Annotated in this window: 52 protein-coding genes and 3 tRNA genes (2 of these 55 cut by a window edge); 27 read left to right on the plus strand and 28 right to left on the minus strand. The window is 61.4% G+C overall.

The features are described 5' to 3' along the window. Both J4E63_RS07230 and J4E63_RS07235 read left to right on the plus strand, forming a co-directional pair. Window positions 1-259: the final stretch of an arylamine N-acetyltransferase gene (locus J4E63_RS07230; RefSeq protein ID WP_207281486.1), read on the plus strand. Its footprint begins 566 nt before the window's first position; the window shows 259 of its 825 coding nt (coding positions 567-825); its start codon lies beyond the left edge, outside the window; the stop codon is at window positions 257-259. 124 nt (window positions 260-383) lie between these two features. Continuing rightward, window positions 384-1,901, plus strand: coding sequence for a nucleobase:cation symporter-2 family protein (locus tag J4E63_RS07235; protein ID WP_092197255.1), 1,518 nt, complete (start codon window positions 384-386; stop codon window positions 1,899-1,901). A gap of 76 nt (window positions 1,902-1,977) precedes the next feature. Here J4E63_RS07235 and J4E63_RS07240 read toward each other — a convergent pair whose 3' ends face one another. Further along, window positions 1,978-2,331: a hypothetical protein gene (locus tag J4E63_RS07240; RefSeq protein WP_053120811.1), complete on the minus strand. Its 354-nt coding sequence runs from the start codon at window positions 2,329-2,331 to the stop codon at window positions 1,978-1,980. Between the two features lie 260 nt (window positions 2,332-2,591). Here J4E63_RS07240 and J4E63_RS07245 point away from each other — a divergent pair, with 260 nt between their 5' ends. Continuing rightward, window positions 2,592-3,413: a shikimate 5-dehydrogenase gene (locus J4E63_RS07245; RefSeq protein ID WP_060738335.1), complete on the plus strand. Its 822-nt coding sequence runs from the start codon at window positions 2,592-2,594 to the stop codon at window positions 3,411-3,413. A 6-nt stretch (window positions 3,414-3,419) separates the two neighbouring features. Here the strand turns inward: J4E63_RS07245 and J4E63_RS07250 are convergent, their stop codons facing one another. Then, window positions 3,420-4,067, minus strand: coding sequence for a YceH family protein (locus tag J4E63_RS07250; RefSeq protein WP_207281487.1), 648 nt, complete (start codon window positions 4,065-4,067; stop codon window positions 3,420-3,422). Between the two features lie 130 nt (window positions 4,068-4,197). On the opposite strand from J4E63_RS07250, the gene J4E63_RS07255 reads away from it, so the two are divergent. Beyond that, window positions 4,198-4,707 carry a DUF1993 family protein gene (locus J4E63_RS07255; RefSeq protein ID WP_060738333.1) on the plus strand — a complete coding sequence of 170 codons (510 nt, stop codon included), beginning with the start codon at window positions 4,198-4,200 and terminating at the stop codon, window positions 4,705-4,707. 162 nt (window positions 4,708-4,869) lie between these two features. On the opposite strand, the gene sstT is transcribed toward J4E63_RS07255, so the two are convergent. Further along, entirely contained in the window at window positions 4,870-6,102 is a 1,233-nt protein-coding gene (gene sstT / locus J4E63_RS07260) for a serine/threonine transporter SstT (RefSeq protein WP_060738332.1), read from the minus strand. Between the two features lie 281 nt (window positions 6,103-6,383). Here sstT and J4E63_RS07265 point away from each other — a divergent pair, with 281 nt between their 5' ends. Further along, on the plus strand, window positions 6,384-7,544 hold the full coding sequence (locus J4E63_RS07265) for an MFS transporter (protein WP_192259861.1): 1,161 nt from the start codon (window positions 6,384-6,386) through the stop codon (window positions 7,542-7,544). Here the strand turns inward: J4E63_RS07265 and nhaR are convergent. Next, on the minus strand, window positions 7,541-8,437 hold the full coding sequence (nhaR, locus tag J4E63_RS07270; protein ID WP_207281488.1) for a transcriptional activator NhaR: 897 nt from the start codon (window positions 8,435-8,437) through the stop codon (window positions 7,541-7,543). The genes J4E63_RS07265 and nhaR overlap by 4 nt on opposite strands. Before the next feature lie 140 nt (window positions 8,438-8,577). On the opposite strand from nhaR, the gene J4E63_RS07275 reads away from it, so the two are divergent. Continuing rightward, entirely contained in the window at window positions 8,578-8,829 is a 252-nt protein-coding gene (locus tag J4E63_RS07275) for a hypothetical protein (RefSeq protein WP_207281489.1), read from the plus strand. A gap of 26 nt (window positions 8,830-8,855) precedes the next feature. Then, window positions 8,856-9,605: a TerC family protein gene (locus tag J4E63_RS07280; protein WP_060738328.1), complete on the plus strand. Its 750-nt coding sequence runs from the start codon at window positions 8,856-8,858 to the stop codon at window positions 9,603-9,605. 80 nt (window positions 9,606-9,685) lie between these two features. Here the strand turns inward: J4E63_RS07280 and J4E63_RS07285 are convergent, their stop codons facing one another. Further along, window positions 9,686-9,850, minus strand: coding sequence for a hypothetical protein (locus J4E63_RS07285; protein ID WP_170842391.1), 165 nt, complete (start codon window positions 9,848-9,850; stop codon window positions 9,686-9,688). A gap of 224 nt (window positions 9,851-10,074) precedes the next feature. Between J4E63_RS07285 and J4E63_RS07290 the strand changes: the two genes are divergently transcribed. Continuing rightward, window positions 10,075-10,752, plus strand: a complete 678-nt coding sequence (locus J4E63_RS07290) for a peptidase C39 family protein (protein ID WP_207281490.1) — start codon at window positions 10,075-10,077, stop codon at window positions 10,750-10,752. A 101-nt stretch (window positions 10,753-10,853) separates the two neighbouring features. Then, a complete protein-coding gene (locus J4E63_RS07295; RefSeq protein ID WP_060738326.1) occupies window positions 10,854-11,048 on the plus strand; it encodes a DUF6021 family protein in 195 nt (64 codons plus the stop codon). 114 nt (window positions 11,049-11,162) lie between these two features. Here J4E63_RS07295 and pbpG read toward each other — a convergent pair whose 3' ends face one another. Continuing rightward, window positions 11,163-12,101 (minus strand): D-alanyl-D-alanine endopeptidase, encoded by a 939-nt coding sequence (pbpG, locus tag J4E63_RS07300; protein WP_207281491.1) that lies wholly within the window; start codon window positions 12,099-12,101, stop codon window positions 11,163-11,165. 332 nt (window positions 12,102-12,433) lie between these two features. Continuing rightward, window positions 12,434-13,288, minus strand: coding sequence for a bifunctional methylenetetrahydrofolate dehydrogenase/methenyltetrahydrofolate cyclohydrolase FolD (folD, locus tag J4E63_RS07305; protein ID WP_053120836.1), 855 nt, complete (start codon window positions 13,286-13,288; stop codon window positions 12,434-12,436). 281 nt (window positions 13,289-13,569) lie between these two features. On the opposite strand from folD, the gene J4E63_RS07310 reads away from it, so the two are divergent. The 10 genes from J4E63_RS07310 to J4E63_RS07355 all read left to right on the plus strand — a co-directional run bounded on the left by J4E63_RS07310 (window position 13,570) and on the right by J4E63_RS07355 (window position 24,072). Continuing rightward, window positions 13,570-13,646, plus strand: a tRNA-Arg gene (locus tag J4E63_RS07310). 41 nt (window positions 13,647-13,687) lie between these two features. Further along, window positions 13,688-13,763: transfer RNA gene (locus tag J4E63_RS07315), tRNA-His, on the plus strand. Between the two features lie 58 nt (window positions 13,764-13,821). After that, window positions 13,822-13,906 (plus strand) — tRNA-Leu (locus tag J4E63_RS07320). A 422-nt stretch (window positions 13,907-14,328) separates the two neighbouring features. Then, complete coding sequence (gene tig, locus J4E63_RS07325; protein ID WP_060738324.1) at window positions 14,329-15,639, plus strand: trigger factor; 1,311 nt, start codon at window positions 14,329-14,331, stop codon at window positions 15,637-15,639. Window positions 15,640-15,732: 93 nt separating this feature from the next. Continuing rightward, the gene (clpP, locus tag J4E63_RS07330) at window positions 15,733-16,374 is read left to right on the plus strand and encodes an ATP-dependent Clp endopeptidase proteolytic subunit ClpP (RefSeq protein ID WP_003183177.1); all 642 of its coding nucleotides are present in this window, start codon (window positions 15,733-15,735) and stop codon (window positions 16,372-16,374) included. Window positions 16,375-16,481: 107 nt separating this feature from the next. Further along, window positions 16,482-17,765: an ATP-dependent Clp protease ATP-binding subunit ClpX gene (clpX, locus tag J4E63_RS07335; RefSeq protein WP_092256669.1), complete on the plus strand. Its 1,284-nt coding sequence runs from the start codon at window positions 16,482-16,484 to the stop codon at window positions 17,763-17,765. Window positions 17,766-17,926: 161 nt separating this feature from the next. Then, window positions 17,927-20,323, plus strand: a complete 2,397-nt coding sequence (lon, locus tag J4E63_RS07340; protein WP_014339302.1) for an endopeptidase La — start codon at window positions 17,927-17,929, stop codon at window positions 20,321-20,323. Window positions 20,324-20,472: 149 nt separating this feature from the next. After that, window positions 20,473-20,745 (plus strand): HU family DNA-binding protein, encoded by a 273-nt coding sequence (locus tag J4E63_RS07345; protein ID WP_003183171.1) that lies wholly within the window; start codon window positions 20,473-20,475, stop codon window positions 20,743-20,745. Window positions 20,746-20,969: 224 nt separating this feature from the next. Beyond that, a complete protein-coding gene (locus J4E63_RS07350) occupies window positions 20,970-22,841 on the plus strand; it encodes a SurA N-terminal domain-containing protein (protein ID WP_207281492.1) in 1,872 nt (623 codons plus the stop codon). A gap of 343 nt (window positions 22,842-23,184) precedes the next feature. Further along, window positions 23,185-24,072, plus strand: a complete 888-nt coding sequence (locus J4E63_RS07355; protein WP_207281493.1) for a DUF2242 domain-containing protein — start codon at window positions 23,185-23,187, stop codon at window positions 24,070-24,072. 279 nt (window positions 24,073-24,351) lie between these two features. Here J4E63_RS07355 and J4E63_RS07360 read toward each other — a convergent pair whose 3' ends face one another. The 3 genes from J4E63_RS07360 to J4E63_RS07370 all read right to left on the minus strand — a co-directional run bounded on the left by J4E63_RS07360 (window position 24,352) and on the right by J4E63_RS07370 (window position 27,913). Further along, window positions 24,352-25,389 carry an AraC family transcriptional regulator gene (locus J4E63_RS07360; RefSeq protein WP_207281494.1) on the minus strand — a complete coding sequence of 346 codons (1,038 nt, stop codon included), beginning with the start codon at window positions 25,387-25,389 and terminating at the stop codon, window positions 24,352-24,354. A gap of 2 nt (window positions 25,390-25,391) precedes the next feature. Continuing rightward, window positions 25,392-26,522 (minus strand): carbon-nitrogen hydrolase family protein, encoded by a 1,131-nt coding sequence (locus tag J4E63_RS07365; RefSeq protein WP_207281495.1) that lies wholly within the window; start codon window positions 26,520-26,522, stop codon window positions 25,392-25,394. Window positions 26,523-26,695: 173 nt separating this feature from the next. Continuing rightward, window positions 26,696-27,913, minus strand: coding sequence for a DUF3422 domain-containing protein (locus J4E63_RS07370; RefSeq protein WP_207281496.1), 1,218 nt, complete (start codon window positions 27,911-27,913; stop codon window positions 26,696-26,698). Window positions 27,914-28,152: 239 nt separating this feature from the next. Between J4E63_RS07370 and J4E63_RS07375 the strand changes: the two genes are divergently transcribed. Both J4E63_RS07375 and J4E63_RS07380 read left to right on the plus strand, forming a co-directional pair. Beyond that, window positions 28,153-30,192, plus strand: coding sequence for an FAD-dependent oxidoreductase (locus J4E63_RS07375; protein WP_207281497.1), 2,040 nt, complete (start codon window positions 28,153-28,155; stop codon window positions 30,190-30,192). Window positions 30,193-30,378: 186 nt separating this feature from the next. Continuing rightward, window positions 30,379-31,287, plus strand: coding sequence for a 1-aminocyclopropane-1-carboxylate deaminase/D-cysteine desulfhydrase (locus tag J4E63_RS07380; protein WP_207281498.1), 909 nt, complete (start codon window positions 30,379-30,381; stop codon window positions 31,285-31,287). Between the two features lie 7 nt (window positions 31,288-31,294). On the opposite strand, the gene J4E63_RS07385 is transcribed toward J4E63_RS07380, so the two are convergent. Then, window positions 31,295-31,843 carry a cytochrome b gene (locus J4E63_RS07385; protein WP_192259881.1) on the minus strand — a complete coding sequence of 183 codons (549 nt, stop codon included), beginning with the start codon at window positions 31,841-31,843 and terminating at the stop codon, window positions 31,295-31,297. 123 nt (window positions 31,844-31,966) lie between these two features. Then, a complete protein-coding gene (locus J4E63_RS07390; protein ID WP_207281499.1) occupies window positions 31,967-33,373 on the minus strand; it encodes a type VI secretion system Vgr family protein in 1,407 nt (468 codons plus the stop codon). A 219-nt stretch (window positions 33,374-33,592) separates the two neighbouring features. Between J4E63_RS07390 and J4E63_RS07395 the strand changes: the two genes are divergently transcribed. Then, window positions 33,593-34,297: a YebC/PmpR family DNA-binding transcriptional regulator gene (locus J4E63_RS07395; RefSeq protein WP_207281500.1), complete on the plus strand. Its 705-nt coding sequence runs from the start codon at window positions 33,593-33,595 to the stop codon at window positions 34,295-34,297. Window positions 34,298-34,300: 3 nt separating this feature from the next. Here the strand turns inward: J4E63_RS07395 and J4E63_RS07400 are convergent, their stop codons facing one another. From J4E63_RS07400 to J4E63_RS07435, 8 genes are all read right to left on the minus strand, one after another. Beyond that, window positions 34,301-35,653 (minus strand): leucine-rich repeat-containing protein kinase family protein, encoded by a 1,353-nt coding sequence (locus tag J4E63_RS07400; protein WP_207281501.1) that lies wholly within the window; start codon window positions 35,651-35,653, stop codon window positions 34,301-34,303. A gap of 226 nt (window positions 35,654-35,879) precedes the next feature. Then, entirely contained in the window at window positions 35,880-36,941 is a 1,062-nt protein-coding gene (locus tag J4E63_RS07405) for an ABC transporter substrate-binding protein (RefSeq protein WP_207281502.1), read from the minus strand. 18 nt (window positions 36,942-36,959) lie between these two features. Continuing rightward, complete coding sequence (locus tag J4E63_RS07410) at window positions 36,960-38,075, minus strand: FAD-binding oxidoreductase (protein WP_207281503.1); 1,116 nt, start codon at window positions 38,073-38,075, stop codon at window positions 36,960-36,962. After that, on the minus strand, window positions 38,072-39,427 hold the full coding sequence (locus tag J4E63_RS07415; RefSeq protein ID WP_207281504.1) for an NAD(P)/FAD-dependent oxidoreductase: 1,356 nt from the start codon (window positions 39,425-39,427) through the stop codon (window positions 38,072-38,074). The genes J4E63_RS07410 and J4E63_RS07415 overlap by 4 nt, the downstream gene beginning before the upstream one ends. A 166-nt stretch (window positions 39,428-39,593) precedes the next feature. Beyond that, window positions 39,594-39,884: a (2Fe-2S)-binding protein gene (locus J4E63_RS07420; RefSeq protein WP_003199964.1), complete on the minus strand. Its 291-nt coding sequence runs from the start codon at window positions 39,882-39,884 to the stop codon at window positions 39,594-39,596. A 7-nt stretch (window positions 39,885-39,891) separates the two neighbouring features. Further along, window positions 39,892-40,686, minus strand: coding sequence for an ABC transporter permease (locus tag J4E63_RS07425; protein WP_060738310.1), 795 nt, complete (start codon window positions 40,684-40,686; stop codon window positions 39,892-39,894). A gap of 6 nt (window positions 40,687-40,692) precedes the next feature. Continuing rightward, window positions 40,693-41,562, minus strand: coding sequence for an ABC transporter permease (locus tag J4E63_RS07430; RefSeq protein WP_207281505.1), 870 nt, complete (start codon window positions 41,560-41,562; stop codon window positions 40,693-40,695). Further along, a complete protein-coding gene (locus tag J4E63_RS07435; protein ID WP_207281506.1) occupies window positions 41,559-42,584 on the minus strand; it encodes an ABC transporter ATP-binding protein in 1,026 nt (341 codons plus the stop codon). Before J4E63_RS07435 ends, J4E63_RS07430 begins: the two co-directional genes overlap by 4 nt. A 247-nt stretch (window positions 42,585-42,831) precedes the next feature. On the opposite strand from J4E63_RS07435, the gene J4E63_RS07440 reads away from it, so the two are divergent. Further along, the gene (locus tag J4E63_RS07440; protein ID WP_207281507.1) at window positions 42,832-43,668 is read left to right on the plus strand and encodes an IclR family transcriptional regulator; all 837 of its coding nucleotides are present in this window, start codon (window positions 42,832-42,834) and stop codon (window positions 43,666-43,668) included. Between the two features lie 134 nt (window positions 43,669-43,802). Here J4E63_RS07440 and J4E63_RS07445 read toward each other — a convergent pair whose 3' ends face one another. Both J4E63_RS07445 and J4E63_RS07450 read right to left on the minus strand, forming a co-directional pair. Beyond that, window positions 43,803-44,555 carry an anti-sigma factor gene (locus tag J4E63_RS07445; RefSeq protein ID WP_207281508.1) on the minus strand — a complete coding sequence of 251 codons (753 nt, stop codon included), beginning with the start codon at window positions 44,553-44,555 and terminating at the stop codon, window positions 43,803-43,805. Beyond that, window positions 44,552-45,058, minus strand: coding sequence for a sigma-70 family RNA polymerase sigma factor (locus tag J4E63_RS07450; protein WP_060738305.1), 507 nt, complete (start codon window positions 45,056-45,058; stop codon window positions 44,552-44,554). Before J4E63_RS07450 ends, J4E63_RS07445 begins: the two co-directional genes overlap by 4 nt. 167 nt (window positions 45,059-45,225) lie before the next feature. Here J4E63_RS07450 and J4E63_RS07455 point away from each other — a divergent pair, with 167 nt between their 5' ends. Beyond that, window positions 45,226-46,308: a catalase family peroxidase gene (locus J4E63_RS07455; protein WP_207281509.1), complete on the plus strand. Its 1,083-nt coding sequence runs from the start codon at window positions 45,226-45,228 to the stop codon at window positions 46,306-46,308. Further along, complete coding sequence (locus J4E63_RS07460; protein ID WP_207281510.1) at window positions 46,305-46,841, plus strand: cytochrome b; 537 nt, start codon at window positions 46,305-46,307, stop codon at window positions 46,839-46,841. The genes J4E63_RS07455 and J4E63_RS07460 overlap by 4 nt, the downstream gene beginning before the upstream one ends. Before the next feature lie 201 nt (window positions 46,842-47,042). Here the strand turns inward: J4E63_RS07460 and J4E63_RS07465 are convergent, their stop codons facing one another. Both J4E63_RS07465 and J4E63_RS07470 read right to left on the minus strand, forming a co-directional pair. After that, window positions 47,043-48,194, minus strand: a complete 1,152-nt coding sequence (locus J4E63_RS07465) for a M14-type cytosolic carboxypeptidase (RefSeq protein WP_207281511.1) — start codon at window positions 48,192-48,194, stop codon at window positions 47,043-47,045. 496 nt (window positions 48,195-48,690) lie between these two features. Next, window positions 48,691-49,032, minus strand: a complete 342-nt coding sequence (locus J4E63_RS07470) for a DUF6124 family protein (RefSeq protein ID WP_060738301.1) — start codon at window positions 49,030-49,032, stop codon at window positions 48,691-48,693. A 130-nt stretch (window positions 49,033-49,162) separates the two neighbouring features. Here J4E63_RS07470 and J4E63_RS07475 point away from each other — a divergent pair, with 130 nt between their 5' ends. Next, window positions 49,163-49,810 carry a LexA family transcriptional regulator gene (locus tag J4E63_RS07475; protein ID WP_207281512.1) on the plus strand — a complete coding sequence of 216 codons (648 nt, stop codon included), beginning with the start codon at window positions 49,163-49,165 and terminating at the stop codon, window positions 49,808-49,810. 29 nt (window positions 49,811-49,839) lie between these two features. Here the strand turns inward: J4E63_RS07475 and J4E63_RS07480 are convergent, their stop codons facing one another. Genes J4E63_RS07480 through J4E63_RS07495 form a run of 4 tightly spaced genes read right to left on the minus strand, consistent with a single transcriptional unit; the run spans window position 49,840 to window position 55,403 of the window. Beyond that, window positions 49,840-51,789 carry an acetyl/propionyl/methylcrotonyl-CoA carboxylase subunit alpha gene (locus J4E63_RS07480; protein WP_207281513.1) on the minus strand — a complete coding sequence of 650 codons (1,950 nt, stop codon included), beginning with the start codon at window positions 51,787-51,789 and terminating at the stop codon, window positions 49,840-49,842. Beyond that, entirely contained in the window at window positions 51,786-52,607 is an 822-nt protein-coding gene (locus tag J4E63_RS07485; protein WP_207281514.1) for a gamma-carboxygeranoyl-CoA hydratase, read from the minus strand. The genes J4E63_RS07480 and J4E63_RS07485 overlap by 4 nt, the downstream gene beginning before the upstream one ends. A 13-nt stretch (window positions 52,608-52,620) precedes the next feature. Beyond that, window positions 52,621-54,228, minus strand: coding sequence for a carboxyl transferase domain-containing protein (locus tag J4E63_RS07490; protein ID WP_103309891.1), 1,608 nt, complete (start codon window positions 54,226-54,228; stop codon window positions 52,621-52,623). 11 nt (window positions 54,229-54,239) lie between these two features. Next, window positions 54,240-55,403, minus strand: coding sequence for an isovaleryl-CoA dehydrogenase (locus J4E63_RS07495; RefSeq protein ID WP_060738296.1), 1,164 nt, complete (start codon window positions 55,401-55,403; stop codon window positions 54,240-54,242). A 197-nt stretch (window positions 55,404-55,600) separates the two neighbouring features. Here J4E63_RS07495 and J4E63_RS07500 point away from each other — a divergent pair, with 197 nt between their 5' ends. Then, window positions 55,601-55,695, plus strand: partial view of an AMP-binding protein gene (locus J4E63_RS07500; protein WP_207281515.1) — the 5' portion only. Its footprint extends 1,603 nt past the window's final position; only the first 95 of its 1,698 coding nucleotides appear in the window; it begins with the start codon at window positions 55,601-55,603; the stop codon falls past the right edge of the window.

A 55,695-nucleotide genomic window follows, 5' to 3' on the forward strand; every position in this document is an offset into this window, starting at 1 on the left:
CACCGTCGGCAACTGGTACGTCTGCAACCATCCGGAGTCGCCGTTCATGGGCCGGTTGATGGTGGCCCGCACCGGTGACGGATTGCGCAAGACCCTGAACGGCAACAGCTACGCCGTGCATCGCATAGGGCAGGAGAGCGAGCGGCGCGTGATCGTCGATGCCGATGAGTTGATCGATCTGCTGGAACAGGAGTTCAGCCTGCGCGTGCCGCTACGGGAGCTGTTGCGGCCCGCGCTTGTGGGGTTGCTTCAAGGATAAAAAGGCGGTTGGCCGCAGGCCTGTTCCGAATGTGTACACAATAAGTTGTATACAACTCTATGGACATTTGTCCCGAGTTTTGAATACAGTGTGCCCATAACAAAAAACAGGGAATCCCCGAACCATGAAAACGCCCCATGTTTCACTCCCACGGCCCGAGGACGAAAACCTCGGCGTCGGCGCGAATATGGCTTACGGCCTGCAACATGTGTTGACCATGTACGGTGGCATTGTCGCCGTACCGTTGATCATCGGCCAGGCGGCCGGGCTTTCGCCGGCGGACATCGGCCTGTTGATTGCCGCGTCATTGTTCGCAGGGGGCCTGGCCACGTTGCTGCAAACCCTCGGCCTGCCGTTTTTCGGCTGCCAGTTGCCTTTGGTGCAGGGCGTATCGTTTTCGGGCGTCGCGACCATGGTGGCGATTGTCGGCAGCGGAGGGGAAGGGGGCTTTCAAGCCATTCTCGGCGCGGTGATCGCAGCGTCGCTGATCGGTCTGCTGATCACCCCGGTGTTTTCACGCATCACCCGGTTCTTTCCGCCACTGGTCACAGGCATTGTGATCACCACCATCGGCCTGACCCTGATGCCGGTGGCGGCGCGTTGGGCGATGGGCGGCAACAGCCACGCCGCCGATTTTGGCAGCATGGCGAACATTGGCCTGGCCGCCGTGACCCTGGTGCTGGTGCTGCTGTTGAGCAAAATGGGCAGCGCAACCATCTCCCGGTTGTCGATTCTGTTGGCGATGGTCATGGGGACGGTCATCGCGGTGTTCCTCGGCATGGCGGACTTTTCATCGGTCAGCCAAGGCCCGATGTTCGGCTTCCCGACACCGTTCCATTTCGGCATGCCGACGTTCCATATCGCCGCGATCCTGTCGATGTGCATTGTGATCATGGTGACCCTGGTGGAAACCTCTGCCGACATCCTGGCGGTGGGCGAGATCATCGACACCAAAGTCGACTCCAGGCGCCTGGGTAACGGCTTGCGGGCGGACATGCTGTCGAGCATGATCGCGCCGATCTTCGGTTCCTTCACCCAGAGTGCCTTTGCCCAGAACGTCGGGCTGGTCGCCGTGACCGGAATCAAGAGTCGTTTCGTGGTGGCGACCGGTGGGGTGTTCCTGGTGGTGCTCGGCCTGTTGCCGTTCATGGGCCGGGTGATTGCCGCAGTGCCGACCTCGGTGCTGGGCGGTGCCGGCATCGTGCTGTTCGGCACGGTGGCTGCCAGCGGCATCCGCACGCTGTCGAAAGTCGATTACCGCAACAACGTCAACCTGATCATCGTCGCCACCTCCATCGGCTTCGGCATGATTCCTATTGCCGCGCCGAATTTCTACGACCATTTCCCGAGCTGGTTCGCGACCATCTTTCATTCGGGCATCAGTTCTTCGGCAATCATGGCGATCGTGCTGAACCTGGCGTTCAATCACTTCACCACGGGCAATTCCGACCAGCAGTCAGTCTTCGCCGCCGGCACCGAGCGGGTGTTGCGCTACCAGGACCTGGCGGCGCTGCGCGAAGGCGACTATTTCAGTGACGGCAAGCTGCATGATTGCGATGGCAACGAGATTCCCGTGGTGGAACCTGTCCACGAGCCGGCGGAGCATGGGCCGATCCGACTGAAAAGCAGCGAGCACGTCTGACAAATACCGGTTTATCAGCGGACATGAAAAAGCCTGTGAATGATCACAGGCTTTTTTTGTGCCGCCCGGGAGCCGTTTACCAGCGGCCGTAATGACCCCGGGGCGGGCCGTAGTAGTAGCCCCGTGGTGGCCCGTAATACACCGGCGCCGGGCGATAGTAGATAGGCTGTTCCACATACACCGGCTGTGGCTGGTAGTAGACCGGTGGTGGTTGCTGCACATAGACCGGCTGCGGTTGGTAGTAGACCGGTTGTTGCTGCACATACACCGGCCGATCACGGTTGATGATGGCTGAGCCAACGATGGCCGAACCGACGATGGCACCAAAAACGGCGGGCCCCTCCCAACCACCACGACCGTGGGCGGATGCCTGGCCGGTGACCGCGAGTGCCCCCATGAGCAGGGCGATGATGGGAAGTCTACGATTCATGGCTGTTCCTCGTTTCGGCCCCGGCGCCTGTGGTCTGCAACAGACCCGATGAGTGTCGCGGGGATACTTGCTATGACAGCGATTTTCTCAGGATTTGCGACGCCGTTGGGTAAATATTGTGTAAGGTCTGTAGCGCTTTTCTTTACCGCGCCGCGTCATCCAGCGGCCTGAGATCGGGCTGGGCCTGGCGGTATCATCATCGAATAAACCTTTGGCGACGGTGCTTCCGTCTGTCCGAAAGTGAATGCAAGGAGACACGCATGCAGATCAATCCCAACAAAGACACCCAACTGTGCATGTCGCTCTCGGGGCGTCCAGGAAACTTCGGCCTGCGCTTTCATAATCATTTGTATGAACAATTGGGGCTGAACTTCTACTACAAGGCGTTCAGCAGCCAGGACCTGCCTGGGGCGGTGGGTGGTATCCGCGCGCTGGGCATTCGCGGCTGCGGCGTGTCGATGCCGTTCAAGGAAGCCTGCATCGCTCTGGTGGACGAGTTGGATCCTTCCGCCGCCGCGATCCAGTCGATCAATACGATCGTCAATACCAACGGCCATCTGAAGGCCTACAACACGGACTACATCGCCATCGCCCAATTGCTGCAAAGCCATGCCGTGCCCCAGGATTCGACCTTTGCCCTGCGCGGCAGCGGCGGTATGGCCAAGGCTGTGGCCAGTGCCTTGCGCGATGGGGGCTACAGGAACGGGCTGATCGTTGCCCGCAATGAAGCCACCGGGCGAGCCCTGGCCGAGTCCCTGGGGTATGAATGGCAAGCGGAACTGGGCGCCCGGCGGCCGCAGATGCTGATCAACGTCACGCCGATCGGCATGACCGGCGGCCCGGAAGCCGATCAGTTGGCGTTTGAGCCCGAGACCATCGCCGCGGCCGAGACCGTGTTCGATGTGGTGGCGATCCCGTCGGAAACGCCGCTGATCGTACGCGCCCGGGCCGAAGGCAAACGGGTCATCACCGGGTTGGAAGTCATTGCGATCCAGGCCCTGGAGCAGTTCGTGCTGTACACCGGTGTGCGGCCCAATCTGGAGCAGTTCGAAAAAGCCGTGGCCTTCGCCCGGTCGGCGTAGGCGCAGCTATTCCAGCCGCGCCAGGCGTTCTTCCAGTGCCGCGATCCGCGCTTCGAGCTCCTCGATGCGTTCCAGCGAGACACTGCCGCCGGCGCCACGCTCCACCGGGTGCTGGCGGGCGGCGAGAATCGCTTCGATGTCCGCCGGGTCGCCCATGGCGTGCACATAGCGGTCTTCGCGCTGGCCGGCCTGGCGTGGCACCAGCAACGCCAGGCCGCGGGCGATCAGACGTTCGAGCTGGTGCACCACTTGTTCGGCGTCTTCGAAGTCGTGCATCCGTCCGCTGCGGGTCAACAGCTCATTGACCGTTTGCGGGCCACGCAGGAACAGCAGGCCCATCAGGACCACCTGGGCCGGTACCAGCTCCAGGGCTTTGTCGACCCGATGCTCCCAGCGGTCGGCGCGGCTGCCCATCACCAGCTTGGTGAAACCGCGACCTTCAAGAGCCCGCAGGCTCTGGCCGACCTGGCCCGGGTTGAGGTTCATCACCGGTTCGCGGCTGGTTTTCTGGTTGCAGGCCAGTACCAGGGCGTTGAGGGTCAGCGGGTAGGTCTCGGGGTTGGTGGCCTGTTTCTCGACCAGCGCGCCGAGGATGCGGATTTCCGTGCTATTGAGCCGTGGTTCTTCAGCCTGCTGTTGTTCTTCGATGCTCATCGCGCGTTCCCTATGCTGTGGAAGCCGCCTAGCCTAATCCTTGCGCAATAAAAGACAAGCCGTGCAACAAGGCGTGGCTATAATCGCAGCCGTTTGATTCATTCTTTCCTGCCACCTGCATGAGATTGCCATGACTATTTCCCTGTACGCCGCTTCCGTCCCGGTTTTCAAGCAGATGCTCAACGCGTTGAGCGATGTTCTGAACAAGGCTGAAGCCCACGCCACCGCGAAGAACATCGACCCGAACGCTTTCCTGCAAGCCCGTCTGTACCCGGACATGTTCCCGCTGGTGCGCCAAGTGCAGATCGCGGTGGATTTCGCCAAGGGCGTGTCCGCCCGCCTGGCCGAGGTGGAGGTGCCGAAGTATGAGGACAGCGAGACCACTTTCGCCGAGCTGCAAGCCCTGATCGCCAAGGTATTGGCCTTTATCGACGGCATCAGCCCTGCGCAGATCGATGGCAAGGAAGGCATCGAAATCGTTACCCGCCCGGGGACGCCGAAGGAGAAGCGCTTCAGCGGCCAGAATTATCTGCTGACCTACGGCCTGCCGCAGTTCTTCTTCCACGTCACCACCACTTATGCATTGCTGCGCCACAATGGCGTGGAAGTGGGCAAGCGCGACTACATGGGCGCGTTCTAACCCCGCAGCCATGAAAAAGCCCGGGACGGTGTGGGCCGTTCCCGGGCTTTTTTGTGGCTGTCTGTTACATCCTCGGCGCCGCTATCGCGAGCAAGCTCGCTCCCACAGGAGCTTGCTCCGGGCGGCGATCCGACGATGGCGACCGAATAGCCGCCACAGTCGTCAAGCCGTACGGGCGAGCTTCTCTTCCTCACCCAGGCACGCCGCCGCCGTGAACAGCACATCCGTCGACGAGTTCAACGCCGTCTCCGCCGAGTCCTGCAGGACACCGATGATGAATCCCACCGCGACCACTTGCATGGCGATCTCACTGGGGATGCCAAACAGGCTGCACGCCAGGGGAATCAGCAACAGCGAACCGCCGGCCACCCCGGATGCACCGCACGCGCAAATGGCGGCGACAACGCTCAGCAGCACGGCGGTTGGCACGTCCACCACAATACCCAGGGTGTGTACGGCCGCCAGGGTCAGTACGGTGATGGTGATGGCGGCGCCGGCCATGTTGATGGTCGCGCCCAGGGGGATCGACACCGAATAGGTGTCTTCGTGCAGGCCCAGGCGTTTGCTCAGTTCCAGGTTCACCGGAATATTCGCCGCCGAACTGCGCGTGAAAAACGCCGTGATGCCACTTTCCCGCAGGCAGGTGAATACCAGTGGGTAAGGGTTGCGACGCAGTTTCCAGAACACGATGAGTGGGTTGACCACCAACGCCACGAACAGCATGCAACCGATCAGTACAGTGAGCAGTTGCAGGTAGCCGAGCAGGGCGCCGAAGCCGGACGTGGCCAGGGTCGAAGCCACCAGCCCGAAAATCCCCAGCGGGGCGAAGCGGATGACCAGGCGCACGATCACGGTCACGCCGTTGGACAGGTCTTCGAGCACGGTGCGCGTGGTCTGGCCCGCATGGCGAATGGCGATGCCCATGCCGATGGCCCAGGCCAGGATGCCGATGAAGTTACCGTCCATCAGCGCCCGGACCGGGTTATCCACCACGCTCAGCAGCAAGCTTTGCAGCACCTCGCTGATGCCTCCGGGCGCTGTGACCGCGACGTCTTGGGTCGACAGCACCAGGCTGGACGGAAACAGCGTACTGGCAACCACCGCGACCACCGCCGCGGCGAAGGTGCCCAGCAGGTAGAGAAACAGGATGGGGCGGATATGGGTTTCCTGGCCGTGCTTGTGGTTGGCGATGGACGCCATGACCAGCACGAACACCAGAATCGGCGCCACGGCCTTGAGTGCGGACACGAAGACCTTGCCAATGAACGCGGTGGATTTCGCCAGGTCGGGCGCCAGCCATGCCAGGACAATACCGGCGATCAGGCCAATGATGATTTGCGTCACCAGGCTGGTGCGTTTGAGGCGTTGCAAAGGGGTAACGGACGAAGCTGTCATAGCGGCATCTCTGATTTTATTGTGTTCAACGGTCGACGAATCAGGGCAACAAGCGGGCAGGCCACATGAGCGGACCGAGAGAAAGTAGGGCATTTGCAGGCCGCGGACTTTATCACAGCCGATGAAAAATCTGACGGACCTGTGACAGTCCGTCACCCTTATCCGGGTCATGCCGAGCGTTTGTATGACGCACGCATTCTGTTAGGCTTTGTCGCTCTCACTTTCTTTCCGCCAGCGGGCCTCCGGCTAACGCTGGTGTCGTCGTTTTGCTGGAGTTCTGCATGTTGTTACCCATTTTCCTGTTGTCGGCCGCCGGTTTTACCGTGCTGACCACGGAATTCGTCATCGTTGGCCTGCTACCGTCCATTGCCCGCGACCTGCATGTCACCATTCCCCAGGCGGGGCTGCTGGTGACGTTGTTCGCGTTTACGGTAGCGGCCTTCGGGCCATTCCTGACGGCCTGGTTCGCTCGCTTCGAGCGGCGCAAGCTGTTTATCAGCGTGCTGGTGATGTTCGGCCTGGCCAACCTGCTGGCCACCTTCGCCCCCAACATCTGGGTGATGGCCATTGCCCGGTTGATCCCGGCCCTGGGCCTGCCGGTGTTCTGGGCGCTGGCCAGTGAAACGGCGGTGGACATTGTCGGGCCGCAGCTGGCCGGGCGGGCCATCGCCCGGATCGGCTTCGGCATCGTCTGCGCCACGGTGTTCGGCATTCCAGTGGGCACGTTGATTGCCGATGCGTTTGGCTGGCGCAGCGCGTTTGCGATCCTGGCGGTCATTGCCTTTGCCAAGGCCTTGTTGCTGTTTATCTATTTGCCGAAAACCAATTTGCACCAGCATCAGGTGAGCTTCCGCTCCCAATTGAAGATCCTGCGCAGCCCACTGATGCAGGGGCACGTGCTGTTGTCGATCCTGGTGTTCAGCGGCATGTTCACCGCCTACACCTATCTGGCGGATATCCTCGAGCGCCTCGCCGGATTCGATGGCACCTTGGTGGGCTGGTGCCTGATGGGCTTTGGTGCAGTCGGGCTACTGGGCAATTCCCTGGGCGGCCGTGCGGTGGACCGGCATCCGTTGATTGCGTCGATGGTGTTCTGCCTGTTCCTGATCGGCGGCATGGTGGCGTTGGTGCCGAGCATTCATTCGCCCCTCGCGCTGGCGGCGGCGATGGGCATCTGGGGCGTGACCCAGGCCGCTTTGTTCCTGGTCAGTCATGTGCGGCTGATGAAGGCGGCCCCGCAGGCGCCGGCGTTTGCCGCCTCGTTGAACATTGCCGGGGCCAACCTGGGGATTGGCCTGGGGGCGATGGTTGGTGGTCGAGTCATCGATAATCTGGGCCTGGGCAGTGTCGGGTTCGCAGCGGCCGGGTTCATCTTTGTATCGATTCTGCTGGCGTTGCTGCTGATGACCGTCAAGCCCCGCGCGGCTTGCATGGATGGCTAAGTGCTGAACAACTCGCGACGCGCACCTTCGGCAATCGCGACGATGCCGGGGTGGCTGACCTTGCGTTCCACGGAAATGGCGTAGAAGGATTCACTCACCGCATCGGTCTGGCCGATCACTTCTACGCCGTATTGGCGCTTGACCTCTTCGGCAATCACGCTCGGGCCGATGAAAATCCCGCTGCCGGATTGACCGAAGGCCTGCATCAGTGCGCTGTCGTCGAATTCGCCGACGATGCGCGGCTGGATCTGTTGTTCGGCGAACCAGCGTTGCAAGCGGCTGCGCACCACGGTTTCCGGCCCGGGAATCAGCAGCGGAGCGTCATGCAGGCCATGGGGGAAATTCTGCCCGTAGCGTTCGGCCAGCGCGGCGGTGGCGAAAAAACTGATCCCGCATTCCCCCAGTTTCTGGCTGTAACCCTTGATGTCCAGGTGAGTCGGCATCGGGCTGTCGGAGATCACCAGGTCCAGGCGCTGGATCGCCAGGTCCGCCAGTAGCCGTTCGAGCTTGTCCTCGCGGCAGGTGATGCGCAGCGGCTCACTCAACTCCATGGTCGGTGCCAGCAGTCGATAGACGATGGATTTGGGCACCACATCCGCCACCCCGACCCGGAACAGGGTTTGCTGTTCGTTGGGCTGGGCCCGCAGCATGAGTTCCAGCTCACCGCCCAACTGGAACATGTGTTCGGCGTAGGGGAGCGTCTGGCGGCCGGCTTCAGTCAGTTCCAACTGCCGCCCGACACGACGAAACAATTTGATGTTATACGTCTGTTCGAACAGGGAAATCTGGCCGCTGATGGTCTGTGGCGTCAGGTTCAACTGCTCGCACGCGCGCACGATGCTGCCGGTTTTCGCCACCACCCAGAAGTAATGCAGCTGTCGATAATTGAGCATGGGATCACATTGCTTCGTAAAAACCGAAGTATAACCGCTGAAAATACGAATTTTCCTGAAGTATTCGCGTCTCTAGAATGCCTCGCCATTGGTGGGCCACTTTTTGTGCTCCTTTTATTCTCCCAAGAGGCATTGATTCCATGACATACAAATCCCTGGGGCTGGCAGCCCTGTTGGTGATGTCCGTAACGACACTGGCAGGTTGTGAACAGGCTGAAAAAAGTGCCCAGCAACTGATGGGACAGGCAGCGGAAACCGCCAAGCAAGCCATCGACGAGACCCACAAGGCCGCCGAACAGGCGATCAGCGAAGCCGCCGGTGGCTTGATCAGCCCGAAGAAAGAGCCGGCGGACGAAGCTGACGAAACACAAACCCCTACCAAAACCATCTAACGCGTCACATCAGTCAGGACTGACCCATGGATTATCTTTTACAGCTCGCCGCCAGCCCCACCGCGTGGATTGCCCTGGCGACTCTGGTCGTGATGGAAATCGTGCTTGGCATCGATAACCTGATCTTCATTTCGATTCTGACCAACAAGCTGCCCGTACAGCATCGTGCCAAGGCGCGGCGGATCGGTATCGGCATGGCGCTGATCCTGCGCCTGGGCTTGTTGAGCACCATTGCCTTCATTGTGCAGTTGACCGAACCGGTCATCGAAATCCTGGGCCAGGCGTTCTCCTGGAAAGACATGATCCTGATCGCCGGTGGCCTGTTCCTGCTGTGGAAAGCGACCACTGAAATCCACCACAGCATGGACCCAGCGCCAAATGATCCCAAGTCGGCCACGTCCGGCGTGACCCTGGGTTTTGCCGCGGCCATCGGTCAGATCCTGATGTTGGACCTGGTATTCTCCATTGACAGCATCATCACCGCCGTGGGTATGACCGAGCATTTGCCGATCATGATCATCGCCGTCGTCGTATCGGTGCTGGTGATGCTGTTGGCGGCTGAACCGCTCGCCAAGTTCATCAATGACAACCCGACGGTGGTCATGCTGGCCCTGGGCTTCCTGATCATGATCGGCATGACGCTGATCGCCGAAGGCTTCGGCGCCCATGTACCGAAAGGCTATATCTATGCGGCCATGGCGTTCTCGGCGGCGATCGAGGTGTTGAACATGTTGTCCCGTCGGGCCAAGGAAAAGGCGCTGGCAGACAACGCCTGATTCCAGGCAGACAGAAGCCACCCGGGTCCAGGCCCGGGTGGCTTTTTTTATTTGAGCGTTATGGGTTTGAACGTGAAGGGTCAGTGTGCGGCGGCGTGGCGTCGGGCAGGTTTGGCGGCTTTTTCCGATGGCGCAGGTGGCGCATGATGATGGCGCCGAGCGATTCGAAGCACTCCCCACAGCATGGCCGTGGCTACGCTCAGCCAGCCGAATATCAGCATCAGGATTGTCGTGGTCAGGCTCATTCGTGCCTCCTTCTATCCCCGGTTCGGGATATCGCACCCAGTACAATGGACAGTCTAGTCGCTCAAGTGTTGCAACTGATCGATCCATGGCGTTGGGGTTCGGATCGGTTCGTTCTATTGCCGCCGTAAAACGAGGGTTATGGCTATACCCAGGGCTGTGCGCACCTTATGATCGTCGACCCAAGCCCGGCCCGGATGCCGGGTGCCTGAACAAGAGAGTCGTCATGTCGCCGGTCATTTCATCGTTTCGATCACTGGTACTGGCGGTGTCCTGCCTCGTCGCCCTGGCGGGTTGCGCGGGCAGCGTATCGCCGCAGATCCAGCGCCTGCCCGAGCGGGTGGAGCTCAATAGCGTGCCGTTCTACCGTGGCGAAATGTACCAGGGGGCTCCGCAGTCCCTGGCCGCCTTGCTGACGTTGCAAGGCACTGTGATCACCCCGGGGCTGTTGGAAAAACCATTGCACCTGCCCGGTGGCGAAGCCGATTTGCAGCAGAATATGCCTACCCTGGCGCGGGAGTACGGGTTGCTGGTGTATCCCCTGGACGCCAAGCTGCCTGCGCTGTTGGAACAGGTCGCGGCGGGCTATCCGGTGCTGGTGCGCTATATCGACGGTTCGGCGTTCTGGGCCGCGCCTCGGTATGGGATTGTCGCCGGCTACAACCGTCAGAAGCAGACGGTGTTGCTGCGTGCAGGCATGAATCGGCGGCAGTTGATGAGCTTCAGTGCCTTCGAGTCGGCCTTCCAGAGCGCGGGCGGCTGGGCGGTGCTGGTCCAGCGACCCACGCAGCTTCCCGCCAATGTCGACGCGCAGCGTTGGCTGAAAGCGGCGGCTGATCTGGGTGGGGCAGGGCAGGAGCAAGCCGCAGCGCGGGCCACCAAGGCCCTGGGCGCTGCGCATTGATCGAGCGTCCCGTTCGTCACTTGCCGGGCACGACCCCGCGGGCTTGAGGCTCTTATCGTCAGGGTTGGGGATTTTTCCGACCGTGATTGGAGGAGGCACGCATGGCACAGTCGAAAACACCTACGGGGCCACATTCATCAGAGCATTCCAGCGGTGATGACCTGGGGTTCGATCCGGATTCGCCGGACCTTGAGGATCCTCAGGTCGACCCGGTAGGGCCGGCCAAGGCGCCCCTGGACAAGAAGGATGAGCGCAAGCCCAAGCCCTATGATCCGCTGGGTGACTTGAAGCCATAAATAACCTGTGGGAGCAAAGCTTGCTCGCGATGGCGGCAGACCAGTCAACGGCATTGTCGACTGGCCCATCCCTATCGCGAGCAAGCTTTGCTCCCACAGTTTTGTGCCGTTGAATTATTTGGAGGCTTCCACCACGCCACTCTGGCGGCTCTTGAGATTCTTGGCGGCCTTGTATTGCAGGGCCACCGCTGGCACGGCGACGCTTTTTCCTGTTTCCACCCAGCTACGAATCCGGCTGGCATCGGCGAAGTGCGTGTACTTGCCAAAGGCATCGAGGATCACCAGCGCCATCGGGCGATTACCCATTTTCGTCACCAGCACCAGGCAGTGGCCGGCCTGGTTGGTGAAGCCGGTCTTGGTCAACTGGATATCCCAGTTGGCCTTGTGGACCAGGTGGTCGGTGTTGCGAAATCCCAGGCTGTACACAGGCTTGCGGAAGGTAACGGTCTTTTCCTTGGTCGTACTCAGTTCACTCAGCAGTGGGTACTTGCGGGCGGCGATCAACAGCTTGGTCAGGTCCCGGGCGGTGGAGACGTTGTTGATCGACAGGCCCGTGGGTTCGACGTAATGAGTGCTGGTCATGCCCAGCGCCTTGGCCTTGGCGTTCATGGCGGCAATGAATGCCGCATAGCCGCCCGGATAGTGGTGGGCGAGGCTGGCGGCGGCGCGGTTTTCCGAAGACATCAGGGCGATCAGCAGTACGTCCCGGCGCGACAGTTCGCTGTTGAGCTTGACCCGGGAAAACACGCCCTTCATCTCTGGGGTGTTGGCGATGGTGATGGAAATGTATTCATCCAGGTTCTGTTTGGCATCCAGCACAATCAGGCCGGTCATCAACTTGGTCACCGAAGCGATGGGCACCACCACGTCCGGGTTGCTCGAATAAACGACTTTATCCGTCTGCAGGTCCAACAGCATCGCGCTGCCCGAGGCGACTTGCAGCTTGGCCGCATCCCGAGGGGCCGCGATGGTTTCCTGTGCAACGGCATTGTGCGTGATGAAGGGGCCTGTGAAAGCGATGAACAGGCTGATGATCGAAAGACGGATTTTCACGCGAGTAGACTCGATGGAGTTGAAGGTGCCGTTGAGCAACGACTTTTTAAAGAAAACGTCGCATTTTAGGAGTATGGGCGATAGCAGCGCTATATGCCTGTATCGCCAAGGCTTGTGAATAAATAAAGTTTAATGAAGGGCGATTCTGGCGAATCGAATCTGAAAATTTTGTAGTTTGCGCGATCGATACCTGGCGGCTAAGCCCGGGGCCCGGAAACACCTGTGGGAGCGAGCTTGCTCGCGATGGCAGTGTGTCAGTCAACTTGGATGTTGGCCGGTCCACCGCTATCGCGGGCAAGCTCGCTCCCACAGGGTCTTTGTTGGCGCGTCGATCAGCTATGCAGCGTCTCGGCCGCGTACAACGTGTTTTCCAGCAGGCAGGCCCGGGTCATCGGGCCTACGCCGCCGGGTACCGGGGTGATCCAGCCAGCGCGGGGCAGGGCGGTCTCGTAGACCACGTCGCCCACCAGCTTGCCGTCGTCCTGGCGATTGATGCCCACGTCGATGACGATGGCGCCTTCCTTGATCCACTCACCCCTGACCAGCCCGGGTTTGCCGGCGGCCACCACCACCAGGTCGGCACGGCCGACATGGCCGGCCAGGTCTTTGGTGAAACGATGGGTCACGGTCACGGTGCAGCCGGCCAGCAGCAACTCCATGGCCATCGGACGGCCGACGATGTTGGACGCCCCCACCACCACGGCATCGAGGCCATACAGGTCCACGCCGGTGCTTTCCAGCAAGGTCATGATGCCTTTGGGGGTGCAGGGGCGAAGCAGTGGGATGCGTTGGGCCAGGCGGCCGACATTATAAGGATGGAAACCGTCGACATCTTTGTCCGGGCGGATACGCTCCAGCAACTTGGAGGCGTCGAGGTGTTCAGGCAGCGGCAACTGGAGCAGAACACCGTCGATGTTCGGGTCGTCGTTCAGACGATCGATCAGATCGGCCAACGCTTGCTGGGTGGTTTCGGAAGGCAGGTCGTAGGCCTGGGAAAGGAAGCCGACCTCTTCACAGTCTTTACGCTTGTGCGAGACATAAACCTGAGAGGCAGGATCGCTGCCGACCAGGATCACCGCAAGGCCGGGCGTGCGCAGACCTTGCTGGCGGCGCTCGGTGACTCGTTGGGCGATCTGCTGGCGCAGGCTGGCGGCGATCGATTTGCCGTCGATAAGTTGTGCAGTCATTGCGCGTGGTTAACCATCGAGAGGGGAAAAAAAGAGAACGCATTCTCGCATGCCGGGGCGTGAGGGCAAAGGCGCTTGGTCTGCAAATTCCCCTAACCCCTTTAATTAAATGAATTTTTTTTAAAAAAGAGTTGACGACCTATCAGGCCGTCTATAACATTCGTCGCACTTGTCGGGCACAGCCTAGCACTGGTTAAGAAGGTGGAGCGGAGTTGGTTGTTTCAACTCGGCAAAGCTGAAAGCACTTAGTTTGTAATCGTCCAAGAATACAGATTAAAAAGGCGCCCGTAGCTCAGCTGGATAGAGCATCCGCCTTCTAAGCGGATGGTCGCAGGTTCGAGTCCTGCCGGGTGCGCCAATTAGGCAGCTTTGGCACAAGTAAGGCAACAAGGCAATATGGTGGGCGTAGCTCAGTTGGTAGAGCACGGGATTGTGACTCCCGTTGTCGTGGGTTCGATCCCCATCGTCCACCCCATATTCTAGAAAGGCGCCAGATCTAACAATCTGGCGCCTTTGCTTTAAAAGCTTGATACGCGGATGTGGTGGAATTGGTAGACACACTGGATTTAGGTTCCAGCGCCGCAAGGTGTGAGAGTTCGAGTCTCTCCGTCCGCACCATACAAGTGGCTATTTAAATAGCAGAAAACGGCGCAGTACCTGAAAGGGGCTGCGCCGTTTTTGTTTTCAGTGGTTCTGTGTTTGGCGTCGGTACTGTTTTTGCGGTTGTGCGCAGCGGTCGGTTTGTCGCGAATGTGTTTCGTGATGATGCGCGGTATGCCCGTTGGTCTCCTTGTGGGGCGGGGCGCTGCGCGACCGGACAAGCCGCTTCTATATATAGAAGCGTTGGCGCAGAGCCTTGGACTGAATCGACTGTATTTGCAATCCGGGTGGGGCATGACCGTTTGCCCCGTCCTAAATCCGGCGCCTGTTTCCAGCGCGTTTTCAGTAGGGTGACTTCTTGAGTTTGACCTACTAGAATGCATGCCCTTGATTCTGGGGTCGGAAACGCCCGGCCAACGTCTGTGCAACGAGGAATATCCATGCAAGTTTCTGTTGAAAATACTTCTGCTCTTGAGCGCCGCATGAGCATCACCGTGCCGGCTGAGCGCATCGAGACTCAGGTCAACAAGCGTCTGCAGCAGACTGCCCAAAAGGCCAAAATCCCAGGTTTCCGCCCAGGCAAAGTGCCAATGAGCGTGATCCGTCAGCGTTACGAAGCTGATGCGCGTCAGGAAGCCGTGGGCGACGTGATCCAGTCTTCGTTCTACGAAGCGGTCGTCGAGCAGAAGCTGAACCCGGCTGGCGCACCGTCCGTCGAGCCTAAAGTGCTGGAAAAAGGCAAGGACCTGGAATTCGTCGCCACGTTCGAAGTGTTCCCGGAGTTCACGGTTGCCGGTTTCGAGTCCATCGCTGTCGAGCGCCTGAGCGCTGACGTGTCGGATGCCGACCTGGACAAGATGCTGGACATCCTGCGCAAGCAGAACACCCGTTTCGAAGTGACCGAGCGTGCTGCCCAGAACGAAGACCAGCTGAACATCGATTTCGTCGGCAAGGTCGACGGTGAAGTGTTCGCTGGCGGTTCCGCCAAGGCCACCCAGCTGGTACTGGGCTCCGGTCGCATGATTCCTGGTTTCGAAGACGGCCTGGTTGGCGCCAAGGCCGGTGAAGAGCGCGTTCTGAACGTGACCTTCCCCGAGGATTACCAGAACCTGGACCTGGCTGGCAAAGCCGCCGAGTTCACCGTGACCGTCAACAGCGTTTCCGAGCCGAAGCTGCCTGAGCTGAACGAAGAGTTCTTCGCCCAGTTCGGCATCAAGGAAACCGGTCTGGAAGGTTTCCGCACCGAAGTTCGCAAGAACATGGAGCGCGAGCTGCGCCAGGCCATCAAGTCCAAGGTCAAGAACCAGGTCATGGACGGTCTGCTGGCCTCCAACCCGATCGAAGTGCCAAAGGCCCTGCTGGACAACGAAGTGAACCGTCTGCGGGTACAGGCTGTTCAGCAGTTCGGCGGCAACATCAAGCCGGACCAACTGCCGGCAGAGCTGTTCGAAGAGCAAGCCAAGCGCCGCGTCGTGCTGGGCCTGATCGTTGCCGAAGTGGTCAAGCAGTTCGAGCTCAAGCCTGACGAAGCCCGCGTTCGCGAGCTGATCCAGGAAATGGCTTCGGCCTATCAAGAGCCTGAGCAAGTCGTGTCCTGGTACTACAAGAACGACCAGCAACTGAACGAGGTCCGTTCGGTTGTGCTGGAAGAACAAGTTGTGGATACTGTTCTGCAGAAAGCTAGCGTGACCGATAAAGCGGTCTCTTACGAAGAAGCGGTCAAGCCGGTGGAAGCTCCACAAGCCGATTGATGGTTCTGCGGTAAGAAATAAACACCCATAAGCCAGCCTTCGTGCTGGCTTATGCGTATTCAAGACATAACTATTTGGGAGTGACTGCGAGACATGTCCCGCAATTCTTTTTATCAGCAGAGCTCTGACATCCAGGCCGCAGGCGGCCTGGTCCCGATGGTTATCGAGCAGTCCGCCCGCGGCGAACGTGCCTATGACATCTACTCGCGTCTGCTCAAGGAACGCGTCATCTTCCTGATCGGCCCCGTTGAAGACTACATGGCCAACCTGGTCGCAGCGCAGCTGTTGTTCCTTGAAGCGGAAAACCCGGACAAGGATATCCATCTGTACATCAACTCACCTGGCGGTTCGGTGACTGCGGGCATGTCGATCTACGACACCATGCAGTTCATCAAGCCTGACGTCTCCACCATCTGCATCGGTCAGGCCTGCAGCATGGGTGCCTTCCTGCTCGCCGGCGGCGCAGCGGGCAAGCGTCACTGCCTGCCTAACTCGCGGATGATGATTCACCAGCCATTGGGTGGCTTCCAGGGACAGGCGTCGGATATCGACATCCATGCCAAGGAAATCCTCCACATTCGTTCGCGCCTGAACTCGTTGCTGGCCCATCACACCGGCCAGAGCCTCGAAACCATTGAGCGCGACACCGAACGTGACAACTTCATGAGCGCCGAGCGTGCAGCCGAATACGGCCTGATCGACTCTGTGATCAACAAGCGTCAAATGCCTGCCTAAGCCGCTCAAAATGCAGGTGGTTGGGATGACCGGCCGCCTGCGGGCTTGAAAAAGCCCGCAATTGCCTTCATCTTGTGTTGCAAGCCTATCGGATTTGGATCGATCGAATGACTGACACCCGCAACGGCGAGGACAACGGCAAACTGCTTTATTGCTCCTTCTGTGGCAAAAGCCAGCATGAAGTGCGCAAATTGATTGCCGGCCCCTCGGTCTTCATTTGCGACGAGTGCGTCGACCTGTGCAATGACATCATCCGCGAGGAGGTGCAGGAAGCCCAGGCCGAGAGCAGCGCGCATAAATTGCCTTCGCCTAAAGAAATCAGCGGCATCCTTGATCAGTATGTGATTGGTCAGGAGCGTGCGAAAAAGGTACTGGCCGTAGCGGTGTACAACCACTACAAGCGCCTGAACCAGCGTGACAAAAAGAATGACGAGGTCGAACTCGGCAAGAGCAACATCCTGCTGATCGGCCCGACAGGCTCGGGTAAGACCCTGCTTGCCGAAACCCTGGCTCGTTTGCTGAACGTTCCGTTCACCATCGCCGACGCAACCACCCTCACCGAGGCGGGTTATGTAGGTGAAGACGTCGAGAACATCATTCAGAAGTTGTTGCAGAAGTGCGACTACGATGTGGAAAAAGCCCAGATGGGTATTGTCTACATCGATGAAATCGACAAGATTTCCCGCAAGTCCGACAACCCGTCCATCACCCGGGATGTTTCCGGTGAAGGCGTGCAGCAAGCCTTGCTCAAGTTGATCGAAGGCACGGTCGCTTCCGTTCCACCCCAAGGTGGTCGCAAGCATCCGCAGCAGGAATTCCTGCAGGTCGACACCCGTAACATCCTGTTCATCTGCGGTGGTGCGTTCTCCGGCCTGGAAAAGGTTATTCAAAACCGTTCCACCCGTGGTGGCATCGGTTTCAATGCCGAAGTACGCAGCAAGGAAGAGGGCAAGAAGGTCGGTGAGTCCTTGCGTGAAGTCGAACCTGACGATTTGGTCAAGTTTGGTCTGATCCCGGAATTCGTCGGTCGTCTGCCAGTCCTGGCGACGTTGGATGAGTTGGATGAAGCGGCGTTGATGCAGATTCTGACCGAGCCGAAAAACGCCCTGACCAAGCAGTATGCCAAGCTGTTCGAAATGGAAGGTGTAGACCTGGAATTCCGTTCCGACGCGCTGAAATCGGTCGCCAAACGTGCCCTGGAGCGTAAGACCGGTGCCCGTGGGTTGCGCTCGATTCTCGAAGGCGTATTGCTCGACACGATGTATGAGATCCCCTCGCAGTCCGAGGTGAGTAAAGTCGTGATCGACGAAAGCGTTATAGAAGGCAAGTCCAAACCATTGTATATCTACGAAAACAATGAGAAGACTGCCAAGGCCGCACCGGACGCATAAGCGTTCCGCTGCCGGAACAAAGAAGGGGCCTTCGGGCCCCTTTGCTTTTAGCGCGTTTTAGACGTGTCTTAGCGCTTGTTTTTTTTCAAGGCTGCCCCCATCTTGGTTTCAAGCTTACTTCCATCTGTTTCCGGCCCTAGGGCCGCCGTAGAGGCGAAATCATGAAGACAACCATCGAATTGCCTCTCCTGCCATTGCGCGATGTCGTGGTGTATCCGCACATGGTTATCCCGCTGTTCGTGGGGCGCGAGAAGTCCATCGAAGCCCTCGAGGCTGCGATGACGGGTGACAAGCAGATTCTTCTGCTGGCTCAGAGAAATCCAGCCGACGATGATCCCGGCGAAGACGCACTGTATCGCGTAGGTACGATTGCAACGGTTCTGCAATTGCTCAAGTTGCCCGACGGTACCGTCAAGGTCCTGGTCGAAGGCGAGCAGCGCGGGACTGTCGAACGTTTCAGCGAAGTGGACGGTCATTGCCGTGCCGAGGTGTCGCTGATCGAAGAAGTCGATGCGCCCGAGCGTGAATCAGAGGTGTTTGTCCGCAGCCTGCTGTCACAGTTCGAACAATACGTGCAACTGGGCAAGAAGGTGCCTGCAGAGGTCCTGTCGTCGCTCAACAGCATCGACGAGCCTGGGCGGCTGGTCGATACGATGGCGGCCCACATGGCCCTCAAGATCGAGCAGAAGCAGGAAATTCTCGAGATCATCGACCTGTCGGCCCGTGTCGAACACGTGTTGGCATTGCTCGACGGCGAGATCGATCTGTTGCAGGTCGAGAAACGTATTCGCGGTCGCGTCAAGAAGCAGATGGAGCGCAGCCAGCGCGAGTACTACCTGAATGAGCAGATGAAGGCCATTCAGAAAGAGCTGGGCGATGGCGACGAAGGTCACAACGAAATCGAAGAGCTGAAAAAGCGCATCGATGCCGCTGGCTTGCCCAAGGATGCCTTGGCCAAGGCTCAGGCTGAGTTGAACAAGCTCAAGCAAATGTCGCCGATGTCTGCCGAAGCCACCGTGGTGCGTTCCTACATCGACTGGCTGGTCCAGGTGCCGTGGAAAGCCCAGAGCAAGGTGCGTCTGGACCTGGCGCGCGCTGAAGACATCCTCGACGCCGACCATTACGGTCTGGAAGAGGTCAAGGAGCGCATCCTTGAGTATCTCGCCGTACAGAAGCGCGTGAAAAAGATTCGCGGCCCGGTCCTGTGCCTGGTCGGCCCTCCTGGGGTCGGTAAAACCTCCCTCGCGGAGTCGATTGCCCACGCGACCAACCGCAAATTCGTACGCATGGCCCTGGGTGGCGTGCGTGACGAGGCGGAAATTCGTGGTCATCGCCGGACCTACATCGGTTCGATGCCAGGAAGATTGATTCAAAAAATGACAAAGGTCGGCGTGCGCAATCCGCTGTTCCTTTTGGACGAAATCGACAAGATGGGCAGCGACATGCGCGGCGATCCCGCCTCTGCGTTGCTCGAAGTGCTCGATCCTGAGCAGAATCACAACTTCAACGATCACTACCTCGAGGTCGACTACGACCTGTCGGACGTGATGTTCCTCTGCACCTCCAACTCCATGAACATTCCGCCGGCATTGCTGGACCGGATGGAGGTGATCCGTCTACCGGGCTACACCGAGGACGAGAAGATCAACATCGCCGTGAAGTACCTTTCGCCCAAGCAGATCCAGGCCAATGGCCTGAAAAAAGGCGAGCTGGAATTCGACGAGGAAGCGATTCGCGACATCATCCGCTACTACACCCGGGAAGCCGGTGTGCGTGGCCTGGAGCGGCAGATTGCCAAGGTCTGCCGCAAGGCGGTCAAGGAACATGCGCTGGAAAAACGCTTCGCGGTCAAGGTCACTGCAGACCTGCTGGAGCACTTCCTGGGTGTGCGCAAGTTCCGCTACGGCCTGGCCGAGCAGCAGGACCAGATCGGCCAGGTGACTGGTCTGGCGTGGACGCAGGTCGGTGGTGAGTTGCTGACCATCGAAGCAGCCGTGGTACCGGGCAAGGGGCAACTGATCAAGACCGGTTCCCTGGGCGACGTGATGGTCGAGTCGATCACCGCGGCGCTGACGGTGGTGCGCAGTCGTGCCCGGAGCCTGGGCATTCCCCTGGACTTCCATGAGAAGCGCGACACGCACATCCACATGCCTGAAGGGGCTACGCCCAAGGACGGCCCAAGCGCCGGCGTAGGCATGTGCACGGCCCTGGTCTCGGCATTGACCGGCATCCCGGTGCGCGCCGACGTTGCCATGACGGGTGAAATCACGCTGCGCGGCCAGGTCCTGGCGATTGGCGGGCTGAAGGAGAAACTGCTGGCGGCACACCGTGGCGGGATCAAGATCGTGATCATTCCTGAAGAGAATGTCCGCGATCTGAAGGAAATTCCTGACAACATTAAGCAAGATCTTCAGATCAAACCGGTTAAATGGATTGACGAGGTCCTGCAAATTGCGCTGCAATACGCGCCGGAGCCCTTGCCGGATGTGGCTCCGGAGATTGTCGCGAAGGAAGAAAAGCGGGAGTCTGACTCTAAGGAAAGAATTAGCACGCATTAATACGCATTTGCCTGGGGGGCCTTCCTTGACAGTTTTTTAGAGCCCTTGTTATAAAGCGGCTCTTAAGTGTCTGCAGGCCATTCAGCACTCGTTTTTGCTTTCACCAAAAAAACTTAGAATCATCTCAAATAGATATAAGGGGACTTAGAGTGAACAAGTCGGAACTGATTGATGCTATCGCTGCATCCGCTGATATCCCGAAAGCTGCTGCTGGCCGTGCGCTGGACGCTGTAATCGAATCCGTCACTGGCGCTCTCAAGGCTGGCGACTCCGTTGTTCTGGTTGGTTTCGGCACCTTCTCCGTGACTGATCGCCCAGCTCGTACCGGTCGCAACCCGCAGACCGGCAAGACGCTGGAGATTCCTGCTGCCAAAAAGCCAGGTTTCAAAGCTGGTAAAGCACTGAAAGAAGCCGTTAACTAAGGTTTCGTTGAGTTTATCCGGGTCGGGGTCATGCCTGGCTTGGCAGCGGAGCGGTAATGCGACCGGTTGCTACCGGTTTGTGACGCCAGGGCTTGCAGTTTCGAGCCCGGTCCGCTCCGCCAGTTACGAGAAGGCGCATCCTCGGATGCGCCTTTCTTCTATCCGGATTCTACCCACGCTCCACGGTTGCCTAAATTTGAAGTTCAACCGTTTCTGGGGGACGCATGCTGCAGAATATCAGGGACAATTCACAAGGCTGGATTGCCAAGACCATCATCGGGGTCATCGTCGCATTGATGGCGTTGACCGGTTTCGATGCCATTTTTCAAGCCACCACCAACAGCAATGACGCGGCCAAGGTCAACGGCGAAAAAATCAGCCAGAACGAGCTGAGCCAGGCGGTCGACATGCAACGCCGTCAGCTCATGCAACAGCTGGGCAAGGATTTCGACGCCTCTCTGCTGGACGAAAAAATGCTGCGCGATTCGGCGCTCAAGGGCCTGATCGATCGCAAGTTGCTGTTGCAAGGCGCACACGATGCGAAATTCGCTTTCTCCGAAGCTGCGCTCGATCAAGTAATCCTGCAAACGCCTGAATTCCAGGTCGATGGCAAATTCAGCGCCGAGCGTTTTGATCAGGTGATCCGCCAGCTGGGTTACAGCCGTATGCAATTCCGCCAGATGCTGGCCCAGGAAATGCTGATCGGTCAGTTGCGCGCCGGCCTGGCGGGCAGCGGTTTTGTCACCGATGCCCAGGTGCTGGCATTCGCCCGCCTGGAAAAGCAGACCCGTGATTTCGCCACCTTGAACATCAAGGTCGATCCTGCGTCTGTAAAGCTGACCGATGATGAGGTCAAGGCTTACTACGACCAACACGCCAAGGAATTCATGACGCCTGACCAGGTGGTCATCGATTACCTCGAGCTGAAGAAAGCCTCTTTCTTCGATCAGGTCAGCGTCAAGGACGAGGACCTGCAAGCGGCCTATCAGAAAGAAATCGCCAACCTGTCCGAACAGCGTCGCGCTGCGCACATCCTGATCGAAGTGAACGACAAGGTGACCGAAGCCCAGGCCAAGGCGAAGATCGAAGAGATCCAGGCTCGCCTGGCCAAAGGTGAATCGTTTGAAGCCCTGGCGAAGGAGTTTTCCCAGGATCCGGGTTCGGCGAACAACGGCGGCGATCTCGGCTATGCCGGCCCGGGCGTCTACGATCCAGAATTCGAAAAGGCCTTGTACGCCTTGAGCAAGGACCAGGTCTCGGCACCGGTCCGCACCGATTTCGGTCTGCACCTGATCAAGCTGCTGGGTGTCGAAGCGCCCGAGGTGCCGACCTTCGCCAGTCTCAAGGACAAGCTGACTCGCGAGCTGAAGACTCAGCAGGTGGAGCAGCGTTTCGTGGAGGCGACCAAGCAACTGGAGGATGCCTCGTTCGAAGCGTCCGACCTGGCGCAGCCGGCCCAGGACCTGAAGCTGACCGTCCACACATCGGCCCCGTTCGGTCGTGAAGGCGGTGAAGGGATTGCGGCCAATCGCGCCGTGGTCACTGCGGCGTTCAGCCCGGAAGTGCTGGATGAAGGTGCCAACAGCACCGCCATCGAGCTGGACCCGGAAACCGTCGTGGTACTGCGTGCCAAGGAGCACCGCAAGCCTGAGCAACTGCCGCTGGACAAGGTGGCAGGGCCGATTCGTGCTCAATTGGCCAAGGAACATGCCAGCGCAGCGGCCAAGACCCGCGCCGACGAGCTGATCGTCAGCCTGCGCGACGGCAAGACGGCACTGGACAACCCGGTTGACGGCCAAGGCTGGAAAGCCATCGAGGCGGCCACCCGCAACCAGGAAGGCATCGACCCAGCGGTGCTGCAAGCACTGTTCCGCATGCCCAAGCCTGAGTCCAAGGACAAGCCGACGTTCAGCAGCGTGACCTTGCCTGACGGCAGCCTGGTGGTCGTGCGTCTGAACGGCGTGAACGAAGCCGCGGCACCGACAGACGAGGAGAAGGCGGAATATCGTCGCTACCTTGCGTCCCGTGTTGGTCAGCAGGACTTCGCAGCCTATCGCAAGCAGTTGGAGAGTCAGGCGGATATCAAGCGTTTCTAATCGCTTGATGCCTCCCCGAAACTGGCTGTGATGCTGCTCACTTGAAAAAACGGCGCTTCTTCAGAAATGGGAAGCGCCGTTTTTTTTGGATTTTTTGGGGGGGGGCTGGGGGATATCCATTTCTTCGGTAACGACTCAAGTGAACGGCATCAGGCCAAAATGCCAGGGTTTTTGTATCTGCTTGTTGCCCAAAAGCGGGTGTTCGTCGATCTACCGGATTAGCGTCTTTTTCCTGCAAACAACCCCCAGTAAACTTGTAACCCCCTTGAAACAAGATTAGCCACGCTGCCAGGTCGCGTTCTGTTGCACAATACGCCCCGGACCGTTTCTCTCAGGATGTTCAATGTTCAAATCATTTCACATGCGCACCGTCGGGCTTGCATTGGTGCTGGCCGCCGCAGCCGGTTGCTCGTCGAAGAAAGCCGCCATCTACGAGCACGAGAACTTCGATGATTCCGGCACGTTCTCGCGCACTTATCCAGTGAGCGACGCGGCGACTTGCGAGGCCGGGCGCCGGGCGTTGCTCAGCCAGGGCTACATCATCACCAGCAGCGATCCGAAGCTGGTCAGTGGCCACAAGAGTTTCCAGCAGACCGGCGAGACCCACATGGAGATCAGTTTCAACCTGGTCTGTGCCGAGGACGGCGGTGCGGGACACCGTGCGACCATGTTCGCCAACGCCTTGCAGGACCGTTATGCCCTGAAGAAAACCAACAACTCCGCCAGCCTGGGTGTGGGCGTGCTGGGTTCGGTGTCGATGCCGATCGGCTCTTCGGACGATTCGATGGTCAAGGTCGCCAGCGAAACCGTGTCGGCGGCCAAGTTCTATGAGCGTTTCTTTGCCTTGGTGGAGCTGTTCCTACCCCCCGAAGCGAAGAAAGCTGCCGAGAAGGCTGAGAATGCCGATAAGCCAAAAACTGAGCTGGGTGTCCCGGAAACCAAGGCTGAACCGGCCGCCTTGATGCCGGCTCCGGCCCCAGTTGCAGCACCTGCGTCGGAACCGGTTGCGCCTGCACCCGCAGCAGCCACGCCAGTAGAGGAGGCTGCGCCGGCCCCCGTTGAAACCGCCCCTGCGGTGTCGGAGCCCGTCGCACCGCCGAGCGAGCCAGCGCCGATTGCGCCTGAGTCGTTCGAGTCTGCGCCGACGACGGAAACCGTGACACCGCCACCACCACCGTCCAGCTCTTTGCCGGCCCCGAGCGAGCCGATCCAGCCGCTTCCGGCTTCCTGAGCTTCCCGTGGCAGGGTGTTACGCCCTGTCACACTTCACGCGGTAATTTCCCGACCCTGTGCTACGTTTAATTCATGAAGCCTTTGCTTCATGTTTTGTTCATAAAGCAGCTTTATGCTGATGCCAGCGCCATCAGGCATTGGATTCAATGACAGGGGAAGGACACGTAATGGACGATTATCAGGAAGAGCTGCTGGAGTACCAGGCCTATGAACTGGACCCGCTGGAACCCGCCGAAGATGCAACGGAGTTGTAAGAGAGCAAGCTAGCGCTTGAAGCTCAACGCCCTCTGTGACTACGACGAAACTCCCCAGGCGTCTGGTCGTTCCAGCGCTTGAAGGCTCGTTGAAAGGCCTCGGCTGAGGTAAACCCCAACAAGTAGGCGATTTCGCCGAACGCCAGTTCGGTATCGCGTATGTAGGTCATGGCCAAGTCGCGGCGGGTGTCGTTGAGGATGGCGCGAAATTGCGTGCCTTCCTCGGCCAGCTTGCGCCGCAGGGTCCAGGTCGGCAGTTTCAGGCGGGCCGCCACTTCTTCCAGGTCGGGTTCCCGGCCCCCGCTGAGCAACGGTCCCAGCAATTGAATGATGCGCTCACGCAGGCTGCGGGTGCGGGTCAGTTGTTCCAATTCCCGTTCACACAATTGAACCAGGTGGTGCCAGGTGCTGGGGCAATGCTGTGGGTTGCGCTGGGCGAGGCTGTCCAGGCCCAGTCGCAGTTGATTCTGTTCGGCGCCAAACTGGATCGGACAGTCACCGAGCGTGCGGTAAGCCTCCAGGTACGCCGGTTCCTCGAATTCGATTTCGATGCGTTCGGGCCGCAGCGCGATGCCGCTGACGCTGGACAGTTGGGCCAGCCAGCCGGCGATGATCGAATCCACCACGAAGCGGTTGTAGGCGTTGTACGGGCTGATGGAATAGAACCGTAGCCAAGCGCCGCGGGCATCCTCATGAAAACTCGATTGGCCGCGATAGTTGGAGCCATACAGCGGCTCGAAGCGGATCATACAGCGGGCCGCCTCGCGCACCGTCGGTGCCTGGGCAGCGGTAACGCCCGCCAGCCCGGCCTGGCTCAAGCGCCCGAGCTGGCCCATGCGCAGGCCCAGGGCCGGGTCCTGGGTCTGTTGAATCGCGGCGTGGCCCAGGCGCATGTAGCGTGGGATCGACAGACGTGCGCCGGGCTCGGCCAGGCGCGCGGCATCGAGGCCGTACTGCTCCAGCAAAGGCTTGGGGTCTTGCCCATGGCTGGCAATTGCGTCAGCCAGGCTGTGGACGAAACCTACTGACAGGTCCCCCAGGCGCATCGGCTGCGGTTTCATGCTCACAACCACAGGTTAAGCAGGCGCGCGCCACGGGCTTCGCCATCGGGGAAGTGCTGGCCGTTGTGGCTGATGAAACTCTGGCCGGCGCTGCCGCTGTCCCAGAACTGGCCACGCAGGAATACGCTGACACCGCCCCGGGCCTGGCTGATGGGCAACTGGCCGGTCAGTGTCAGGCGATGCCAGGCTTGCCCCTCGCTCACTTCACCGGGCTTGAGGCTCACTTCGCTCGGTGTGGACAGGCCTTTATACCCGCTCCAGGGCTTGTCCCAGGCGCCGCGACCGATGACGAAGGCGGGCACCGCGATCAGTTGCGCGCCCTGTTCGTTGAGCTGCCGGTAGTGGAGCGGGTACCAGCTATCGCTGCCGATCAGCACGCCCAGGCGCCCGGCGGGGGTGTCTATGACGAGGGGTGGGACCGGATGGTCGGCGCCCAGCACATCCTGCTGTTCGAATACCGGATGTCGTTGGCGTTGTGGCTGGCCGATCGGCCGGCCATCGCTGCTGAACACCAGGCTGCTGTTGTACAACGCGCCGCGGCCAATCTTCAGCTCGCCGTCGCTGACGCTGGGCTCGGGCAGCACGATGGAGCCGGCCACCAGGGTGATGCCGAACTCCTTGGCCAGCCCGCCGAACAGCGCTTGATAGTCGCGGGCCATGCCTTGGGCTTTCATACGCAGGTAGGCATCCTCCAGGCGGTTATCGCCTTGAGCGCTGACGAGCGCCTGGATAAACGCCAGCGGATTGCTGACCGCCAGCCAGTGCATGGCTTCCTTCAGGGTGGTGGCCTGGTACAACTCGTCTTTTTCGCCGCCGACCATCAGCCAGGTGCCGATGTGCTCGGGCAGGACCACCACGGTCTTGGCATTGAGAAAACCCTGGTCGCGAGCCGCCTGCAGGTAGGCCGCCAGTTTGCGGTGCAGGCGCTCGGGGCTCTGGTAGTCGGTGGGGAACAGTTCGGGCTGGATGCCCAGCAGGTTGCCGCGGTCGGCGGGCGTGCCCTGGTCGACCGCCAGGTTGATACGCAGGTCTGACAGGTAATGACCCGCCGGACGATCGGTCGTCCACAGTGCGTAGGTGACCAGGGCGGCAATCAAGGCCAGTGAGAACAGCAGGTACAGAAATTTGCGCATGGGGGAACAGTCAGCGGCCGTGTGCAGGTTCGTGATTTTTCATCAGGAGCTACGGGGCAGGGTACGGTAAAACAAGGGATTAGCGAAGGGCGGGCGCTGATTTGTACGCACGGCAAGCACCCACAGAGGGTGTCCAAGGAGTCTTTGGACACCCTCTGCGCTGGCAAGGCGCGCTAGTGACTTTTGGCCTTTCTGATCCGGATCAGAATCAGCAGCATGATCAACAGCACCGGTGGCGTCATGCCTAGCAGGGCTTCACGGGCCGAGAGGTTTGCGCCCAAGGTATGCAACCCGCTGTAGACCAACTTGAACAGGTTGATCAGGTAGTAGGTGATGGCAATGATCGACAGGCCTTCCACCGCGCGCTGGATCTTGATCTGTGCATCGGCACGGGCATTGAGGCTGCGCAGGATCTCGGCGTTCTGGTCTTCCATCTCCACTTGCACGCGGGCTTGCAGCAGATCACCCAGGTTGGCGACGCTCATCGCCAGTTGTTCGAGGCGCTGTTCGGTGGCTGCGCAATAACGCACCGTGGGTTTGAAACGTCGTTCGATGAACACGCCCAGTCGCTGGCAATCTCCCAGGTGACTTTCACGCAACTCCCCCAAGCGTTCGAACACCAATTGTGCGTAGGCGCGGGTCGCGCTGAAACGGTGGCGATTCCTGACCGTGCTGCTGACCACCTGGCGAGACAGCAGGGCGATGTCCTCCAGCAGGGCCTTGGCATGCACGCCGCTGGCATTGGCATTGCGTTCGGACAGGCTCACCAGGGTGCGATCGAATTCGTTCAGTTGTGGGTCCAGGGCCTTGGCGATATTGAGCGACAAGGACGCCATCATGCGATAGGTCTCGATTTCCAGCAGGCGCCGGATCATGCGCCCCTGGCGATAAGCGTTGAGCCGTCGGTTGATGAACAGCAGGCGATTGGTGCCGTCCTCGGTCAGGCGAAAATCGCTCCAGACCACGGCATCGCCACCGCCCACGCATGAACCGCAAGGGTCCTTGAAACCGTAGCTGGGCAGGTCGAGACCGGCTTCTGCGCGCACCACCACCTGAACGGCATTGATGAGGTGCTGGGCGTGACCTTCGATCCCCCGGGCAAGGCTTTCGGGCAGCATCGTCCAGTGCAACTCATTGCTGCTGGCCGGCACGACCAGGGTCAGGGTGAAGAACTCGGCGTGGCGCTCCCACTTCAGCGGATGTCCTTCCAGGCGGGTGATGCCTTGTGCGGCCTGCGCGGTGACGGTATCGGGGCACAGTCGCTCGAGCAGCGCGTCGCACTGGGCGTTGTCGCCCAGAAACGCCAGATGGAAGACGTGGGCCGGTTCGTCGAAGTACAGCGACGGGCGGGCGTGCAACTCGTTGTGCAGCATTTTTCGTTGGGGATGCATGCAAGGGCGACCGTGTTATTGGGGTTATTTTAGGGTTGAGCACTTGGGCCAGCGTTGATAGGACAGGTGCATTCCGCCGAGAGTCACGCACAGCTGATCGGTGTGCTGCACATTTGGATCATTAACTTGTCAGTTACGGTCATTGAGCACCCGCATCCGGGCTCTTACGCTGTGGGCCATGACAGACGCACGCCGCAGAGCTGCGCTTTTTTCCGTGATCGCCCGTTGTGGAGTTACCGATGACCGCCTCCCATTACCCGCATCTGCTGGCCCCGCTGGACCTGGGTTTCACCACGTTGCGCAACCGTACCCTGATGGGCTCGATGCACACCGGCCTGGAAGAGAAACCCGGTGGCTTCGAACGCATGGCGGCGTATTTTGCCGAGCGCGCCCGGGGCGGCGTGGGCCTGATGGTCACCGGTGGGATCGGGCCGAACGACGAGGGCGGGGTCTACTCCGGCGCGGCCAAGCTGACCACGGAAGAAGAGGCGCTCAAGCACCGGATCGTGACCCGGGCCGTGCACGAGGCCGGTGGCAAGATCTGCATGCAGATTCTTCACGCCGGGCGCTATGCCTACAGCCCCAAGCAAGTGGCACCGAGCGCGATCCAGGCGCCGATCAACCCGTTCAAGCCCAAGGAATTGGACGAGGAGGGAATCGAGAAGCAGATCAGCGATTTCGTCACCTGTTCGGTCCTGGCCCAGAAGGCCGAATACGACGGCGTGGAGATCATGGGTTCTGAAGGTTATTTCATTAACCAGTTCCTGGCGGCCCACACCAACCACCGCACCGACCGTTGGGGCGGCAGCTATGAAAACCGCATGCGCCTGCCGGTGGAAATCGTCCGCCGGGTGCGCGAAGCGGTAGGCCCGAATTTCATCATTATCTTTCGCCTGTCGATGCTCGATCTGGTGGAAGGCGGCAGCACCTGGGACGAAATCGTCCAGTTGGCCAAGGCCATCGAGCAGGCCGGCGCGACGATCATCAACACCGGTATCGGTTGGCACGAAGCACGAATTCCCACCATCGCCACCAAGGTTCCGCGGGCGGCGTTCAGCAAAGTCACGGCCAAGCTGCGCGGTTCGGTGAGCATCCCGCTGATCACCACCAACCGCATCAACACCCCGGAAGTGGCCGAGCAGATCCTGGCCGAAGGCGATGCCGACATGGTCTCCATGGCGCGGCCGTTCCTGGCCGATCCAGAGTTCGTCAACAAGGCCGCTGCCGGCCGCAGCGATGAAATCAACACCTGCATCGGCTGCAACCAGGCGTGCCTGGATCACACCTTTGGCGGCAAGCTCACCAGTTGCCTGGTCAACCCACGGGCCTGCCATGAAACCGAGCTGAACTACCTGCCGGTGACCCAGGTGAAGAAAATCGCCGTGGTCGGTGCCGGCCCGGCCGGGTTGTCCGCGGCCACGGTGGCGGCCGAACGTGGGCACCAGGTGACGCTGTTCGATTCGGCCAGTGAAATCGGTGGGCAGTTCAACATTGCCAAGCGCGTGCCGGGCAAGGAAGAGTTCTTCGAAACCCTGCGCTACTTCAAGCGCAAATTGCAGACCAGCCATGTCGAGCTGTGCCTCGACACCCGGGTGGATGTGGCGCAATTGGTGGCGGGCGGTTACGACGAGATCATCCTCGCCACCGGCATCGCCCCACGCGTGCCGGCGATTCCCGGGGTGGAGCATGCCAAGGTCTTGAGCTACCTGGACGTGATCCTCGAGCGCAAGCCGGTGGGCCGCAGCGTCGCGGTGATCGGTGCCGGCGGTATTGGCTTCGACGTGTCGGAGTTCCTGGTTCACCATGGCGTCGCCACCAGCCAGGACCGCGAGGCGTTCTGGAAGGAGTGGGGCATCGACACCCACCTCGAGGCCCGTGGCGGCGTGGCCGGGATCAAGGCTGAACCCCATGCACCGGCGCGCCAGGTGTTCCTGCTGCAACGCAAGACCTCGAAGGTCGGTGACGGCCTGGGCAAGACCACCGGCTGGATTCATCGCACGGGCCTGAAGAACAAGCAGGTGCAGATGCTCAACAGCGTCGAATACCTGAAGATCGACGATGACGGGCTGCACATTCGCATCGGCGAAACCGGCGAGCCGCAAGTGCTGGCGGTGGATAACATCGTGATCTGCGCCGGCCAGGATCCGCTGCGTGAGCTGCAGGAAGGCCTGGAAGCGGCGGGGCAGACCGTTCACCTCATTGGCGGTGCCGACGTGGCGGCGGAACTGGATGCCAAGCGGGCGATCAACCAGGGTTCGCGGTTGGCGGCGCAGTTGTAAGGCTCAACCCCAGGAAAACCCTTATGGGAGCGAGCTTGCTCGCGATTGCGGTGAGTCAGTTGCATGATGTTGGCTGATTCGCCGCTATCGCGAGCAAGCTCGCTCCCACAGTGGGGAGGGGTGAACCTGAAGTCACCCACCACCAAGCTGTTAAGATACCGGCCTGTTTCCGCCCGGCCTGCCGCCATGCTGCTTCCCGCCCTCGACTGGCATCCCCAACCCCGACTCGAACCCCTTCACCTGGACTGGCTCGCCCGTGCCGGTGTCGAAGTGGCGGTGTTGCGCCTGGACCGGATCGATCCGCTGATCAGCGGCAACAAGTGGTTCAAGCTGGTCCATCATCTGCGTGCCGCCCATGAGGCCGGTGCCGAAGGGATCATGAGCCTGGGCGGTGCCTATTCCAACCATTTGCATGCGCTGGCGGCGGCGGGCAAGCGCTTCGGCTTTCCCACGGCGGGGCTGTTGCGCGGTCATCCCCAGGACACGCCGACGGTGCGCGACCTGAAAGCGTTTGGCATGGACCTGCACTGGTTGGGTTATGGCGGATACCGAGAGCGGCACGCAGCGGATTTCTGGGGACCGTGGCAGCTCCGCTATCCACATTTGCATCCGGTGCCCGAGGGCGGTTCGGGATTGCCTGGGGCGCAAGGTTGCATGACGTGGGTGGCCAGTGTCCGTGAACAATTGGCGGCGCTGGGATGGGCGGATTACCACGGCTGGTGGTTGGCCTGCGGCACTGGAACGTCGCTGGCCGGACTGGTGCTGGCCGAAGCGGGCGCGCGCCCGGTCTACGGCGTGCTGGCCGTGCCGCCGGACCATGGCGTGGCCCGGCAGGTCGAGCGCATCGTGGGGGAAGCAGGACTTTCCAGCCCGCGTCATGAGTTGTTCGACGGCAGTCGTGGCGGTTTCGCCCGGGTCGATGCCGAGCTCACGGCCTTCATCGAAACCACGACGGCCATCGAACTGGAGCCGTTGTACACCGGCAAGGCCTTGATGGTGCTCAAGGCGCGGGTCGAGGCGGGGGACTTTGCCCCCGATACGCGCCTGGTCTTTGTCCACACCGGCGGTTTACAAGGCCGCCGAGGGTTCGATTGACGGGCGATCAGCCGCGTTTGGGCATCATCCGCAGCAGCGTGTTGTCCCGTACCACATAGTGGTGATACAGCCCCGCCAAGGCATGCAGGCCAATCAACCAATAGCCGATGGTGCCGCCCAGCACGTGCCAGCCTTCCAGTTGCTTGGCGAAATCCTTGTCTTGATCGATGAGCAACGGCAGATCGAAACCGTAGAACATCACCTGGTGCCCTTCGGCGCTGGTGATCAGCCAGCCCAGCAGCGGCATGGCGATCATGAACAGGTACAGCGCCCAGTGCATCAGGCGGGCGAGGACGGTTTGCCAGGCAGGCGATGCCGGGAAAATCGCCGGTGCCTTGCCCATGCTGCGGGCGAACAGGCGCAGCCAGACCAGCACGAACACCGTCAGGCCGAGCATGAAATGCGCTTCCTTGATCAATGTCCGGCCGCCGCTGCCCTTGGGAAAAATTCCTCGCAGCTCAATGCAGGCATAAACCACGGCCAGCAGGACCAGCATCAGCCAATGCAAGGTTACCGTGACGGTACTGTAGCGGCTTTCCGAGTTTTTCCAGGGCATTGCGGGTATCTCCAACAATCAGGGTAGAGCGCCGTCTAGCGCGGCGTGTCTTTACTGTAAGCCCGTTTCGCTGGGTTTGCATGAGCCAGATCAGGTTTGCCGGCAAGAAGCCAAAAGGCAGGATCAGGGTGTGAAGTCTGGCGGGTTCAGCAGCCAGTCCAACAGCAGCCCGGCCTCGTGATTGCCACGGGACGGTTTCGGTGGGGCGGCGGCGTGTCCTGCGCCGGTATCGACAGCCCCTGGGCACAGCACCGGTCGGTCGGGGTCGCCATCGAGAAAGCTCACCAGCACTTCGCTGCCGGCCATCAGGGGAGGGCTGTCGCCCAGCGTCAGTCGCGACACGGGCAGCGTGATGCCTTCCTGGTCCGGCGCCCAGAGGCTGACACTCACGTGGCCGCGCTCATCGAACGGGGCCGACTGGCTGGTGCGGCCGAGTACATGGGCCAGGTGATACCCGGGAATGCACGGTTTGGGGTGCTTGAGGGCCGGCCTGAACACGGTGGACCAGGGAATGGCGGTGAAGCGGTTGCGGTAGTCACGGGCCGACGGTGTGGTGGGCAGGTCCGGTTCAAGGATCGAAAACTGCCGCCCGCGATGCTGGACCTCGGTGATCAGCCATTGATCGTTGAAGGTGGAAACCGGGTGTTCGCAGATCTGCACGATGTCGCCGCTGTGCAGGGCCGGTTGATCACTGTGGCCATGGATTTCCCGTTGCCGACAGCGCAACCGTTCCAGATGGCGGCGTCCGGCCTGGTAACGGTGAGTCAAGGCCGGGTCGCGGTGCATGGCCTCATGGTCGATCTGCTCGAGGGGGTGATTCGCCGCCTGGGCCTCGGTTTCGGTCACCGCCCGGTCACGGAACCCGACAGGCACGCCAGGCACCATCGCGTGGTGGCGCAAGTACAAGCGCTTGATGGCCGGTATCGAGTTGTCGTTCGGGCGCAGGGGCAGCTCGACGGGGCGCGCGGGGAAACTCTTCGGGTCTTCGGCAAACACCAGGACGTGGCCCTGGGGAGTGTGTTCGAAGTGGTAATGAATGCCTTCTTCCTCACACAGCCGTTGCAGGAGGGCCAGGTCGCTTTCGTCGTACTGGATGCAGAATGGGCGACACGGATACTGCCCATGGGGCAGCTCGAAACGGTAACTGTCGGCGGGCAGAGCGTTGTCTTGCAGCAGGCGTTGCAGCAGTTGCACCACGCTGAGCCGATGGAAAACCCGGCGCCGCGGGCCTTGTTCCAATCGCAGCAGGTAGGGCACCAACGTCAAGCGGTAGCCGATGCGCCGCGGTGCCGAGGCACTCAGGCTGACGCTGTGGACAATCCCATGGATGCCCGACTCGCCGTCCAGGCGCAGGAACGCCGGATGCCCCAACAGCAGGTCGGGGTTTATCGGTGGGGCCAGGCCGATCAGTTCGAGGTCAAAGCGGTACGGCTGGTTAAGGGCTTCGCGGCCATTGAAGCGCAAGACTTGCAACTGCAAGTCGTTTTGCGTGAGCGTCAGGCTGAAGGGACTTTCCGTGTCGTTGCGCATCGCGCCTCCTACTGGCAGGGACAGAGGCCCAGAGGGTACGAAACCACGGGGGGAAACGGTGCTTGCGAGCCGCTATTTCAGAAAAGCCCTACAACACACTGTGAAAATGTCGATCCGGCACGGTGAATTTTTTGGTCGATCAGCCGGTTTAGGCCGTATAAACTTGCGCCACAGCGCCGGCCGGCAGATGTCTCGGCGCGTCAGACAAGAGAGTGAGTAATGGGCGCACAGTGGAAGGTTAAACACAAAGAAGCGGCTGCCAACGCCAAGGGCAAGATCTTCGGCAAACTGGTGAAGGAAATCACCATTGCCGCGCGCAACGGTGCCGATACTGCGACCAACGCGCACTTGCGTCTGGTGGTCGAGCAGGCGAAGAAGGCCTCGATGCCCCGCGAGACCCTGGAACGTGCGATCAAGAAAGGTTCTGGCCAGCTCGGTGAAACCGTGCAATACCACCGCGTCACCTACGAAGGGTTCGCGCCGCACCAGGTGCCGCTGATCGTTGAATGCGTGACCGATAACATCAACCGTACCGTCGCTGAAATTCGCGTCGCGTTCCGCAAGGGCCAACTGGGCGCCTCGGGTTCGGTGGCGTGGGACTTCAACCACGTCGGCATGATCGAAGCCGCGCCGGACAGCCCTGACGCCGATCCGGAAATGGCCGCCATCGAGGCCGGTGCCCAGGATTTCGAGCCGGGCGAAGACGGCGCGACGTTGTTTCTCACCGATCCCGTCGACCTCGATGCCGTGCAGAAGGCGTTGCCGGAGCAGGGCTTCACCGTGTTGTCGGCCAAGCTGGGCTACCAGCCGAAGAACCCGGTCAGCGGCTTGACCGACGAGCAGATGGCTGAAGTCGAAGCCTTCCTCGAAGGCCTCGACAACCATGATGACGTGCAGGACATGTTTGTCGGGTTGGCGGGTTAAGTACTACCCGCAATGCCCTGTGGTGAGGGAGTTTGCTCCCTCGCCACGGTCGCGCAGTAAGCCTTCAATCTCATCGAACCCTGGCCGTGCCAGCACCTCCGGCTGACAGCAGCGCGCCTCCAGATCCAGCAGCCATGCAAGATCCTGCGCACTGGACGCCGGTTCGATCCGCGCCAGCAATTCCCCCAGCAAGATCCCGAAGGCCCGCACCTCGATGCGTTGCAGTGCTCGGGTTTGCACGGTGTCGACCGTGGCGTGGAACGACGCCGCGCCAAAGTCCCCCAGCAGGCAATCGCCCTGGTCATTGCAGAGGATATTGTGCCCGTATAGATCCCCATGGGTGATGCCCTGATGGTGCAGGTGCGCCGCCACCGAGGCGATGCCGTGGGCGATGCGCAAGGCTGCCGGGGCGCTCAGGCGCAGTTGATCGGCATATACGTCGCGGGTGCATGACGCCAGGCTCGGCAGCCCGGCGAGGTTGCGATAGCTGGGTTCGATCAGTGCCATGATCAGCCCGGCCTGTTGCTCGGGGTGCCCGGCGACCTGACCCAACACGTCAATCAGGTTCGGGTGTCGACCGGCCGTGATGCAGGCATGCATTTCATGCAGGGGTGAGCCGTCGCTGGTCATCTGGCCTTTGTACAGCTTCACCGCGACGTTTCGCGCCACCTGGCCGGGCGTCTGCCAGAGCGCTTGATGAATCACTCCGGAGGCGCCTTCGCCCAATTGTCGTTGCAGCGTCAGTTGCGACCAGTCGATGGGCGTCGTGGTGTTCAAGGCTGCGGCATCGGCCTGGGTTTCCAGTGGGTTGCCGGCGTAGGCCAGCCAACTGAGGCTCGGCAGCTCCAGCAACCATTGCGGCAGTTCGGTCAGTTGGTTGGCGGCGATGCGCAGCAGTTCCAGGCGATGACACTGGCCCAGGCTCGCCGGCAACTGCTGCAAACAGTTGCCGGCCAACATCAGTTTTTGCAGGTGCGGGCGTTGGCCCAGCTCGTCCGGCAAGTGGCTGACGTCGTTGTCGGTCAGGATCAGCCAGCGCAGCTGTGGTGGCAGCGCGGCGCCCGTGACGCGGGTGATGCGGTTGGCCTTGAAACCGACCATGGTTAACGCGTTGCAACGGCCCAGGCATTCGGGCAGTTCAGTGAAGCGGTTGTCGGAACAGAACAGCACGCGCAGGCGAGTCAGCCGATGCAGGTCGTCGGGCAGCGTGTCCAACTGATTGCCGCTGAGGTTGAGGATCTCGAGGGAGTCGGCCAGCTCGAAGATTTCCCGGGGAAACTCCGTCAAGCCGCAGGCCAGGTCCAGCCGGGTAGTGCCCGAGAGCTGGCCGGCGCGTAGTTGGGCGAGGGTGTGCATGGCTGGGGTCGCTGTTGATCAAGGGGTGGGCACAAGAACCTGTGGCGAGGGAGCTTGCTCCCGCTGGCTGCATGGCAGCCCCAAAAGCGGCTATGCAATCAGTCTGACACACCTTGGTGTCAGGTTTGAGGGCTGCTTCGCAGCCCAGCGGGAGCAAGCTCCCTCGCCACAGGTTATCTTCAGGCACTAAGCCCGAGATGGCCGCATGATAACTGCAAAATTCGCGCTAGCGCTCGATGCTGCGGTTCCAGCGGGCGTTCCAGGCCGGGCGTTGTTCGTTGACCTGGTCCCAATCCACGGCAATCGCTGTTTCCAGGTATTGCTTCATCGCCTCCACCTGGCCACGGGTCTTGTCGGTGGTCGGGGTGTTGGGGTTGGAAGGAATCTGGTCGCCTTCTTCCAGGGCAATGGCCTGGGCTTGTGGGGTCAGCAGGAAAGCGGCGAGCTTTTGCGCCAGTTCCGGCTGGGTGTTTTGCGCAATGGTGCATTCGGCGACGTTGAGGACCACGGCGCCTTCCTTCGGCTGGGCATACTCGACGGGCATGCCCTTGAGTTTCAGCGCGGTCACCTGGGTCGGTGTCAGCGGGAACAGCGCGGCTTCGTCGGTCTGTAGCATTTCGGATATCTTCGCCGAGCTCGGGATGTACTCCAGCACGTTGCGCCCCACTGTGTTCGGCCACGCCTTGAAACCTGGCTCGACGTCGGTTTCGCTGCCGCCCTGGATCCGGTTGAACATCAAAAAGCCGTGCAGGCCGAAGGTGGACGAGGCCATCGACTGGAACACCACTTTGTCCTTGAAGCGCGGATCGGCCAGGTCCAGCCATGAAGTGGGCGTATTCCAGCCTTTTTCCTTGAACAGCCGCGTGTTGTAGGCCAGCCCCGTCACCCCGAGGCTGACGGCCACGGCCTGATCCTTGATACGCCCCTTGGCCGGGATCTGCGCCAGGGTCGGGCTGTCCTCGAGCTTGTCGCACAGCCCCATGGCGATGGCGCGGTACATGATGCCGTCATCGAGAAACATCACGTGCATCTGCGGGTTGCCTTTACTGGCCTGGACTTTCGCCAGGATGTCGGCGGAGGTGCCGGGCACGATGACCACTTTGACGTTGTTGGCTTTCTCGAACGCCGGCAGGACCTTGTCGGCGTAGAGCCGCTCCATGGTGCCGCCGTTCATGCCCAGGTAAAGCGTCGGCTCGGCCAACGCCTGGGTGACCGGGAGCAGGGCGCCCAGGCAAGCGGAACCCAGCGAGCAGAAGCCGAACAGTGCACTGCGTTTGACGTTATTCATTGGCGCGACCTTCCTCTATCAAGCAACGGAGATGGAGTGAAACCGGGTGATGGAAAACGCATCCAGCGGCGTGGTCGAAGCCCCGCTGCAGATGATCTCGGTGAGTGCCTGGCCCACCGCCGGGCCGATCTGGAAGCCCGCGCCGGCAAAGCCAAACGCGTGCAATAGACCGGGCTGGGTGCTGCTGTGGCCGATCACCGGCTGGCGATCAGGCAGGTAACCTTCGGTGCCGCTCCAGGTACGAATCGCCTGGGCGCCCTCCAAAAACGGGTAGAGCTCGACGGCCTGGCGCAGGATTTCCAGCACGGCGTTCTGGCCGGGCCGGGCGCGAGCGGCATCCAGGGCAAAACCCTGGCCGCCTCCCAGCACGCAATTGCCGCGCGAGACCTGGCGGGCGTAGATACCGCCCCCCTCGACACCGGTGCTGGCGTCCATGACCAGGGGCAAGGGTTCGGTGACCAGCATCGCCGGGTGCCCGGCGTGCATCGGCACCGCTTCACCGAATTGCGCGGCGAACTGGCTGGCCCAGGCTCCGGCGCAGTTCAGCAGCCAGGGCGCGTGGAACGTCAGGCCCGGTGCGGTGTGTACGACAAAGCGTTGGCCGTCGTGCACCACGGCGCTGACGGTGCATTGTTCATGGACTTGCGCACCCTGTCGGCGAGCGGCCTGGGCAAAGGCTGGGGATACCAGGCGTGGATTGGCATGGCCGTCATCCGGGCACAGCGACGCCCCGACCGCGACGGCGCCGACCCACGGAAAACGCCGGCGCAGGGCGGTGCGATCGAGCAGTTGCAACTCCAGGCCGAAGCCTTGGCTGGCGACGGCGTAGTCGTGCAGCGCTTGCAGGTCTTCAGCACTGCGGGCCAGCTTCAGATGACCGCTGCGCTGGTACTCGCCGTCGATGCCGATCAACTGGGGCAACTGGCGCCAGATTTCATGGGCCCGTTGCGACAGGGGCAGTTGCGACAGGGGGCGGCCCTGGCGGCGCACACCGCCGTAGTTCACGCCGCTGGAGTGCGAGCCGCAGAAGTCGCGCTCCAGCAACGCCACCCGGCGTCCGGACTGGCTCAGGAACAACGCGGCCGAGGCGCCGACGATACCGCCACCAATGATCACTGCATCCACTTCGATCATGGCTCGACCTCCAGGCCGAACGGCACGGGCTTGATCGGCGCCTGGGCCCGCAAGCGGCCGATGCTGGCGACGGCGCGGCCACTTTCGCAGGCAATGATTTCCGCGGCAGCGGCGCCGCACATCCGCCCCTGGCAGCGACCCATGCCGACCCGGCAATGGGCCTTGACCCGGTTGATCTCCCAATGGCCTTCGCCCACCACCCGGCGGATATCGCCAGCGCTGACTTCTTCGCAGCGGCAGATCATCAGGTGATCGGCAGCGTCGGCGGCCCAGCGTTCAGGAAAGGCAAAGGCGCGCTCCAGGCCTTCCCGGAATCGGCCGATGCGTTCAAGGGTTTCTTCCAGTTGCGTGCAACGCTGCGGGTCGGTCGAGTAGCCGAGGTCTTCGAGCAAGGCCAGGGCCGCCCGTTCACCGGCCAATTGCGCTGCGTCGGCGCCCATGATCCCGGCGCCGTCACCGGCCAGGTAAATCCCCGGGACGCTGCTGCGCCCGGCGTGGTCTCGTTGGGGCAGCCAGGCGCGGTTGAGGGCGTTCCAGGTAAACGCACATCCCAGCAGGTCGGCCAGTTGGGTTTCGCTGCGCAAGCCGTGGGCGAAGGCCACCGCGTCACAGTCGAGGGTGTGTTTACCGCTGGTGTTGCGCCATTGCAGCGACTGCACCCGACGTTCTCCATCCAGATGTGTCAGGCTCGCGCCTTGATGCACGGCGATGCCGCGGGCGGCCAGCCAGGCGCGGTAGTAGAGGCCCTTGGCGAGGGTGGCCGGTTGGGCCAGCAGGCCGGGCAGGGCGCGGACTTGGGCGCCAAAGGGCGAGCTGTCGAGGACGGCGACCACATTGGCGCCGGCCCGGGCGTATTGATAGGCCACCAGATACAACAAGGGACCGCTGCCAGCGAACACTACCCGTTCGCCGATGGCGCAGCCCTGGAACTTCAGGGCAATCTGCGCCGCGCCCAGGCTGTATACCCCGGGCAGGGTCCATCCCGGCACGGGCAGGACCCGGTCGGTGGCGCCGGTTGCGACGATCACGCTGGCGTACTCGAGGCGGTCGGCGCGGCCTTCATGCAGGGTATCGAGCAGGCCGGCCTCGGCGTTCCACACCAGGGTGTCGGGACGGTAATCGAGCTGTTCGCGCAACGCGTCAAGCGTCTGGTGGACGGCGTTGGCCTTGTGCGCTTCGAAGCCATAGAGCTCGCTAGGCGAACGCTTGAAATTGGCCGGTTGGCGCCGATAGATCTGCCCGCCACCGCGAGCGGCTTCGTCCAGCAGGACCGGGTACAGGCCGTGGGCGACCAGGGTCTGCGCGGCGCGGATACCGGCCGGGCCGGCGCCGATGATGGCTATCGGTTTCATCGCCACCTCACGGGCAGGGCCGGGGGATTTGTGGGGTTGTCGAAACGGTCATCGCGAGCAAGCTCGCTCCCACATGGGATCGGTTGTGAATGCCGGTTTTGTCCACGCCGCAGTCCCCCTGTGGGAGCGAGCTTGCTCGCGATGAGGCCATGCCTGTCGACAATGTTCATACCTGGCGCCCCGGTTCGCGGCTGATGTGCTGCCCGGCTTCCAGCAGGGTCGAGCAGGCGCGTACGCGGCGGCCGTCGCCCAGGCGCACCCAGCAGTCCTGGCAGGCACCCATCAGGCAGAAGCCAGCCCGGGGCTCGGCGCTGAAGTCACTGCCGCGCAGGTGTTCGCTGCAGGTCAGCACGGCGGTCAGCAGCGTGTCCCCCAGCAGCCCGGTGGCGGGCTGGCCGTCGAGGGTGAAGTCCAGGGCCGGGCGGTCGCCTTCGGCCAGTCGTTTCAGCAGTGCCATGACACCCTCATTGTTTGCCTACCAGGACCCGATCCAGGCCATAGACCCGATCGAGCAGAATCATGGTCAGCGCGGTGAGCCCGATGACCAGCGCCGACACCGCCGCCATCATCGGATCGATGGATTCGGTGGCGTACACGTACATGCGCACCGGCAAGGTTTGCGTGGCCGGCGAGGTGACGAAGATCGACAGCGTGACTTCATCGAAACTGTTGATGAACGCCAGCAGCCAGCCCCCGGCCACCCCCGGCAGGATCATTGGCAAGGTGATTTGCCGGAACAGCGTGAAGCGTCCGGCCCCCAACGATTGCGCGGCCTGTTCGGCACTGCGGTCCAGGCCGATGGCCGAGGCCAGCACCAGGCGCAGCACATACGGCGTGATCACCAGCACATGAGCGAAGATCAACCAGGCGAAGCTGCCGTTCACGCCCATCAGCGCAAACAGGCGCAGCAAGGCGACCCCCAGCACCAGGTGCGGAATGATGATCGGTGACAGGAACAAGCCGTTGAAGAAATCCCGCCCCGGGAACGCGAGCCGGGTAATCGCCAGGGCCGCCGGCACCGCAATCAGCGTCGCCAGGGAGGCCGCGCAGAACGCCAGGACCAAGCTGTTGTAGAACGCGTCGACAAAATCCGCGCGTTCGAACACCGCGCGAAACCAGCGCAGGGAAAACTCGGTGGTCGGCAGGCTCAGGGTGTTTTCCGGGGTGAAGGCGACGAGGCAGACCACCACCAGCGGCGCGAGCATGAAGACCACCACCAAGGCGTGGAACAGCAGCGCGAAAGGACCGTTTCTGGACATGACGAATTATCCCAATGACTTCTTGTAGCGGCCTTCGATCATCCGGTTCCACGACAGCATGATCAGCAGGTTGAGCAGCAGCAGCGCGACGGCGATGGCCGCGCCCATCGGCCAGTTCAGCTCCGACAGGTACTGGTCGTAGATCAACGTGGCGACCATCTTCAAGCGCCGTCCGCCGAGCAGGCCGGGAATCGCGAAGGAGCTGGCGGCGAGGCCGAACACAATGAGGGTGCCGGACAGCACGCCGGGCATGATTTGCGGCAACACTATTTTGCGGATCACCGTGAACTGGCTCGCCCCCAGGGACAGCGCGGCCTGTTCGGCGGCCGGGTCGAGTTTCTGCAACGAGGTCCAGACTGGAATGATCATGAACGGCAACATCACGTGGACCAGGGCGATGACCACGGCGAACGGTGTATAGAGCAGCTTCATTGGCGCACTGCCGAGGGCTTGCAGGGCCTGGTTGATCAGGCCGTCGGCACCGAGCAAGAGGCTCCAGCCGAAGGCCCGCACCACCACCGAAATCAGCAGCGGCGTGAGAATCAGGATCAGGAAAATCGAGCGCCATGGCGCGCCCATGCGGCTGAGGATGTACGCCTCGGGCACGCCGATCAGCACGCACAAAACAGTGGTCAGGGCGCTGATCCAGAATGTGCGCAAAAAGATCTCGTAGAAGTACGGATCACCCAGCAGGCTGGTGTAGTGCTCGAGGGTGTAGGCGTCGCCGTCGATGCCCGAACTGTAGTCGAAGACGTTGAACGACAGGACCAAGGTCAAGCCCAAGGGAATCACCAGCAAGCCCAGGTACAAGGCCAGGGCCGGCGCGGACATCAGGTAGCCTTGCCGACCGCGGCGCATCGCATCGATCAGCTTCATGCCGGTACCTCGTCCACGCTCAGCACCCGCAGCAGTGCCGGATCCCAGTCCAGGCCCACCGCCGTGCCTTCGACCAAGGGCGCCGAGCCGTCGTTGCGGCGCACCACGCAGAGCTCACCCAGGCCGGTGGACACGCCGTACAGCCATTGGCTGCCCAGGAAAAAACGGCTGACGAGGGTGCCTTGCAGTCGCCCCGAACCGGCCTCGCACAAGTCGATTTTTTCCGGGCGCAGGCTCAGGGTCAGCTCGCCATCGGCCTGGCTGCAGGCTTGAACGACGCCCGCACTGTCCCGCACGCCGGGCAGCAGGTTGGCTTTGCCGACGAAGCTGGAAATGAACTCGGTGCGCGGGTGCTCGTAAAGGGTGTACGGCGCGTCGATCTGGGTGATGCGCCCGGCCTGCATCACCACGACCCGGTCACTGATCGACAGCGCTTCGGACTGGTCGTGGGTCACCATCAGTGTGGTGATTCCGACTTCGCGCTGGATGCGGCGAATTTCGTATTGCATCTCTTCGCGCAAGTTGGCGTCGAGGTTGGACAGCGGTTCGTCGAGCAACAGCACCGGCGGTTCGATCACCAAAGCCCGGGCCAGTGCCACGCGTTGGCGCTGACCGCCCGAGAGTTCTCGTGGGTAGCGGTCGGCGTGGCGGTCCAGGCGGACCAGTTTCAACACCCGGTCCACCCGTTGTTGCAGTTCGGCGGTGGCCACTTTGCGCATGCGCAGGCCGAAGGCGACGTTGTCCCTGACGGTCATGTGGGGGAACAGCGCGTAGCTCTGGAACACTACCCCCAGGCCACGGCTGGCGGGCTTGGCGTGGGTAATGTCGCGCCCGTCCAGCAGGATGCGCCCGCTGCTGACTTCGACGAAGCCGGCAATCATTTGCAGGGTTGTGGTCTTGCCGCAGCCGGAAGGCCCCAGTAGCGAGACAAACTCGCCTTTTTCCACCGACAGGTTGGTGGCGACCACGGCGTCGATGTCGCCGTAGCGTTTGCCAAGTCCTTCAAGTTGCACAAAAGCCATCGCTGCGCTCCACCTGGGATTGTTATGCGTCGCCGCAAGGGCGCGCTTTTTTGTATGGGCAGATACGAAAGGGTGCTGCTGGGGTGCGTTGGCGCTCGACCTCGAGTCGGCTGCCGCTGTTGTTCGAATCGCCCCTGTCTGGACGAAGAGTAGGACGAAGAATAGGATGGGCTCAATGGACTATTTCACTGAGATGAAGACTATTTTCAGTTTCATTCAGTGAGTAAATTTAACAATGAGAAATTGCATGGTTGATTCCACTGATCGGAATAATGACAAGGGCGAAGTCGGTGTCGGAGCGGTCTCCAGGCTGTTTGCCGTGCTGCGCAGCTTGGGTGACACCGTCGAAGGCGGCGAGCGAGTGACGCAATTGGCCCAGCGCATCGGCCTGTCCCAGCCCACCACGCATCGCTTGCTGCGCAGCCTGATGGACGAGGGCATGGTCGAGCAGGATGCCCGCAGCAAACGCTATCGCCTGAGCCTGGAGTTCTTCGCCCTGGCGGCCCGCGCCGGCAATACCGGCAACTTGCGTGATCTGGTGCGCCCGGCCATGCTGCGGTTGTCGGCGTCCTTGGGGGACTCGCTGTTTTTGCTCGCCCGCAGTGGTTTCGATGCCATCTGCCTGGACCGCAGCGAGGGACCGTTTCCGATCCGCACGTTCACCGGTGATATTGGTGGCCGCGTGGCGTTGGGCGTGGGGCAGGGCAGCCTGGCGATCCTGGCGTTCCTGCCGGAAGAGGAGCGCGACACGGTGATTCAATACAACCTGCCACGGCTCAAGGATTTCCATCTGTACGACGAAGTCTTCCTGCGTTCGGAAGTGCAGAACGTGCGCGCGCTGGGCTACGCCGGGCGTAACACCGGCGTATTGCAAGGCATGGCCGGGGTGGCCGTGCCGATCCTGGACCGTGATGGCCGGGCCGTGGCCGCCTTGAGCGTGGCAACCGTGAGCGACCGGTTGGGGCCCGACCGCCTGCCGACGGTGGTGGACATGCTCAAGCGCGAGGCAGCCCTGATCGGGCCGCGGATCAACCCGTTCGACCCGTTGCTGCGCAGGCCTTCGCAGGTGTTTGGGCAGGGGTGAACACTGCCTCAAGACCACCGCGGATCCCCTTGTGGGAGCGAGCTTGCTCGCGATGGCGGCCGTTCAATTAGCAATGATGTTGACTGACACACCGCTATCGCGAGCAAGCTCGCTCCCACAGGGATCTGCGCGGATCAGAAGTCCAATGTCTGCTTGAGTCGCTGCATCGTCGGCGTGTCACTCGGTATGACCACCGCATAGTTGTAGCCCGGCCCGGACCAGTACTCGGCTTGCAACTCGCCATCGCGGCGACTGCCCCGGGGCAGCAGGAAGTTTTTCGGGCCGGGTGGGCGCACGTAGAAGCTGATTTTCTGACCGCTCGGGTCCTGATAGACCACCATCGCCGCCGCGCCTTGCTCGGTGCTGAGCAAACGCCCGCTGACCGGTTTGAAACCGGCGCTGGACAGGTCGGGCAGCCGGTCGGCCTGGGTGAAGTAGCGGTCGAGCCAATCTTGCATGTGCTGCTCGTCGCCGCTCTGGTAATCGGCTGGAAGGATGCCCTGCTGGGCAATCAACCGGTACGCCTGGAGGGCATCGGCCATGGGTGCTGCGGCGCTGAGCAGGGTCATTTGCCGCGCCTGCCAGCCACCGAAGCCACCCACGCTGACGGCCAGCAACAACACCGCGGCGCTGGCCAGGTGGCGATGGGTGCGGTGTTTCAGGCGCTGGCGAATCATGGCCGGGTCGAGGTCCGGGTTGGGCGGTTGTTGCAAGGTTCCGCTCAGGGCCGTGCGCAGGTGCTGCGCGTCCTGTTGCCAGGCCCGGACGCGGGCGGCGACTTCGGGCTGGTTGGCCAGGTAGGTTTCGACCAGGCGCTGGTCGGCCTCGCTCAGTTGGCGATCGACATAGGCGTGCAGGTCGCTGTCGCTGGGGGGCATGCTGATCATTTGAGTATCCGCAGGGTGGGGCGGGTGATTTCGCCGTCGCTGAGTTGGCGCAGCGCCTGGCGGGCGCGGGACAGGCGGGACATCACCGTGCCGGTCGGTACGCCGAGGATGTCGGCGACTTGCTGGTAGCTCAAGCCTTCCACCGACACCCACAACAACAGCGCACGCTGTTCCGTCGTGAGCTGATCGAAGGCCTGCAAAGACGACTGTGCGATCACGCTGCGCTCGGCCGAAGGGTGGGCATCGTCGCGGCCGGTGAAAAACTCCAGCATGCGTGCGTAGCGGCGGGAGCGGCGATGGCCGTCGAGAAACTGCCGATACAGGATCGAAAACAGCCAGGCTCGCAGATCGCCGTCCGGGCGCTTGTCGTTCCATTTGGACAACGCCCGTTCCAGGCACATCTGCACCAAGTCGTCGGCGTTGCTCGGGTTGCGCGTCAGCGACACGGCAAAGCGCCGTAGCCTGGGGATGAGTTCGCGCAACTGTTCGTCGAGTGCATTCATGGAAGGTGGCTTCTGTAGGCAGTCACTGCGCCGGGACTGGAAAGACGATCCGCGAACGAGATTATTCCAGTGCTGGAAAAATAAATACGAGGCGTGGGAATAAACCTGCCAGGCCTTCGTCTGACGGATCCTTTCCAACAAATGGCCTCGCGCCCTGGAGCTTTCTCATGGTTGATCCTTCACCCTCGGCGAGCCGGCCGCCCTTGAGTGCCGCCGCCCTGACACTGCGCCTGAGTGGCATTGCCGTGATTGTCGCCGCGCTGGCCGGGCTGTTTGCCTACGTCAATGGCAGCCTTGACCCACAGCGTCTGACACCGGAAGCGCTGGTCAATGTCTTGGAAAAAAACAACGGCGTTCACCCGGGCTTTCGACGCAACCACTCGAAAGGGGTCTGCGTCGCGGGTTATTTCCAAAGCTCGGGCGAGGCCAGCGCCTATTCCAGCGCCCAGGTGTTCTCGCTGCCGCAAACGCCCGTGGTTGGGCGTTTCGCCTTGCCCAGCGGTAACCCTTATGCACCGGACGGCAGTGTGCCGATTCGCAGCCTGGCGTTGCGTTTTACCCAGGCCAACGGCCAGCAATGGCGCACCGGCATGAACAGCATGCCCGTGTTTCCGGTGGGCACCCCCGAAGCCTTCTACCAACTCCAGCAAGCCCAGTCGCCGGACCCTGCCACAGGGAAACCGAATCCCGCGGCCGTACCGGCGTTCTTTGCCGCCCATCCCGAAGCCGTGCCGTTCCTGCAATGGATCAAGACCGCCAAGCCGTCGGCCAGTTATGCCACCGAAACCTACAACAGCATCAACGCCTTCTATCTGGTCAACCCCGCCGGGCAGCGCCAGGCCGTGCGCTGGGGCGTGGTACCGCTGAGCCAGGACGCTGCCGATGCGACGCCACCCCAGGGCGCCGACTTCCTTGAGCAAGACCTGGCGAAGCGTCTCGCCGCCGGGCCGTTGCGCTGGCAACTGAACATCACCTTGGCCAACCCGGGGGACCCGGTGAACGACGCCAGCAAGGCCTGGCCCGTTGACCGCAAGGTGCTCAACGCCGGCACGCTGGTGCTGGAGCGCACCCAGGCGCAGGACAACGGCGAATGCCGCGACATCAACTATGACCCGCTGATCCTGCCCCAAGGGATCGAAGGGTCTGACGATCCGCTGTTGGTCGCGCGTTCCGCTGCCTATGCCAGTTCCTATCTGCGTCGTACCAGCGAAGTGAGCCAATTGCCCGCCACCCAGGAGTCCCGCCCATGAGCGCCCCTCGTCACTTCGCACCGCTGGCTCGGCTGCTGCACTGGCTGATGGCATTGATGATCATCGCCATGCTGTTTATCGGCGCCGGCATGGTCGCTTCGGTGTCCGCACGCCATGAATGGCTGCTGCAGTTGCACAAACCATTGGGCATCGCGATTTTGCTGTTGGTGATCGTGCGCCTGGTGGTGCGTTTTACTACCCGCCAACCGCCGCTGCCGACCGATCTGCCGGGTTGGCAAGTGCTGGCGGCAAACGTTTCCCATGTGCTGTTGTACGCCTTGATGCTGGTTCTGCCCCTGTTGGGCTGGGGCATGATTTCGGCGGCGGGGGATCCGGTGATGCTCGGTAACTGGTTGCAACTGCCTTCGATCCTGCCCGCCCACGCCCAGACATTCGCACTGCTGCGCAAGGCCCACGGGTACCTGGCTTACTTGTTGTTCCTGACCGTGCTGGTGCATCTGGCGGCGGCGCTGTTTCACGCGTGGGTGCGCCGGGATGAGGTGCTGGACAGTATGTTGCGCGGCAAGGGCTGAAGTGGGTGAACGACTCAAAATACTGCGGGAGCGAGCTTGCTCGCGATGACGGCAGCACAGCCAACATCTCTGCAAGCTGACCCGCCGCTATCGCGAGCGAGCTCGCTCCCACAGGGGTTCAGGGGACTTGGATGATGGTGGGAGCAAAGCTTGCTCCCACCCAGCGTGTCCACTTTGGATAGGGTTGATCAGGTCGTTGGATCAGCGCAATTGGTCAACCATGGCCTCAATGGTGCTCAACACATCCTTGCCCAGTTGCATCGAGCGTTTGCCAGACCAGCCGGTGATCGGGTTCGGGTGATCGTCATGGTCCTTGAATGGCATTTCCAGGGTCAGGGACAGGCAGTCATATTTCTGCCCGACCGCGTTACAGGCCAGGGTCATGTTGGCCTGGCCCGGTTCGTCACGGGTGTAGCCGTGAGCGGTCTGGAAGTCTTTGGTCTGATGCTTGAGATGGTTGCGAAAGCGCTCTTCGAGTTCGGCGATGCGCGGCGTGTAGCCCGGGTTGCCTTCGCAACCGGCGGTGAAGACGTGGGGAATTTCCTCATCACCGTGAGCGTCGAGGAACAGATCGACGCCGTACTTTTCCATTTGCTGCTGTACGAAAAAGACTTCGGGGCTGATTTCCGGACTGGCGTTCTGCCAGGCGCGGTTGAGGTCCTGGCCCATGGCGTTGGTCCGCAGATGACCGTGTAACGCGCCGTCCGGGTTCATGTTCGGCACCAGGTACAGGTCGGCCTTGGCGAGCAACCGGTTCAGTTGCCCATCGTCATGCTGCTGGAGGCGTTCGATCACGCCTTCCATGAACCACTCGGCCATGTGCTCGCCGGGGTGCTGCTGGGCGATGATCCAGATTTTGCGCCGGCCTTCGGCACCGCTGCCCTTGCGCAGCAATTGAATGTCACGGCCTTCCACGCTTTTACCAACGGCCAATAGCTCGGTGCCGGCCTTGTGCTGCGCTTGCTCGATCAGCCAGTCATGACGGCCACGGCTGTAGGGTTCGAAGTAGGCGAACCAGGCGTGGGGTTGTTCGGCTTCCAGATGAAAGCGCAGGGCGTCGCCTTCAAACTGGGTCGGAATGCGGAACCAATTGACGTGATCGTAGGAGGCGACGGTCTGGTAGCCCGTCCAGGCCTTGTTGTAAGACGATTGACTGGCGTTGAGCAGGCGGAAGGAATGCTCCTGGCCGACGTGCAAGCCGCTGGCCTTGAAGTGGAACCACTGGAAATGGGCGCTGCGGGTGTCGGGCCTGATCTTGAGCAACGACTGCAATGGGTTGCTGATGTCGACGACTTCGATGTTGCCGCTGTCGAAATTGGCACTGATATCAAAGGAAGATTTAGCCACGGTCACGATTCCTGGAAAGGATTTTCATGGCCGTTACTTTACACGCAAGAAAGGGAAAACCGGGACGATTTACGTCACGTGAACGAGGGGGCGTCCTCCCTGGACGCCGAGCCAGCTTAGAGAGTCTGCAATTGATTCTCAAGTGCTTGTTGCCGATAGTTTTCGCCCGTGGGGCAGGGGGACGCTTGTAAACGGATATTCATTTGCTATCATCGCCGCCATCGAATTGGCAGCACCCCAAAAAGACTTCATTAGCCTGAAGACATAAGCCGAAAAATCGGCAAAAAAAGACCCGGCAAAAAGCCGGGTCAAAAACCGTGATTAGCCTGATGAGGAGATATTCCAGAAGTCCGACCTAAGGTCTTCTGGTCTATCGACTGATCTCGCGACCAGCTGATGCAATAATAATCATTATCATTTGCAAGTCAAATGGTTTTATCGCATCGATTGGAAAATTTTTTCTCGTCGTCCGCGTTCGCGACGACATTCCCAAGGGTTACCGCTAGCGAGTAGGGTAGCCATCCAGGGATCGGTCAAGCATCACCTTGACCAGATCGATCATGTGCACCACCGAAAATGCCAGGTCACGGCTCGAACCGTCTAACTGGTTGGCCGACTCATGGGCGGTTGCCGCTGCACAGCGCAGCAGGTCGCACGCATGGACCAGGGCTTCCTCCGCGCTGACGCTGTGGCTGACCTCGAAAAAACGATGTTCTGCCTGGGCTGGCGAAACACCTGGTTTCAAGTAGTAATCGAGGGCGCGTTTGGCTGCCGGGCAATCCTGCAATGAAGGGAACGTGCCGTCGAAAGGGCTGCTGGGCTGGTCTGTATTGGGTGTGTCCATGGCGATGAAAATCTCCGTGTGAGGGGCTGAACTCCTGAATCCAGAATAGTACTTACCGTAATTGTGACGACAATTTAAATACTACAATTTGTGTTTTGCGGGTCGGAGCCACCCACGTATCGTGCCGCACATGGATAAATGGATAGAGTTGGTCAAGGCCAAGATGAAGGAGCTGCGCATCACGCAAGTGGTGCTCGCAGAGCGGTTGGGAATGTCCCAGGGCGGCGTCGGCCATTGGCTGACCAAGCGCCGGCAGCCCAGTGTCGACGACATGAACCGGGTCCTGCGGGAGCTGGGGCTGGAGTTTCTGGAAGTGGCCATGGTGATCCGCGAGCCGGACACCTCCACCGAAGAAGGCATGGCACTGGCGCAGAAGTACAACCCGTACTTCCGTTACCCGGTCAGTGAGTGGCACGAGGTTGGCGCGGTTCGCGAAGGCGATCCCGGCGCCTACAGCCAGGCGCGCTACGAACTGACGGACTACCACGCCCTGGGCGATGCATTCTGGCTGGTGGTGGTGGGCGATGCGATGACCGCACCCAGTGGGTTGAGCATTCCCGAGGGCATGTCGATCCTGGTGGATCCGGCCATCGAGGCGGTGCCCGGCAAACTGGTGGTCGCCTGCCTGCCCGGCAGCAGTGACGCGACCTTTCGCAAATTGATCGAAGAGAGCGGGCAGCGTTACCTGGTTCCGCTCAATCCGACTTACCCGAAAAACCTGTACACCGAGCAATGCCGCATCATCGGTGTGGTGGTGCAGGCCACCATCAGGTTCTGACTGGATCGGCCCTGGGAGCGGGCCGATGCCTATTCTTCGAACGCCACCAGGACACTGCCCTCGCTGACCATTTCGCCTTCCTGGCAATACAGCGCCTTGATCACACCGGCCTTGGGCGCACGAATGCTGTGCTCCATTTTCATGGCCTCCAGTACCACCAGTTGAGCCCCGGCTTCCACCGTCTGGCCGACACCCACCAAGACCCGCACGATGCTGCCATTCATGGGCGCGACCAGGCCGCCTTGATGGCTGTGGCTGGCTTCGGCGGCGGCCAGCGGGTCGTACAGGTCGATCCGATGCAAGTCACCTTCCCACTGCAGATACAGGCTGTCGACCTGGCGAATGGCCCGATGGCTGCGGCGCAGGCCGTGGTGCTCGATCGTCAATTGCTCACCCTTGAGTTCCGCGCAATGGGTTGTGACGTCCAGCGTCAGCGCACGATCCTGACCTTCACAGCTCAGGTGCAGGGTGGTTTCCCTCGGCAACCCCAGGCGCATGCCGGTGGTGCTGGCCCACGGTGAACCGGCGTCATCGCCGCGTACGTGCGGTGCCAGGCTCAAGGCGACTCCCTGGGCGGCGGCGAACCAGAACGCGTCATCCAATTCGCCGGGCTCTGGCAGTAATTGCGCCTGGTAACGTGGGATAAATCCGGTGTCCAGCTCTGCCGCCGCGAAGGCGGGATGGGCGACGATTCGGCGCAGAAACCCGATATTGGTTTTCAGCCCGCCAATGACAAATTCATCTAGCATGCTCAACAGCCGCAAGCGCGCCTGCTCACGGTCTTCACCCCAGGCAATCAGCTTGCCGAGCATCGGGTCGTAGAACGGCGAGATTTCATCGCCTTCTTCAACCCCACTGTCGACCCGCCGACCCGGCCCCTCGGCCGACTCGCGATACAACGCCAGGCGCCCGGTGGCCGGCAGGAAATCGTTGCCCGGGTCCTCGGCATACAACCGCACTTCGATGGCGTGACCGAGCAGCGGCACTTGCGCTTGAGTGATGGGCAATGGCTCGCCTTGGGCGACGCGGATCTGCCAGGCCACCAGGTCCAGCCCGGTGATCGCCTCGGTGACCGGGTGCTCGACCTGCAACCGAGTGTTCATTTCCATGAAGAAAAATTCGCCCCGGGCATCCAGCAGGAACTCCACCGTACCGGCCCCGACATAACCGATCGCCTGGGCCGCGCGCACGGCGGCTTCCCCCATGGCCCGGCGCAGTTGCGGGGTCAGGCCGGGGGCGGGGGCTTCTTCCACGACTTTCTGGTGGCGGCGTTGGATCGAACAATCGCGCTCGTTGAGGTACAGGCAGTTGCCGTGTTGATCGGCAAAGACCTGGATCTCCACATGGCGCGGCTTGAGCAGGTATTTTTCCACCAGCATCCGTGAATCGCCGAACGAGGACTGTGCTTCGCGCTGGGCCGAGGCCAGGGCTTCGGCCAGTTGGCTGACGTCCTCGACGACTTTCATGCCTTTGCCGCCACCACCGGCAGTGGCCTTGAGCAATACCGGGTAGCCGATGCGCTCGGCGGCGTCGCGAAAGGTCTCCAGGTCCTGGGCTTCGCCGTGATAACCGGGCACCAGGGGCACGCCGGCGGTTTCCATCAGCGTCTTGGCCGCCGATTTGCTGCCCATGGCGTCGATGGCCGAAGCCGGTGGGCCGAGGAAGATCAGCCCGGCATTTTCAATCGCCCGGGCGAACCCGGCGTTCTCGGACAGAAAGCCATAACCGGGGTGGATGGCCTGGGCGCCGCTGGCTTTCGCTGCGGCGATCAGTTTGTCGATTTGCAGGTAACTGTCGGCGGCTTTGCTGCCGCCCAGGTCGACGCGAATGTCGGCTTCACGGCTGTGGCGGGCATCACGGTCGGTGGCGCTGTGTACGGCAACGGTGGTCAGGCCCATGGCCTTGGCGGTGCGCATTACGCGGCAGGCGATTTCGCCACGGTTGGCCACCAGCAACGTGGTGAGGGCAGGGGCGCTCATCGACGCGGCTCCTTGTTATTATTCGACTCGGCTTGCCAGTTCGGCGCACGTTTTTGCAGGAAGGCGCGCAGGCCTTCCTGGCCTTCCGGGCTGACGCGGATGCGGGCGATGGCGTTTTCGGTGTAGCGCCGCAGCGCTGGGGTAAGGGCGCCGTTGCCGACTTCACGCAGCAGTTCCTTGCTGGCGCGCATGGCGGCCGGACTGTTGAGCAACAGGTTGTCGATCCACTGTTCGACCTGCTGGTCCAGGGTCCCGACTGGGTAACTTTCCGACAGTAAACCGATCTCTTTCGCACGTTGCCCGTCGAAGCGTTCAGCCGTCAGGGCATAACGACGCGCCGCCCGTTCGCCGATGGCTTGCACCACGAACGGGCTGATCACCGCCGGCGCCAGGCCAATGCGCACTTCCGACAGGCAGAACTGTGCTTCATCGGCGCCAATGGCCATGTCACAAGCACTGATAAGCCCCAGCGCGCCACCAAACGCCGCACCCTGGACGACGGCCAGCGTAGGAATTTTCAGTTTGGCGAGGTTGTACATCAGCTCTGCCAGTTCCCGGGCGTCATCGAGGTTGGTGTGGTAGTCGAGCTCGGCCGATTGCTGCATCCAGGCCAGGTCGGCGCCGGCGCTGAAATGCTTGCCGCGACCGCGGATCAGCAGGAAGCGCAGGTTAGGATCGCTGCTGACGTGGTCCAGGGCGAGGATCAGTTCGCGGATCATTTCGGCGTTGAATGCGTTGTTTTTCGACTCGCGGCTGAGCCACAGGGTGGCAACGCCCCGTGGGTCGCTGTGCAGTTCAAGGGTGTTGAAATTATCCATGGGCATTCCTCGTTTACATCCGGAACACGCCGAAGCGGCTCGGTTCGATAGGCGCGTTCAGTGACGCGGACAAGGCCAGGCCCAGTACATCGCGGGTCTGGGCCGGGTCGATGACGCCGTCGTCCCACAGCCGTGCGCTGGAATAATAGGGGTGACCCTGTTCTTCGTACTGATCGAGGATCGGTTGCTTGATCTCGGCTTCCTGCTCGGCGCTGAAGGGGTGGCCACTGCGTTCGGCCTGTTCACGCTTGACCTGCACCAGCACGCCGGCCGCCTGCTCGGCACCCATCACGCCAATCCGCGCGTTTGGCCACATCCACAGGAATCGCGGGTCATAGGCGCGGCCGCACATGCCGTAATTCCCCGCGCCGAAACTGCCGCCGATGATCACGGTGAATTTCGGCACTTTGGCGCAGGCCACCGCGGTCACCAGTTTTGCGCCATGTTTGGCGATGCCACCGGCTTCGTATTTCTGCCCGACCATGAAGCCGGTGATGTTCTGCAGGAACAGCAGCGGGATCCCGCGCTGACACGCCAGTTCGATGAAGTGCGCACCTTTCTGCGCGGCCTCGGCGAAGAGGATGCCATTGTTGGCCAGGATCGCGACCGGGTAGCCATGCAAATGAGCGAAACCACACACCAGGGTCGTGCCGAACAGCGCCTTGAACTCATCGAACACCGAACCGTCCACCAGGCGCGCGATCACCTCCCGCACATCGAACGGCTGCTTGGCATCGGCCGACACCACACCGTACAGCTCGTCACTCGAATACAGCGGGGCGATGGGCTGGCGTTGCTGCAGCTCACCGAGTTTGCGCCAGTTGAGGTTGGCCACGCTGCGGCGGGCCAGGGCCAGGGCATGTTCGTCACTGTCGGCATAATGATCCGCCACGCCGGAGATCTTGCAGTGCACATCGGCACCGCCCAGGTCTTCGGCACTGACCACCTCGCCGGTGGCGGCTTTCACCAAGGGTGGGCCGGCGAGGAAAATCGTCGCCTGCTGGCGGACCATGATCGCTTCGTCGGCCATGGCTGGCACGTAGGCGCCGCCGGCGGTGCAGGAACCCATGACCACGGCGATCTGCGGGATGCCCTGGGCACTCATGTTGGCCTGGTTGAAGAAGATCCGGCCGAAGTGCTCGCGGTCGGGGAACACTTCGTCCTGGCGCGGCAGGTTGGCGCCGCCGGAATCCACCAGGTAAATGCACGGCAGGCGATTCTGCTGGGCGATGGTCTGGGCGCGCAGGTGTTTTTTCACCGTCAGCGGGTAGTACGAACCACCTTTGACCGTCGCGTCGTTGGCGACAATCATGCATTCGACGCCTTCCACTCGGCCGATGCCGGCAATCACGCCGGCCGCCGGCACGTCTTCGCCATAGACTTCGTGGGCCGCCAATGGGCTGATTTCCAAAAACGGCGAGCCCGGATCCAGCAGCCGGTTGATGCGTTCACGGGGTAGCAACTTGCCCCGCGAGGTGTGCCGCTCCTGGGCCTTGAGGCCGCCGCCCTGGCGGATTTGCGCGAGCAGGGTGCGCAGGGCCTCGACGTGTCCGAGCATCGCCTCGCGGTTGGCGATGAACTCCGGCGAACGCGGGTTGAGCTGAGTGTGCAGCGTGGCCATGGTCAGCTCCGTTAGCGGGTTTCGTTGAACAGTTCGCGGCCGATCAACATCCGACGAATCTCACTGGTGCCGGCACCGATTTCGTACAGCTTGGCGTCACGCAGCAGACGACCGGCGGGGAATTCATTGATGTAGCCATTGCCCCCCAGGATCTGGATGGCGTCGAGGGCCATTTGCGTGGCGCGTTCGGCGCTGTAGAGGATCACCCCGGCGGCGTCCTTGCGGGTGGTTTCACCGCGCTCGCAAGCCTGGGCCACCGCATACAGGTAGGCGCGGCTAGCGTTGAGTTGGGTGTACATGTCCGCGACCTTGCCCTGGATCAGCTGGAATTCGCCGATGCTCTGGCCGAACTGCTTGCGGTCGTGGATGTAGGGCACGATCAGGTCCATGCAGGCCTGCATGATCCCGGTCGGGCCGCCGGACAGCACCACGCGCTCGTAGTCGAGGCCGCTCATCAGGACTTTCACGCCACCGTTGAGCGCGCCGAGGATGTTTTCTTCCGGCACTTCGACGTCATCGAAAAACAGCTCGCACGTGTTGGAACCGCGCATGCCGAGCTTGTCGAATTTGTTGCTGCGGCTGAAGCCTTTCCAGTCGCGCTCGACGATGAAGGCGGTGATGCCGTGAGGACCCTTTTCCAGGTCGGTCTTGGCGTAGATCACGTAGGTGTTGGCATCGGGGCCGTTGGTGATCCAGGTCTTGCTGCCGTTGAGCACGTAATGGTCGCCACGCTTGTCGGCTCGCAGTTTCATCGAAACCACATCGGAGCCGGCGTTCGGTTCGCTCATCGCCAGGGCGCCGATGTGTTCGCCGCTGATCAGCTTGGGCAGGTACTTGGTTTTCTGTTCGTGATTGCCGTTGCGGTTGATCTGGTTCACGCAGAGGTTGGAATGGGCACCGTAGGAGAGGGCGACCGAGGCCGAGCCGCGGCTGATTTCTTCCATCGCCACCACGTGGGCCAGATAGCCCAGGCCAGCGCCGCCGTATTCTTCCGGTACGGTGATGCCCAGCAGGCCCATGTCACCGAACTTGCGCCACATGTCGGCGGGAAACAGGTTGTCGATATCGATCTGCGCTGCGCGGGGTGCCAGTTCGGCCTTGACGAAGGCCTGCACCTGGTCGCGCAACATGTCGATGGTTTCGCCGAGGGCAAAGTTCAGGGATGGGTAGCTCATGGGACACCTTTGGCTTTTTTATCGGGTGCGGAGAGCGGGGGAGTGGCTCTCACCTTTACGTTAACGTAAGCCTGCGGCGAGAAGCTGTCAATCGCCCTTTACGTTAACGTCAACTTGGGCCAGAGTAAGTGCGCACCAAGGCATGTTGTTGCATCAGGTTACCGCTACACCCACTAATAAAGACAAGAGGGGGCGTCATGGATCAACCCGGTTCGCATTCGCAGCTCAGCTACACCCGTGGTTCCTCGACCAAGGCCTTGCTGGCCCAAACCATCGGCGAGGTTTTCGACCA

Origin of the sequence: Pseudomonas sp. FW300-N2F2, from assembly GCF_017351655.1 — a bacterium.
Classification (GTDB): Bacteria; Pseudomonadota; Gammaproteobacteria; order Pseudomonadales; family Pseudomonadaceae; genus Aquipseudomonas; species Aquipseudomonas fluorescens_AA.

Excerpts from the sequence above, each read along its gene's own strand:
- J4E63_RS07235 (WP_092197255.1), top strand. The coding sequence starts at position 384 with ATGAAAACGCCCCATGTTTCACTCCCACGGCCCGAGGACGAAAACCTC.
- J4E63_RS07240 (WP_053120811.1), bottom strand. The coding sequence starts at position 2,331 with ATGAATCGTAGACTTCCCATCATCGCCCTGCTCATGGGGGCACTCGCG.
- J4E63_RS07245 (WP_060738335.1), top strand. The coding sequence starts at position 2,592 with ATGCAGATCAATCCCAACAAAGACACCCAACTGTGCATGTCGCTCTCG.
- J4E63_RS07250 (WP_207281487.1), bottom strand. The coding sequence starts at position 4,067 with ATGAGCATCGAAGAACAACAGCAGGCTGAAGAACCACGGCTCAATAGC.
- J4E63_RS07255 (WP_060738333.1), top strand. The coding sequence starts at position 4,198 with ATGACTATTTCCCTGTACGCCGCTTCCGTCCCGGTTTTCAAGCAGATG.
- sstT (WP_060738332.1), bottom strand. The coding sequence starts at position 6,102 with ATGACAGCTTCGTCCGTTACCCCTTTGCAACGCCTCAAACGCACCAGC.
- J4E63_RS07265 (WP_192259861.1), top strand. The coding sequence starts at position 6,384 with ATGTTGTTACCCATTTTCCTGTTGTCGGCCGCCGGTTTTACCGTGCTG.
- nhaR (WP_207281488.1), bottom strand. The coding sequence starts at position 8,437 with ATGCTCAATTATCGACAGCTGCATTACTTCTGGGTGGTGGCGAAAACC.
- J4E63_RS07275 (WP_207281489.1), top strand. The coding sequence starts at position 8,578 with ATGACATACAAATCCCTGGGGCTGGCAGCCCTGTTGGTGATGTCCGTA.
- J4E63_RS07280 (WP_060738328.1), top strand. The coding sequence starts at position 8,856 with ATGGATTATCTTTTACAGCTCGCCGCCAGCCCCACCGCGTGGATTGCC.
- J4E63_RS07285 (WP_170842391.1), bottom strand. The coding sequence starts at position 9,850 with ATGAGCCTGACCACGACAATCCTGATGCTGATATTCGGCTGGCTGAGC.
- J4E63_RS07290 (WP_207281490.1), top strand. The coding sequence starts at position 10,075 with ATGTCGCCGGTCATTTCATCGTTTCGATCACTGGTACTGGCGGTGTCC.
- J4E63_RS07295 (WP_060738326.1), top strand. The coding sequence starts at position 10,854 with ATGGCACAGTCGAAAACACCTACGGGGCCACATTCATCAGAGCATTCC.
- folD (WP_053120836.1), bottom strand. The coding sequence starts at position 13,288 with ATGACTGCACAACTTATCGACGGCAAATCGATCGCCGCCAGCCTGCGC.
- tig (WP_060738324.1), top strand. The coding sequence starts at position 14,329 with ATGCAAGTTTCTGTTGAAAATACTTCTGCTCTTGAGCGCCGCATGAGC.
- clpP (WP_003183177.1), top strand. The coding sequence starts at position 15,733 with ATGTCCCGCAATTCTTTTTATCAGCAGAGCTCTGACATCCAGGCCGCA.
- clpX (WP_092256669.1), top strand. The coding sequence starts at position 16,482 with ATGACTGACACCCGCAACGGCGAGGACAACGGCAAACTGCTTTATTGC.
- lon (WP_014339302.1), top strand. The coding sequence starts at position 17,927 with ATGAAGACAACCATCGAATTGCCTCTCCTGCCATTGCGCGATGTCGTG.
- J4E63_RS07350 (WP_207281492.1), top strand. The coding sequence starts at position 20,970 with ATGCTGCAGAATATCAGGGACAATTCACAAGGCTGGATTGCCAAGACC.
- J4E63_RS07355 (WP_207281493.1), top strand. The coding sequence starts at position 23,185 with ATGTTCAAATCATTTCACATGCGCACCGTCGGGCTTGCATTGGTGCTG.
- J4E63_RS07360 (WP_207281494.1), bottom strand. The coding sequence starts at position 25,389 with ATGAAACCGCAGCCGATGCGCCTGGGGGACCTGTCAGTAGGTTTCGTC.
- J4E63_RS07365 (WP_207281495.1), bottom strand. The coding sequence starts at position 26,522 with ATGCGCAAATTTCTGTACCTGCTGTTCTCACTGGCCTTGATTGCCGCC.
- J4E63_RS07370 (WP_207281496.1), bottom strand. The coding sequence starts at position 27,913 with ATGCATCCCCAACGAAAAATGCTGCACAACGAGTTGCACGCCCGCCCG.
- J4E63_RS07375 (WP_207281497.1), top strand. The coding sequence starts at position 28,153 with ATGACCGCCTCCCATTACCCGCATCTGCTGGCCCCGCTGGACCTGGGT.
- J4E63_RS07380 (WP_207281498.1), top strand. The coding sequence starts at position 30,379 with ATGCTGCTTCCCGCCCTCGACTGGCATCCCCAACCCCGACTCGAACCC.
- J4E63_RS07385 (WP_192259881.1), bottom strand. The coding sequence starts at position 31,843 with ATGCCCTGGAAAAACTCGGAAAGCCGCTACAGTACCGTCACGGTAACC.
- J4E63_RS07390 (WP_207281499.1), bottom strand. The coding sequence starts at position 33,373 with ATGCGCAACGACACGGAAAGTCCCTTCAGCCTGACGCTCACGCAAAAC.
- J4E63_RS07395 (WP_207281500.1), top strand. The coding sequence starts at position 33,593 with ATGGGCGCACAGTGGAAGGTTAAACACAAAGAAGCGGCTGCCAACGCC.
- J4E63_RS07400 (WP_207281501.1), bottom strand. The coding sequence starts at position 35,653 with ATGCACACCCTCGCCCAACTACGCGCCGGCCAGCTCTCGGGCACTACC.
- J4E63_RS07405 (WP_207281502.1), bottom strand. The coding sequence starts at position 36,941 with ATGAATAACGTCAAACGCAGTGCACTGTTCGGCTTCTGCTCGCTGGGT.
- J4E63_RS07410 (WP_207281503.1), bottom strand. The coding sequence starts at position 38,075 with ATGATCGAAGTGGATGCAGTGATCATTGGTGGCGGTATCGTCGGCGCC.
- J4E63_RS07415 (WP_207281504.1), bottom strand. The coding sequence starts at position 39,427 with ATGAAACCGATAGCCATCATCGGCGCCGGCCCGGCCGGTATCCGCGCC.
- J4E63_RS07420 (WP_003199964.1), bottom strand. The coding sequence starts at position 39,884 with ATGGCACTGCTGAAACGACTGGCCGAAGGCGACCGCCCGGCCCTGGAC.
- J4E63_RS07425 (WP_060738310.1), bottom strand. The coding sequence starts at position 40,686 with ATGTCCAGAAACGGTCCTTTCGCGCTGCTGTTCCACGCCTTGGTGGTG.
- J4E63_RS07430 (WP_207281505.1), bottom strand. The coding sequence starts at position 41,562 with ATGAAGCTGATCGATGCGATGCGCCGCGGTCGGCAAGGCTACCTGATG.
- J4E63_RS07435 (WP_207281506.1), bottom strand. The coding sequence starts at position 42,584 with ATGGCTTTTGTGCAACTTGAAGGACTTGGCAAACGCTACGGCGACATC.
- J4E63_RS07440 (WP_207281507.1), top strand. The coding sequence starts at position 42,832 with ATGGTTGATTCCACTGATCGGAATAATGACAAGGGCGAAGTCGGTGTC.
- J4E63_RS07445 (WP_207281508.1), bottom strand. The coding sequence starts at position 44,555 with ATGATCAGCATGCCCCCCAGCGACAGCGACCTGCACGCCTATGTCGAT.
- J4E63_RS07450 (WP_060738305.1), bottom strand. The coding sequence starts at position 45,058 with ATGAATGCACTCGACGAACAGTTGCGCGAACTCATCCCCAGGCTACGG.
- J4E63_RS07455 (WP_207281509.1), top strand. The coding sequence starts at position 45,226 with ATGGTTGATCCTTCACCCTCGGCGAGCCGGCCGCCCTTGAGTGCCGCC.
- J4E63_RS07460 (WP_207281510.1), top strand. The coding sequence starts at position 46,305 with ATGAGCGCCCCTCGTCACTTCGCACCGCTGGCTCGGCTGCTGCACTGG.
- J4E63_RS07470 (WP_060738301.1), bottom strand. The coding sequence starts at position 49,032 with ATGGACACACCCAATACAGACCAGCCCAGCAGCCCTTTCGACGGCACG.
- J4E63_RS07475 (WP_207281512.1), top strand. The coding sequence starts at position 49,163 with ATGGATAAATGGATAGAGTTGGTCAAGGCCAAGATGAAGGAGCTGCGC.
- J4E63_RS07480 (WP_207281513.1), bottom strand. The coding sequence starts at position 51,789 with ATGAGCGCCCCTGCCCTCACCACGTTGCTGGTGGCCAACCGTGGCGAA.
- J4E63_RS07485 (WP_207281514.1), bottom strand. The coding sequence starts at position 52,607 with ATGGATAATTTCAACACCCTTGAACTGCACAGCGACCCACGGGGCGTT.
- J4E63_RS07490 (WP_103309891.1), bottom strand. The coding sequence starts at position 54,228 with ATGGCCACGCTGCACACTCAGCTCAACCCGCGTTCGCCGGAGTTCATC.
- J4E63_RS07495 (WP_060738296.1), bottom strand. The coding sequence starts at position 55,403 with ATGAGCTACCCATCCCTGAACTTTGCCCTCGGCGAAACCATCGACATG.